Origin of the sequence: Paracoccus onchidii (assembly GCF_028294535.1) — a bacterium.
Classification (GTDB): Bacteria; Pseudomonadota; Alphaproteobacteria; order Rhodobacterales; family Rhodobacteraceae; genus Paracoccus; species Paracoccus onchidii.
Genome location: NZ_JAQBIE010000005.1, coordinates 173,015 through 226,432 on the forward strand (window position 1 = coordinate 173,015; position 53,418 = coordinate 226,432).

The following is a 53,418-nucleotide window of genomic DNA, read 5'->3' on the forward strand; positions in this document are numbered from 1 at the left end:
TCAAGGGGCGGTTCGGTTTGATCCGCAGCAGGTTCGGTGACGTCGGGCACGGTGTCTTGGGTGGCGATATCAGCGGTTGGCTTGCCACCAAATACCCACATCACCAACAACAGGGCCACCAGAAGGCCGCCCATCATCGATGTCAGCTTTCCGGGTGAATAGCCGCGCAATCGTGACAACAGCGCGGATTGCGCCTGTTGATCCGGTTGCGCCTGCCCGGCGCGTTTGGCCCGCGCTTCGGCGGCCCGATTGTGAACGGCTTCGGCACGCGGGGACATTGGCCTGGGGGCGGCAATCCTGGGGTCCCCGTGCTTTGAATCCCCGTGCTTGGGGTCCCCGTGGCGAATGACGGCCGATTCCCTGACGGGCGCGGCGGCCGGCTCTGTCGGTTCCGACCTGGCAGGGGTGACCTCGGGCTGTTCAACCGGTGGCCGGACATTCGCGGCACGGGCGGCTGCGGGATGGTGATGGGGAATGATGCGCGATATCGGGCAGGCGTTGACCGGCGAGGTCCCGGCGATTGACGGGGCGGCCTGTTCTGCGGTCGCGTCTTCGGGAACCGTGTCGAGTTCTGGCAGCTCGGCCGGGGTTGGGGCGACCTTCGGGGGATCAATTTCGGGTGCGGTAACGCGCGCCCTTGTCAGGTCAGGCTCGCTGAACGGTCGGCGGGTGGTTTCCTGGGCAAGATCGCTGATCAGGCCGAAATCGGGCTGGCCGTCGAATCGTTCATCTTCCGGGCGGGCCACGAATCCCGACGGGACAAAGCCCTGAGAGCGTGCGAAATCCTCGGCTTCTTCAAGGGTGCGCCTTGCGACGGCGGCCACGCGCAATATCTCGATATCGCCGGTTTCCGATGGACACCAGTCAAAGGCAAGCTCGTTGGCCTTGTACGGGGTCGCGGCCTCAAGCGCCTGGCTGACGGCGGCAAGCGTATCCGCGCCGACCGGCACGGTCAGGGTGGTGTACAGGATTTGGTCATCGGGTATCACGAGGACCGTGTCCGGATGGCCCGAAATGTCGCCCGATTCATCGCGCAAGGCATTGAGCGTGTCAGTCATTTCACGGCCCGCGAAACGGACCTGACCCAGCAAGCGCCAGTCGAGGCCCTCGCGCCGTTCAAGCAAGACAGCTTCATGCGTGAAGCTCATGGCAAATTCAGGGGCGGCGGCGTGTTGGTTCATTTTATGGTTCGCTGCTCGGATCTGATCGTGGTGCCCTTATGGAAGGCGTTGCCGCGATATGGTGGATTACACAATATTTACCGCAATTGCTGGTATGAGAAAAGCACATCTGGCGTATCTGTGAACGCATTTTTATGGACCTTCCCGGGTTAAGCGGCGAAGGTCGCAAAAGTGCTTTCATTTGCCAAAAGGACCTTGTCGATGAACCTGTATCCAGCGCAGTTGGGCCGAACGGCCCTGATCGCTTCCACCGCCTTTGCGCTTTGGGCAACCGGGCCTGCGGATGCAGGTCATGGCGATGACGGGCCGATTCGCCATGCGGTCGAAACCTGTCGCGCCGATCAGGGCAGGCTGACGGTGACGGGGCAAGGGGAATCCCGGATGGCGCCCGACATGGCCCAGATTCAGGTTGGTGTGACGGTGCAGGCCGATACCGCATCCGAAGCCATGTCACAAAATTCACAGCAACAGGCCTCGGTGATCGAAGCGCTGAAGAATGCGGGCGTCGAGGCCAAGGACATTCAGACATCCGGTCTGGATCTGAGCCCGATGCGCAACTACGGGGACAACCGTTCATCCGAAGTCACCGGCTACCAGGCGCGGAACATGGTGTCGGTGCGCGTCAATGAAATTGCAAGTCTGGGAACGGTTCTGGATGCGCTGGTTGATGCCGGGGCCAATGAGATCAATGGCATTTCCTTCGGGCGCGAGGACAGCGCGCAGGCCACGGATGATGCAAGGCGTTCGGCCGTCGCGGATGCCCGCCACAAGGCCGAGTTGCTGGCCGAAGCAGCCGGCCTGACCCTGGGATCGGTGTTGCGGATCGATGATTCCGCGCAATCGGGGGGTGGCCCGCGTCCGATGATGATGCGCGCCGAAGCCGACATGTCCCATAGCGTCCCGGTCGAAGCCGGTGAGGTCGGATTTGGGGCGCAGGTGCAGATGGTGTTCCAGTTGGTCGATGAAAATGCCTGCCCGCATATGCCTCATCGCAAGAAAGGGCATGACCATGATGATCATCCGGCCCCCGATGGCGATGAAGCCCCGGAATAAGGACAGCGGCGCGCGGTGCGCCCGAGTTGGATACCCAATTGCGAAACGGGCGGCATTTTTGCCGCCCGTTCAAATTCCGAAAACCGGTTCGCGATGTCGTCAGGCGGTTGCCTTGGACAGCGCCTGATCCAGATCGGCGATCAGGTCATCGGGGTTCTCGATCCCGATCGACAGGCGCAGAACTTCGGGGGCCGCACCGGCGGCACGCTGTTGGTCTTCGGTCAGTTGGCGATGGGTGGTCGATGCCGAGTGGATCACCAACGAGCGGGCATCACCCAAATTCGCGACATGGCTGAACAACTCCAGTGAATCCACCAGTTTGACAGCCGCGTCATAACCGCCCTTGATGGAAAAGGTGAACAGAGATCCCGCGCCCTTGGGATACAGGCGCGCGGCCGTCTGGTGCCAGGGCGATGAGGCCAGCCCTGCATAGGTGACCGATGTGACCCGGGCGTCCTTTTCCAACCATTCCGCAACCTTCTGGGCATTTTCGACATGGCGCGGCATCCGCAGGCCGAGCGTCTCGATTCCCATCAAGGTATAATGTGCCCCTTGTGGATTCATGGTCATGCCCAGATCCCGCAAGCCAATCGCGATGCCGTGGAACGTGAAGGCCAGCGCGCCGAATGTCTCGTGGAACTTCAGCCCGTGATAGGCGGGTTCTGGGGCCGACAGGCTGGGGAATTTGTCGCTGGCGGACCAGTCGAACTTTCCGCTGTCGACGACCACGCCGCCGGTGACGGTGCCGTTTCCGGTCATGAACTTGGTCAGGCTGTGAACGACCAGTGTTGCGCCCATTCCGATGGGGCGGCACAGGAACGGGGTCGCCAGCGTGTTGTCCACGATCAGCGGGATACCAGCATCGTCCGCAACCTTGGCGACGGCGGGAATGTCGGTGACATAGCCACCGGGATTCGAAATCGATTCGCAGAAGATCGCACGCGTGTCGTCGTCAATGGCGTCGCGCAGCGCATCCATGTCATCAAGATCGACAAATTTGGCCGACCAGCCAAATCGCTTGATGGTGTGGCTGAACTGGGTGACGGTGCCCCCGTAAAGGCGGGTCGAGGCGATGATGTTCTTGCCCGGCCCCATCAGCGGGAACAACGCCAGCAACTGCGCCGCGTGACCTGACGAACAGCATACCGCACCTGCTCCGCCTTCCAGCGCCGCGACCCGGTTTTGCAACGCTGATACCGTTGGGTTGGTCAGGCGCGAATAGATATAGCCGACCTCTTGCAGGTTGAACAATCGCGCGGCGTGATCGGCGTCGCGAAATTGATAGGACGTGGATTGGTAAATGGGCACCTGGCGGGCGCCCGTCGCGGGATCGGCTTCGGTGCCGGCATGAATTGCCAGTGTGTCAATGTCGTAATTTTCGGCCATGTCCATCTCCGTTCGTGTCGCGCGCAGACTAGTCTTGCAAGCGCCTGCACGGCAATGTTGTTTTTCATGCCCCTGATCCGGGCCTTAACGCTGCCGCCGTGCCATGAAGGCCAGCTTTTCAAACAACGCGACATCCTGTTCGTTCTTCAGCAACGCACCATGCAGGCGCGGCAGGATCTCGCCCGCATCACGGCGCAGGTCACCGGGCGTCAGATCTTCCGCCAGGATCAGCTTCAGCCAGTCCAGCAATTCGCTGGTCGAAGGTTTCTTTTTCAGACCGGGCGCTTCGCGCAATTCGAAAAACTGCGTCAGGGCCTCGTCCAGAAGGCGGGGTTTGATCGACGGGTAATGAACATTCACGATCGAACGCAGGGTTTCAGCGTCGGGAAACCGGATGTAATGAAAAAAACAACGGCGCAAAAACGCATCGGGAAGTTCTTTTTCATTGTTCGAGGTAATGATAACCACCGGGCGATGAAAAGCGCGAACGGTTTCGCCGGTTTCATAGACATGAAACTCCATGCGATCCAGTTCCTGCAAAAGATCGTTGGGAAACTCGATATCCGCCTTGTCGATTTCGTCGATCAACAGAACGACCTTTTCGCCGGCTTCGAAAGCCTGCCACAATTTGCCCTTGCGGATATAATTCGCAACGTCATGGACCCGCGCATCGCCCAGCTGGCTGTCGCGCAACCGGCTTACCGCGTCATATTCATATAATCCCTGCTGGGCCTTGGTGGTTGATTTGACATGCCATTCGATGATCGGCAGGCCCAGTCCGCCGGCGACCTGGCGCGCAAGCTCGGTCTTGCCGGTGCCCGGCTCACCCTTGACCAGAAGGGGGCGCTCAAGCGTCACGGCAGCGTTCACGGCAATCGAAAGCTCGGGCGGGGCGATATATTTTTCAGTTCCTGAAAATTGCATCAAAACTCTCCTTTTCCGTGAAAAGCTTGCGGAAATGCGCCTTCCATGCTGCATGCGCGAAGCAAATTGCACGAAACGCACAAATAGCGGCTACTGGGCTAGTGACAAGGCTTTGATCATACTTTATGGGGGCCGTAAGGTGCCGGAAACAAGACCCGCCCGGCGCCGCCGGAGGACCTATGAAAGCCCAAACCTTCCTTCCACAAGATTACCGCCCCGCTGAGGACGAGCCGTTCATGAATGAACGCCAGCTCGAATATTTCCGTCGGAAGCTGGAGGCTTGGAAGCAAGAACTTCTCGATCAATCTGCCGAAACCTTGGAAGGGTTGCAGGACAGCGCCCGTTCCGTTCCCGACTTGGCCGATCGCGCCAGCGAGGAAACCGACCGCTCGCTTGAGCTGCGCACCCGTGATCGCCAGCGCAAGCTGGTAAGCAAGATCGATGCCGCGATGCGCCGGATCGAAACCGGGGAATATGGCTACTGCGAGCGCACCGGCGAACCGATCAGCCTGAAGCGGCTGGACGCGCGACCGATCGCGACCATGACGCTGGAAGCGCAGGAAAAGCACGAGCGTCGCGAACGTGTGCATCGCGACGACTGACCTCGGGTGATGACGACCCGTCTGACCGGGCGCGACATCGCGATCGTCGGTGGCGGTATCGCGGGACTGACGGCCGCGCTGGCATTTGCGCAGCGCGGCGCACGGGTCACGGTTCATGAACGTGCGCCTGCGATCACAGAAGTCGGCGCGGGGTTGCAGATCTCGCCCAATGCCATGCGGGTTCTGCGCGCCCTTGGTCTGGAGGCGAGGTTTCAGGATGTCTCGCTGCGCAGCCATGGCGTTCAACTGAATGATCAACGCGGCAGACCGGTCGCCCGGTTGAATATGTCGCGCCATCGCCCTCATGATGAATTCCGGTTGGTGCATCGGGCGAGGTTGATTGAACTGCTCCATGATGCCGCCTTGCAGGCGGACGTTCAGATTCGGCTGGGGCATGAGGTATCCAAAGCTCCTGCGGCATCCTTGGTTGTTGGTGCGGATGGTTTGCACAGCCAGATCCGCAAGGCGCTGAATGGCCGCGAAGTGCCTTTCTTCACCCATCAGACCGCCTGGCGCGCCGTGATTGCCGATGATGCGGCGCCGATCGGCGAGGCACAAATATTCATGGGTCCGCGCTGCCACATCGTCAGCTATCCTCTGGCGAACGGATTTCGAAATATCGTCGCCGTTCAGGAACGACATGAATGGCAGCAAGAGGGGTGGACTCAGCGCGGTGATCCGGCACGGCTGCGATCAGAATTCGCGGGTTTCGGCGGTCCGGTGCCGGATTGGCTGGGCAGGGTCCGGGATTGCGGCATCTGGGGGTTGTTTCGACATCAGGTCGCCCGAAACTGGCAAGATGGCCGCCATGTCATCATCGGTGACGCGGCGCATCCGACGCTGCCTTTCATGGCGCAAGGCGCGGTGATGGCGATCGAGGATGCCTGGCAATTGGTGGCGGCGCTGGACAGTGAAGGGGATCAGGCGGCTGCGCTATCTCGTTTTGAAACGACACGCAGGCCGCGCGTGCAGCGCATTGTGGACGCTGCCAATGCCAATGCGCGAAATTATCACATGACCGGCGTCAGGAAGATCGCAGGCCATACGGCGTTGCGGATGATTGATCGCATTTCGCCCGCGATCCTGTTGCGCCGGTTCGACTGGCTGTATGATTATGATCCCGTTGCGGACAGGATCTGACCCGGATCCTGCCCGCCACTGATCGATCAGGCCGCGCGTTCGACAGCAGCCACGATTTCATCGACCACCTGATGCAGGGTCGCCTCGTCCTCGGCCTCGGCCATGACGCGGATCAGGGGTTCGGTGCCCGATTTACGAATAAGAACGCGACCGGTACCTGCCAGCCTGGCTTCGGCACCCGATATGACCGATTTCACGGCATCCTCTGCCAGCGGATCGGCGCCGGCCGTATAGCGCACATTCTTCAGCAATTGCGGCACCGGCTGGAACTGGTTCGCCAGTTCGCTGGCAGCCAGACCAGTATCGGACAGGGCGGACAGGAATTGCAATGCTGCAATCAGTCCGTCGCCGGTCGTGGCGTAATCGGTCATGACGATATGGCCGGATTGCTCGCCGCCCAGGTTGAAGCCCGACTCGCGCATGCGTTCGACAACGTAGCGGTCGCCGACACGGGTCCGTTCCAGGCGTAATCCCTGACCTTGCAGGAAATGTTCCAGTCCCAGATTGGACATGACAGTTGCCACCAATGCATCGCCGCGCAGACGCCCCTGTTTCGCCCATCGTGACGCCAGCAGCGCCATGATCTGGTCCCCATCGGCGATACGGCCCTGTTCATCGATGATGATGACCCTGTCGGCATCGCCGTCCAGCGTGATTCCCAGATGGGCTCCATGAGCCTGAACAGCGCCGGCACAGGTCTGGGGATGTGTGGATCCGACCCCATCATTGATATTGAACCCGTTAGGCTCGACCCCCAAAGGGATGACTTCGGCGCCCAGTTCCCACAACACTTCGGGTGCGGCGCGATATGCCGCGCCATGCGCGCAATCGATCACGACCTTCAATCCATCCAGGCGCTGGCCGGAAGGGAATGTGGTTTTGGCATATTCGACATAGCGACCGCGCCCGTCATCGATACGTTTCGCGCGTCCGATATTCCGGGGCTGGGCAGGATCGATGTCACCGCCAACGATGGCCTCGATTTCGCTTTCGGCATGATCGGACAGTTTGAAACCGTCGGGTCCGAAAAACTTGATGCCATTGTCTTCGGCGGGGTTATGGCTGGCTGAAATCATGATGCCCAGATCCGCGCGCATCGATCGGGTCAGATAGCCGACAGCGGGTGTCGGAACCGGCCCCAGCAGCAGAACATTCATTCCGGTCGAAGTCAGACCGGCGGTAAGCGCGTTTTCAAGCATATAGCCTGACAGGCGGGTGTCCTTGCCAATGACCACGCGGTGACGATTGCGCCCGTCGCGCCGGAAGAAACGCCCGGCAGCCGCGCCCAATCGCAGTGCCATTTCGGCTGTCATGGGGTGGGTGTTGGCGCGTCCGCGCACACCATCGGTGCCAAATAGCTTTCTGCTCATTCCTGTGCTGCCTCTGTGTTCTTGTTGACGGCCTGCCACAGCCGTATTCCCTGCCTGATATCCGCGACATCATGGACACGATGAATCTGCACGCCCTGATCAATGGCGGCAAGGGTCAGCGCCAATGTTCCGGCCATGCGATCGTCCGCCTTGTCAGCCCCCCCGATCGTGCCGATGAACCGCTTGCGCGATACGCCCAGCAGGATCGGACATCCCAGCCCATGATACAGTGAAATTCGCCGCATGATGGCAAGATTATGCGCCTGGGTCTTGCCGAATCCGATCCCCGGATCGATCACGATCCGGTGGAGGGGGATTCCTGCCGATCGGGCATGTTCGATACGTTGTTCAAGTGCGTCATACACATCCAGCAGCACGTCGTCATAGCTGGGATTGTCCTGCATCGTCCGGGGCACGCCTTGGGCATGCATCAGACAGACCGGCACCGCATTCTGCGCGACGACATCAGGTATCGCCGGATCGTAATCGAATCCCGAAACGTCATTGACCAGACCGGCCCCCGCTTTCAAGGCCGCGGCGGCGACATCCGCCTTGCGGGTGTCGATGGAGATCGGCACATGCCCACGCATTGCCCGGATCACAGGATCGATACGGGAGATTTCCTCGGCGCAATCGACATCAACGGCACCCGGTCGCGTGGATTCTCCGCCGATGTCAAGGATCTCCGCTCCGGAAGCCAGAAGGTTTTCGGCCTGTTCAACCGGGTCATAGCTTCCACCATCCGAAAAGCTGTCCGGCGTGGCGTTGACGATCCCCATCAAGCGCGGTTCATCCAGGGTCAGACCCAGCAATTGGGAACGCGGACGTGTCAATGCCTGCAATACCTCGTCGGGCGCGGTATCCACAATGACCGGAGGCCGGCCCCGCTGCAGCTTCTCAAAGGTTGAAAACCCGCACCATCCCCCGGCCAGACACCAGGTCCCGCCATGTGACACAGGTATGGGACGGTAGTAGATTCTGGAATGCATGGTGATGCCCGTAAAAACCGGTTGCCCTAGATCAGCTTCGCGCGGCGCAGTGAAATGGCGAATTGTGGCGGAGCCTTTGGCAAAGGATGATTGTCGGGCAGTGCAAAATCAACCGAAAGCGCCTGCAACCTTTCGGCAAGCCAGAAGGCCAGAGACGCCTGCGCGTCACCCGCATCGACATGATCGCCGGCCAGGCGGGCAGGCGCCCAGACAACAGTGCTGTCGGTGTCGATGGCGTGGTCCAGCTCGGTCCGACTTCTTGCAACCGACAGCCCAAGCCTGTCCGCCAGCGCCCAGGCAGCCTGATCGATGGCAAGAAGATCGATCTGTCTTTGGCTGCTCGAACCAACCGGGCGGGGATGTGGCGGATATGGTGGCAGGATGATGGTCGCGATTTCCGTGTCGGTTCGGGCAGGTTGGTCCCAGACCAGCACACGCCAGGTGCGCGCGGTCTGGGCAAGGGCGATCCGACCCGATTTGCGCCGGATCGAAACCCCCAATGCGCCCGGCCCGCGATCCAGTTTTTCGACGCAAACGTCGATCATGGCCGCGGCCGGGTGGCCCAGCACCTCGGCGGCGATGCGTTCCGCCAGCGTTTCGACCAGATCATATCGTTGATCGGACAAAGCGTTTTCGACAGCCTGCGTCAGCACATCATAGGACAGGATGCTGTCTACCTCATCCCCTTTGCCCGACACGGTTTCGCGCAGTTCAACGCAGAGATTGAAGCGCAATCGCTGCGTCTGTCCGCGTTCGGATTGAAAGGCGCCGATTTCGGCAGAGATGACGTAGTCGCGAAGGTGAAGTCGATCAGGCTGTTCCATGGCAGCCATTCACAGCAAATCGCGCGGGCAGACAAGCCCGCCCACGCGATAAACATGTGAAATCAGTTCGAGGCGACGCGCTGGCCACGGCGATAGAAGATGTGTCGACCGATCTGGACCGTGCGCTGAAACCGGCGCGACCATGCCGGGCGGACCGCGGGGGTATGGAAATAGGTGGCACCTTTGGTCAATGCCCGCGGGGCACCGGCAAGTGCGGTCTCGGCAATGGCGCGGGCGCGCAGATAGGCGCCTTTTTCGCGGATCGGCTTGCGGCCGCCGATGGTATAGCTGAACTGGCTGGGCTGATTGACGACGCCACAGACCGTCCCGGGGAAAGCCCGGCTGTCGACGCGGTTCAGGATGACCTCGGCGACAGCGGCCTGACCCTTGGCACCTTCGCCACGGGCTTCGTGATACAGCGCCTCGGCCAGACAGTTCAGATCCTCACCCGAATATCTGGGTTGAGAACGGGCGAGAAATATCTGTTCCGGCCCGTTTTCGATCTTCACAGGTTCGACACCCGCATATAAAAGCGGTTCAGGACGCAGCAAGTCCTGCGCCTTGTTTGCCGCGCCAAACAGCGCAGCTTCGGCCGAAAACAACGATCCATTCCCCCCGGCGGAAACGTTGTTCGACAAAAATACATAGGTTGCGGAGGCGCATAGGCAGACATGCACCAGCCGCTTGGGCAGCGTTTTCATTTTTCGGTCCTATAAACGGATCTCGTTGACAGGTCGTAAAGGCACATGAACCGCGAGCAGGTGGCCTGTGCCAAAGAACAGCCGAATAAATAAAGTTTTCGGCAATGCCGTTTCCACGCCGGAAACCGGGATTTGCCAGTTCACCAGGCGTTAACTAAGATTCCGGCGAAAATTCGCTTACATCTTTCATGGATTAAGCGTGAATCGGCGAATTTTGGGTTTTATAGGACCGGATCGGCCATAAAGCCCACAACTGTAAGTTGAAAAATCGGCATGCGCTTGCGAATCGCCCGACATGTTACCTTGTTGTCGTGCCGATGGACGCCAGATTGTCACCGCGGATTGCGGACTGGGCGGCCGCAAGCCGCGCCACCGGGACCCTGAAGGGCGAACAGGACACATAATCGAAGCCAGCTTGATGGCAGAACTTGATCGATTCGGGGTTGCCACCATGTTCGCCGCATACCGAAATCGTGATATCCGGACGTTGGGCCCGTGCGCGCTTTGCCCCCATCAAAAGCAGCTCGCCAACCCCATCCTGATCCAGAATGTGGAATGGGTCTTCGACATAGACACCCTGACCGACATAAGTCCCCATGAAGCGGCCCGCGTCATCGCGTGACAGACCATAGGTCATCTGGGTCAGGTCATTGGTGCCAAATGACAGAAACGCGGAATGGGCGGCAATATCACCGGCGCGCAACGCAGCGCGGGGCGTTTCCACCATGACGCCCAGACGATAATCGAAATCCGCATGCCGTTCATTGCGCACTGCGGCCGCGACGGCATCGACGCGGTTTTTGACCAGTTCGACTTCGCGTTTCGCGCTGACCAGGGGGATCATGATTTCCGGCACGACGGGTTTGCCGCGTTGACTGGCCTCGACCGCGGCTTCGAAGATCGCGCGGGCCTGCATGTCATAGATCTCGGGCACGGTGATGCCCAATCGGACACCGCGCATCCCAAGCATCGGATTGAATTCTGACAAGGCGCTGACGCGCCGGGTTACATCGGACAGCGGCAGGTCCAGCGACTCGGCCAGTTCATGCAGCCCGTCGCGATCATGGGGCAAGAACTCATGCAAAGGTGGATCGAACAGCCGGATAGTGACGGGCAGCCCGGCCATGATCTCGAACAGGGCGGTAAAATCCTGACGCTGCATCGGAAGGATACGCTCCAGCGACAGACGACGGTCCTCGGGTTTGTCGGCAAAGATCATTTCCCGCATTGCCGGCAGACGGTCGGTATCGAAGAACATGTGTTCGGTGCGGCATAGCCCGATACCCTGAGCGTTGAACTTGCGTGCGGTGCGTGCGTCTTCGGGCGTGTCGGCATTGGCCCGCACGCCGATTCCACCGGCCTCGTCCGCCCAATGCAGCAAGCGTGTGAAACTGTCGTCTAGCGCCGGGTCCAGCAGCGCGGCTGCCCCAACCAGGGCTTCGCCGGATGTTCCGTCGACAGTGACTTCATCGCCTTCCTGGAACGTCCGCCCCTTGCATCTGATCTGTCGGTTCCGGGTATCTATGACCAGTTCCGACGCGCCGACGATGCAGGGCAGGCCAAGACCGCGCGCGATGACAGCGGCATGGCTGGTGGTGCCTCCGCGCTCGGTCAGGACCGCGACCGAGGCATGCATGCCGCGAATGTCTTCGGGTACGGTTTCCCGGCGCACCAGAACGCAGGCTTCGCCCCGTGCGGCGGCGGCCTGCGCCTTGGTCGACGTAAAGACGATCCGGCCTGTTGCTGCACCCGGGCTGGCATTGATGCCGCGTACCAATACGTCGCGTGGCGCATTGGGGTCGACCTGATGATGCAGCAGGTCGCCAAGCGCACGGGGCTCGACCCGCATCACGGCCTCGGAATGGGGGATGATGCCATCCTCGGCAAGCGCCACGGCAATGCGCACCGATGCACGCGAGCTGCGCTGAACCCGAACCGCGTCGATGATCGAAATACGCCCTTCGGTCACGACGAATTCTATCTGCATTTCTTCGCGCAGGCGTTCGCGCGCAGCCACGCCAAAGCGCACCAGATCGGCAAAGATCTCGGGGGCGGCATCTTCGAGTGAGGGGCCGCGCGAATCGCGGGTCAGGTATAAGGTCTCGGCGCCGGCTCCGATGGCGGCACCATGGTGCTGCCCGCGAAACCGGCCGGTAACACGCGGGACGCCAGTGACGGAATCCACGAACTGAATGCTGCCCGAACCGCTGATCCCGGAACCCATGGCCAGCGCCATGTCCTGGACCACCAACCCCAAGGGCGCGTCCTGTGGTGCGCCCTTGGCCTGGCGCAGAAGGCGGGCTGTCGGACCTTCCCATGCGCGGGCCATCGAGCGCAGAACCTCGGCCAGCTGCCTGTCGGGGTCCTGAGGGAATTCCTCTTCCATTTCATCGTGATAGCAACGCAACGCATCGCGCAATGCGCCGGCGCCATGCTGTGCAAACATGTCGGGGTCAAGCCTCGCGATATGAATGGCATAGCTTTGTACAAAGCTGAGATAGATCGCATCGGCATTTTCGCGACCAATCCGCGCGGCCAGTCGCGTGTGAATCGCGTCATTGATGCCGACATTCAGCACCGTGCCAGGCCCACCCCAGTCCGGCGACAGGGCGGACGGGCGAACGCTGACCAATACGTCATCTCGCCCGAACACCGCACTCAGCGCACCGGCAGGAACACCGTTGCCTGCCGCGATGGATTGAACGGCATCCGACCCGATCGCCCAGCTTTGGGGCACCGGCAGATCCATGCGGATCAGCCGCTGAAGGCATTTGGCGCGCCAGCCGTAAGATGTGGCATCGATCGCCGCAGAGGGCGTGATTTCTTTGATATCGCTGGCGAATTGGTTGGTCATTGCAGGCCAGCATATGCAGGGCGGGCGCGACGCCGCAAGAGCCAAAAGAAATGGGGGCGAAACTCGCCCCCAATAGGTGCCAAAAGGCTTCGGTCGATTACTCGACGACGGTAACTTTGGCCATGTAATCGGGGCTTTCAACCGCACCGTTCTGCTGGGCGTCCCCCTTTTCGATGTCGTTCAGCACATCCCAGCCATCGATCAGCTGGCCAAAAACCGTGTATTCACCGTTCAGGAAAGGCGCCGGGGCAAGGTTGATGAAAAACTGGCTGTTGGCCGAATCAACGGAGCGCGCCCGTGCCATCCCGACAGTGCCGGCCTGAAAGGGAATGTCGCTGAACTCGGCCTTCAGGTCGCCCTGATCAGAGCCTCCCGAACCCGCAAGGCTATTGTCTGCGCCTTGCTTGCCATACTGGACATCACCGGTCTGCGCCATGAAGCCGTCGATGACGCGGTGAAAGACCACACCGTCATAGGCGCCTGCCTTGGCCAGCGCAACAATGCGTTCAACATGTCCGGGCGCGGTATCCGCCAACAGATCCAGCGTGATCGTGCCCTTTGCGGCGCCATCTGCACCGGCAACCTCGATTACCAGATTGGGTCCGGGCCCGTCTTCGAACTGGGGCGCGGCAACCTGCGCAGAAGCGGCGCCGGCCATGATCGCAAAGGCCGAAGTCAACAAATGCTTACGCATCAGCCACCACCTTGACCGAAATCATGCGATCCGGGCTTGCAGGGGGCTCGCCCCGCTGGATCTTGTCGACATGTTCCATGCCTTCGATGACGCGGCCATAAACGGTATATTGTCCGTTCAGGAAGTGGTTGTCGTTGAAGTTGATGAAGAACTGGCTGTTGGCGCTGTTGGGGTTGGCCGAACGTGCAGCCCCCAACGTTCCGCGGTCATGGGGCAGTTTCGAGAATTCGGCCGGAAGATCCGGCAGATCCGAACCACCAGTGCCGGCGCGACCCGGGTTCCAGCCCGATTCCATGTTGGCATGCGCGACATCGCCGGTTTGTGCCATGAAGCCGTCGATGACACGGTGGAAGGCGACATTGTCGTATTTGCCCGCGCGTGCCAGCTCTTTCATGCGTGCGGCGTGTTCTGGTGCGACATCCGACAGCAACTCGATGACGACGGGACCATCCTTCAGTTCGATGATGATGGTGTTTTCGGGATCTTTGATCTCGGCCATCCGGGCCTCCTTTAGCATGTTCATGCATGGTCTAGGGGTTCAGGCCCGCAAGGGCAACGTGCTTCCCCCTCGTTCGGCAATCACGCCCGCGTCAGCAGTTGACGCCGCCGGCACCATGCGGGACAAGCCTTGCAAAGCCCCATAACCCAAAGGGAAGCGAAATGGCCAAATTCAACACCATCGACGATATGAATCTGGACGGAAAGGTCGTGCTTACCCGTGTTGATCTGAATGTTCCGGTTGATAACGATCAGGTTACGGACGCCACGCGAATCGAAAAGATCGTGCCCACAGTCAAGGATATTCAGGCACAGGGCGGCATTCCGGTCCTGCTGGCGCATTTCGACCGCCCAAAGGGTCAGCGCGTCGAAAGCATGAGCCTGAAGCAGATCGTGCCCGCGTTGGAGGCCGCGCTGGGACAAGAGGTGAAATTCGGCGAAGACTGCATCGGCGGGCCGGCCAAGCGACTGGTGGCCAGCCTGAATGCCGGCGATGTGGCCTTGCTGGAAAACACGCGCTTTCACGAGGGTGAGGAAAGCAACGATTCGACCTTCACGGCCTCGATGGCGGCCCTGGGCAGTGCCTATGTCAACGATGCCTTTTCGGCCGCGCACCGGGCGCATGCCTCGACCGAGGGTCTGGCACGTTTGCTGCCCGCAGGTGCCGGGCGTCTGATGGAGGCCGAGCTGAAGGCGCTCGACGCGGCGCTTGGAAATCCGCAACGTCCGGTCATGGCCGTCGTCGGGGGCGCCAAGGTGTCGACCAAGCTGGATCTTCTGATGAACCTTCTGGACCGTGTCGAACATCTGGTGATCGGTGGCGGCATGGCCAATACCTTTCTTGTCGCCAAAGGCATCGAGGTTGGAAAGTCGTTGGCCGAACGTGACATGGCCGACACCGCGCGCGCGATTCTGGCCAAGGCCGAAAAGGGCGGCTGCGTCATACATTTGCCCCGCGATATCGTCGTCGCCCGGGAATTCAAGGCCGGCGCGGACAGCCAGGTGCTGCCTGTCGATCAATGTCCCGAAGATGCGATGATTCTGGATGCGGGCCCCGAAACGGTCGAAGCCCTGCGCGAGGCGATGACCCGATGCCGCACGCTGATCTGGAATGGTCCGATGGGTGCGTTCGAGATCGAGCCGTTCGACCGCGCGACAAATGCCGCCGCCCAAGCCGCCGCAGAGCTGACCCGCGAGGACAAGCTGGTATCGGTCGCTGGCGGGGGTGATACCGTGGCCGCGCTGAACAAGGCTGGCGTTGCGGGTGATTTCTCCTTTATTTCCACGGCGGGCGGCGCATTTCTGGAGTGGATGGAAGGCAAGGATCTTCCCGGCGTTGCGGCACTGGAAGCTGCTGTGCTTTGAATATTTTTACGGGAAGAACGCTTCCGGAATGAAAGAACCGGCACCTGCGCTGATGCAGGTGCCGGTTTTTCGTTTCGTGCATGATGAGTTTCTCAGAACCTCAGCAACCCGCCCAGCAATCCGCCAAGGCCGCTGTTGCGATGGTTCTGGTCCGGGGACGGTTCGGCCTGTGCGTTGTTCTGGTTGTTCGGGGGGCTATCGGCCGCCGCCGTCTGCGCAGGTTCGTCCGAGCCTGGCTCGACCGGTGCCGCCGCTTCCTTGGGTTCCGTCGCCGAGGCCCGCCGTTGCGTCGCGGCCTGTTCATAACGCGCCAGATCGGCGATCTGGGTCGCCGTATCTTCCTGTGCTTCGATCACCGTATTCGGTGCGCTGACGCCCGCGGCCGTAATCGGCTGCAAAAAGACGCTGCGCGGGTTGGCACCGATTTCAGTCGAGATTGCGTTTGCGGTCACACCATATAGTGTCAGGTGATGCTGGTTCAGTGATGTATTCAGAAACATTTCCTTCCTCGGTTCTGTTATTTTCCGTCAAACCTGCTTGGCGAGCCAGAGCCGATGAGGCCACTGATTTCTGGTTAAGATTTTATTAACATCCCATGGGTGCATGGCTTTCGATGCGCCGGGGCACGCATCTGGCGACCGTTAGCGTCAACAGCGTTGCCACCGCCAGACGCCATGCTATTCAGCCGCCATAATCATAGGAGACATTTCATGCAGATGACCGACACAGTTCGCCGGATCCTTGCCAATTACGAGGGTGAGACCCCCGGTGTAAAAGCCCAGTTGGCGCGGATGCTGATGACCGGCAAGCTGGCTGGGACCGGCAAGATGATTATCCTGCCGGTTGATCAGGGCTTTGAACATGGCCCGGCGCGGTCATTCGCACCCAATCCGGCGGGTTATGACCCGCATTACCATTACCAGTTGGCCATTGATGCCGGTCTGAACGCCTATGCGGCGCCGCTGGGAATGATCGAAGCAGGCGCGGACACCTTTGCCGGCCAGATTCCTACGATCCTGAAAGTCAACAGCGCCAACAGCCTGATGTCGGATACCGCTGGCAAGAACCAGGCAATTACGGCATCTGTCGACGATGCGCTGCGTCTGGGCTGTGCGGCGATCGGCTTTACGATCTATCCGGGGTCGGACATGGCGCTGGACATGTTCGAAGAGATCGTCGAGATGCGCAAGGAAGCCGCAGCAAAAGGCGTCGCGACCGTGATCTGGTCCTATCCGCGTGGCGAGGCGATTTCCAAGAATGGCGAAACGGCGATCGATATCGCGGCCTATGCGGCACAGATCGCTGCGCTGATCGGGGCGCATATCATCAAGATCAAGCTGTCGACCGACCATCTTGAACTGCCCGAGGCCAAGAAGGTCTATGAGGACAAGCAGATCGACATCTCCAGCCAGGCAAAGCGCGTAGAACATTGCATGGAGGCCGCGTTCGGCGGGCGCCGCATCGTGGTGTTCTCGGGCGGTGCGGCCAAGGGTGCCGATGCGGTTTATGATGACGCACGCGCCATCCGTGACGGTGGTGGAAACGGCTCGATCATCGGTCGCAACAGCTTCCAGCGGTCGCGCGAAGATGCGCTGAACATGCTTGGCAAACTGGTGGACATCTATAACGGCGCCTGAGTTTCAGCGAGGTCGGGCGATCCGGGGTTTGAGCTTTCGGGTCGCTCACGACGCAATGAAAATGCCGCCGGGTTTCCGGCGGCATTCATTCTATTCTGGCCTTGGGTTTCACCGCAAACGGCCCGTTGTCGATCCGCAGCTGAATGGCTTTGTGCAGGCGACACCGGTCGCATATGCGGAAAGCTTTTCAAACACGACGATGACCGATTGTGTCAACTTCGCCAATCGTCTAAAGGTCGGGGCGCGCTGCAGGCCCCTTAGCTCAACTGGATAGAGCAGTCGACTTCTAATCGACAGGTTGAGGGTTCGATTCCTTCAGGGGCCGCGCCGCAAATCATACAGTGCCAATGCACCATAATCTTGCATGTTTCGGCGGCTTCCATGCACACCGCCTGTCAAGAGGCTTGGGGTGCCGTGTCGAAGGTTTCTTCTGGAACACTGGGATAGAACGATATTTCAGCATAACCCGTGGCTAGCTGTCACTTTCAGCTGACGGACGATCTGCGCGACCAGGGTGAACAGATTTCCGAGAACCGGGTTGCGCGGCTGGCATCGCCGGCCGGGATCGCCGCGCAGGTGGACTGCAGGCGCCGTCCCGGCCGATATGGCGGCAAACCTGCGGTGGTGGCCGAGAACAGGCTTGAGCAGCGGTTCGAGGCCTCCGCGCCAGATCAGGTCTGGGTGACCGACATCAAGACCCACGAAGGCTGGCTGTCCCTCTGCGTCGTCATCGACCTGTTCCCTCGCCGCGTGGTCGGCTGGTCGGCCCAATCGCGGATGAGCACGGAACTGGCTGATGGCCGTGTGGCGGCGCAAACCCGCGGACCGGGTCACGGTGCATTCCGATCAGCGCCCGCAGTTCACCAGCCGCGCGTGGCAGTCCTTCCTCCGCCAGCATAACCTGGAACCCGGCATGAGCCGCCGCGGCAACTGTCACGACAATGCCGTGGCCGAGAGCTTCTTCCAGTTGCTGAAGCGCGAGCGCATTCGGCGTCAAACGTACACGACCCGCGACGCCGCCAGGCAGGATGTGTTCGAGTATGTCGAACTGTTCTACAACCCGATGCCCAAGCACACGAACAACGGCATGCTGTCGCCCGTTGATCTCGAGATCAGACAGCAGAAACTGAACGAGGCAGCTGTCCAGAAAACAAGGGCAACTCAAAGTTCAGTAAGGCGCGGCACAAAAATAGGACAAGTCAAGATTCCAGTTGCCGCGGTAACGTGATCGACGGTCCGTTGGCTCAATTGCTTCGGAAATGAAAAAACACCCGGCCGCGTTATGAAAAAAACGGCCGGATGTCGGAGCGCATCGTATTCGGACAGATGTCAGAACTGGAACGTATCGCTTTCCATTGCACCATGCATGTCATGTGACGATGCAGTTACGTGGATCACGGCTTCTGCGCGCGAGAAATTGCCTTCCTCGTCGGCGGCCCAATAGAAGAAACGATCGGTCCCGGTGAAACCCTGGTTGGGGCGATAAAGAACCATCCCATCATCCTGCAGGTAAACGCTGCCATTCAGAGGGTCCGTCATTCCATCGACATAGACATCGCCGCCATCCGGATCGCTGTCATTTGCCACCAGATCGATAAGCAGGTTCGTGCTTTCGGTGGTCATGCCGATATCGTCGCGCGCCTCTGCGGCGGGGCCACCAAGATTGATCTCGCCATTATAGGGATAGCGCGACTGCAGGACGCCGTCCGAATAATCCAATTCGAAGACGAGCATCTGCTTGGCCAGTTCACCTGTGGCGCGGTCGGCGATGTAATCTTCGATCAGAAGAACCGGCGTGCCGTCGGGAAGGCGCCAATATCCGTTGCTGTTCAGATACCCTTCCTTGTGCCACCCCCACAGACCTTGCTGTTCGATCTCGAAGCTGCGTTCGACCGAACCGATCGAGTCGGTCTTGATTCCATCGAAGAAAAGATGGTCGGAATCGGAAATGTAGCGGTCAGCCGTGAGGTCGAATTCCAGCCGACCTTCGGTGAGGTCGGACCCTCTGAGAAAGGCCAGCTGGCCGTCGGCGATCTGCGCGATATCACCTTGACGGATATTTACGAAATCGCCGTCAATCACGGTGTTGTGGAAATTGCCGGGCCTGCCCGTGTTCACATTGGTGTTGTCGGTCAGGTTGAAGGCATGATCGAAACCATCGATGCTGATATTGTTGAACACCATGTCGAAGGCATTGGTGCCCAGCTTGACCCCTTGATAGGCGTAATCCCAGACCTCGCTATCTTCCGGGCGCTGTCCGATGAGATCGAAATCGAGGAAGGTGTAGTGGCCGGTATAGCTGACGGCAACGCCTTCACGGGTTTCCCAGTTCAGGAAGCCGTCGAACACACTGCGCACATCATGCCCTTGATCGGGGTTTTCCTTGACGACGATCAGGCCTGTATTGGTGCCGAACGCCTCGTTGTCTCGGAATGTCTGAATCGGTGCCTTGTCATTGCCCAGGCTGTCGCGACCGTAACCCAGTTCGGATTGGTGCAATGTGTCGGGGTCAACGGAATCCCGTTCCCCCCTGTGCAACCACACAAAGCCGTGGGTCGTATTGGCGGCGACGTTGCCGACGACCTCGACCAGACGACCGGCAAACCAGAAACCGTCACCTGTGCGCGCGTCATTCCCGTCGACTTCGCTGTTCTTGACCGCGACGTCGCTGGCCGCCCAGCCTTGGGATTTGATGGCAATATTGTTGTACCATGTCCCGGTCTCGTTGCCGTCCTCGGCGACGAAGGCCGCCCCCCAGACATCGAATGCCACATTGCTTGTCAGGTCGGCGTTCGACGAGTGGTGGACATAGCCCCAGCCGGGCGAACCATCCACCACATTGCCCAATGCGATGGCGGGGTTTTCAAGGTCCGTTACGCCCGCCTCGTGGAAGTGGAATGGATAGCGCGCTTCGACATTGGCATCTGGAGACAGGTTGCCGACACCACCGAAGTCATCGGCCGAACCGGCGAATTCGGATTTATCGGTGCGTCCCATATCCGCAAAGGTCGCATAGCGCACATCAACATCGTCATTATGCATGAACATGACGTGCCCACGCTGATGCACGGGGGTGTCTTCACCAGCTTCGCTGCTGAAGGTGACGTTGCGCGTCATGTTTGCGACATATGCTTTCAGATCATCGCGGGGCGTGTCGTGATCATAGGTCAGCGGGCGATCCAGGGTAATGGTCGTGCCGTTGATGGCGGTGATATAGACCTCTTCGTCCTGGCTTTCGGCGAAGTCCATCCCCTGAATGTCGTTGTTCCAATAGAAACCTTGCTGATAGGTGCCTGTCAGAACCAGTTTGTCGCCGACCTGCCATCCGGTGGGAATTTCTTCGAGGGACAGGGTGGTGTCCCCGGCCATCGCGTCGGTTTCAACCTTCAGATGCGATGTCTTTTCCTGACCGTGGATATTCACTTCGCCCATGGCAACCATGCCACGGGAAAGCAGGGCAGGGTCCCAGTTCACATCGATATTGCCATTGTCGGCGAACACGATATCGACATTCGTGCCTGCTTCGACGGGGTCATGCTCAGAGCCGATGTTGAACTGACCCGTCGGCGAAACGACGATCGTGTCAACCACCAGACGACTGTCCTGATCGGTGGCGAAGTGCAGCACACCATCGACACGCAGGGTAAAGATCGAGCTGTCGTTTTCTTCACTGTACCCGACCGAGATCCCCTCGGGGATCAGCACGCGGGCACCCTCACCGGGGATCTCGCCGTTGTGCCAGGTCGAGGCGTCGTTCCAGTCACCATGATTGATGGCGATATGTGTCGCTTCCTGCCGGGGCACAAGGTCCAGAGTGGCCATATGGTTCGCCATGCCTGCTTCATGGCCGTCCATCTCGTGCTCGGGCATGTTGCGAACCATTTCCACGAACTCGGCGATTTCCTGCGGTGTTTGCGGAGGATCGATCAGGTCGCCCGATCCGCCACCGTGATGGCCGCCATCGGCACCATCGCCCGACCCGTTGTCCGATGCGCCGATATTGATTGAAACATTGGCCTGATCCTGACCGCCATTGCCGTCTGACAGCGTATAGCTGAATCCACCCGCACCCTCACCATCGGCGGTAAAGTGAATCTGGTCGCCAACGATCATCGCGCTTCCATTGGAGACATTCGAGAGGTTGGAAATGGATAGCGCATCTCCGTCGATATCGCTGTCATTTGCCAGCAGATCCGCGATGTCGATCATCAGCATATTGCCGTTCGTGACCGTGAAGCCGCTGTCATTCACGGCTTCGGGCGCATCGTTCTGGGCGGCGACGTTCACCGTGACGCGCGCCGTGTCGGTTGCGCCATGCTCATCCGTGACTTCATAAAGAAAGCTGTCGGTGCCGTTGAAATTGGCGTTCGGAACATAGCTGATGGTGCCGTCATCATTCAGCGTGACTGTGCCATTGGCAGCTTGTTCGACCGAGGAAATGGTCAGGGCATCACCATCGGCGACAACGTCGTTTTCCAGCGCCGCAACGCGCAGGCTGCCATCCTCTGTCATGCTGCGAGTGTCGTCACGCGCATCCGGTCGGGTGTTTTCAACAGGCCCGGTCCCGCCATCCGCCTGAACCGAAATCGAAACCAGGGCCTGATCCTCTTCGCCCTGACCATCGGACAGCCGATACTGAAAGCTTGCATCACCGGTTTCATCGCTGACGAACCGGATACGATCGCCCACGATCTCGGCCGTGCCGTTGGTTACGTCGAACAATTCGGTGATCGACAGGGCGTCCCCGTCGACATCGAGATCATTCGCCAGCAAATCGGCGATACTGATATACAGCACCTCGCCCTGTGTGGCGACAATGCCATCGTCATTGCGGGCGTCCGGGGCATCGTTCACCGGGCGGACAGTCACGTTCACACCTGCGGTCGAATATCCACCGCGCCCGTCGCTGATTTCATATTCGAAACGATCCTCGCCGAAGAAGTCCGGGTCGGCGACATAGGTGACCGATCCGTCGTCATTCAACGTTACGGTGCCATGCGCCCCATTTTCGACGCGGGTAATGAACAGCTCGTCGCCATCCGCGTCCCTGTCATTGCTCAGGGGGCGCAGCGTGGTGTGCCCGTCTTCCCAAATCGAGCGACCATTGTCGCGCGCCTCCGGTGCGGTATTTTCGGCGGGCGGATCAACCGGATCCACGGGCGTCTCGCCGGCGTCATCATCAATCGAATGGCGCAGCAGAGATGAGTCCAGCGTCGCCCAGCTGTCGCCATTGGCGCTGTGGCGAATATTCAGTTCGGATACGCCCCAGGCCTCGTAATAATCGATCTGAATGGAATACCAGCCGGATTCCGATACGTTCAGTTCACCTCGCGTGGTGCCCGAGCTTCTTGGGTCGGCATATTCCGCGACGACCTGATCCGCGACCGTCAGACGGAAACCGTCATCGGTCGTATTGCGGAACCGATGGCTGCCGGCCTCGAGGTAGATCTGCCCCGAAAAGCTGAGCGCGTATTGGTCATAGAGATGGTGGCCGCGGGGATCATCCAAAGAATCCGCATCGTCACCCAGAAATGTCACAAGCGATCCGCCGGTGCTGCGATAATCCAGCTCGGTCGATACGAAACTGGCAGCGGGATCACCATCAATAAGAGCAAGGGCGTGATCAAGTCCGCCAATTCCGCCCCCGACGTAAACATTCCCCAACAAACCGGACTCGTAGGTGCTGTTGCTCGACAATTCGCTTGCCGAAACCGGTAGTTTTGCCATTCGTCACGACCTTCTCGAAATCGGATTTGTGATTTTGACGCTGCCGCCAAGACCAATTTTTTTACAGCTTTCACACGGCTTGACCGTTAATTCCCGATACAATCACAAGATGAACAAATTACTAACGGCACCACTGCGTAGTTGATTGAACCTTAGTTTACTGCCAGATTAATATGCAAGACGCGCCTTAAATATGGGTGACAGTATCGGCGAGATTTCACCGGTTGAATTAAAATCTAAGCATGGTGCTGCCCAAAATTATATTATGATCAATTCGTCTGCAATAATTGACATCGTAAAGTTCAACTATAAAGTGTATATCCTTTCGGAAAGGTTCGTCATTCCTGAATTGTCGCGCCGTTGATACCTGGAACGTCCGAATCACCTTGATGACGCCAGATTTTCAGTGATTGTGCCAGGTCCGGAAGCGATTCTTGCGCTTGGCAAAGCCAGGAACAGAAAGGAAAAATGTATGCGTTCATTGTTTCATCTGGCCATCCATGTCACCGATCTTGACGCCGCGCGCGGTTTCTATGGCGGTGTGCTTGGTTGTGCGGAAGGGCGTTCCACCGAGACATGGGTGGATTTCGATTTCTTCGGGCATCAGCTGTCACTGCACCTTGGCACGCCTTTCCAGACATCACGCACGGGCATGGTGGGTGATCATATGGTGATGATGCCGCATATCGGGGTGGTGCTGGGGCTTGATGACTGGTTTGCGCTGTCCGGGCGGCTGGAAGATGCGGGGATCGCATTTGATATTCCGCCCGTCGTCCGGTTCGAAGGGCAGGCGGGCGAACAACGAACCATGTTTTTCTTCGACCCCTCTGGAAACCCGATCGAGATCAAGGGGTTCAAGGACTTCGATTCATTGTTCGAGACCTCGAACAATGCATAGGCACGATCAGGCCCCGCTGCCGGAAAGCAGCGGGGCCTGATCTGTTGATCCTGCGGGTTGGCCGGGTCAGGCGGCCTGCGACATGCGCTCGGGCGTTTCTTCGACCAGTTCGCCATGAAGGGCCTTGATCGCAGGTTTCATCACGTCGCGCTCAACGATGAACTGCACATCGACCTGGCGCGGTCCCTGCGTCGCGCCAATGGCCTCCAGCCCGTTCTGGCTCAGAGCGTTCAGGCCACGGCTCAGAACTGCAAGCCCGTCGAGGTCCCGACCAACAGCCGCAACCATCGATATTGCGCGCGAGGTGACCTCAGCAGTCGGATATTTCTGCAACAGATCCTTTTCGACGCGTCGCAGCACCTTGAGGGATGTATCAACGTAATGCGTGATCGTGTTGGCGTTGGATACCTTGGACACGATGCGAACCTGATGCCTTGTCAGGATATCGATGATCGAAGCATCATACCCTTTGACGCCAACCATATCCTGTTCGAACAGCTCCAGCGCGAACAGATCCAGGCCGGTCACGATTTCGACGGCTGAGCTTTCGGCCGGCTTTTCGTTGATCAGCGTTCCTGGATCGTCGGGTTCGAATGCGTTGGTCACACGCAAGGGCACCCCTGATTGCCGCAAGGTCTTGGCGGCTTTCGGGTGAATCGCCTCCATCCCCAGGTTCGACAGCTGATCGGCCACATCGTAATTGGTGATCCCCAGCTTTCGCACCGCCTCTGTGCCAACCAGATTGGGGTCGGCCGAGGACAGGTGAAACTCTTTGTGGATGATGGCTTCCTTTGCGCCCGTCAGCGCCGCCAGATGCGAGAAGGTGACCTCGGAATAGCCCCGATCAAATTCACGCATCAGGCCTTCGGCGCACTGGGCATAGCCTGTCACGATCGGCATTTCGGAGAAGGGATCAACATCCTTCATCGCGCCTTCGATGCGCTGCTGCAGGCTGACATCACCTTCGTCGCGCCAGCCCGAAAGATCGACGAACCTGGCGTTCACCCCGGCTCGTTGTAGCATCAGAACCGTAACAAGGGCGGAATGGGCCTCACCCAGACCGGAAAGCAGCTCGCGTGTCTGCAGCATATGTTCGGACAGGCGGAAATGCCCGTATGAACACAGGCGCTGAAGATCGATCAGGCAGTTTCTGGCGCCCAGAATGCGATCCTTCACGAAGGCCTCGGCCTGTTCGATATCGGCGGGATGGTCCAGAACCTGCGTATGGGCCTTCGACATGGCATCGGCGACCCGATCCAAGGCGTCATGCCAACCGTGGTCGCTGTCGGAACTGGCAAAGGCCGCATAAACGCCAGCTTCGCCGGTTTTCTTGTGTTCAAGCAACAGGTTTGTAATGCCACCAAAGGCCGAGACAACGAAAATTCGACCATAACGATCGGCGCTGTCATGATCTGGCACGAACAGCGTATCGCGCAGCTCATTGACCCGCGACATCGACGTGCCGCCGATTTTCTCGACTGTATGTTGTCGCGTTTCTGTCATGCGATCAGTCCGCAAGTTCGTCGACAGGCGCATATGACCCGTCTTCGCGATGCACTTCCTTGCCGGTCACTGGCGGGTTGAAGCAACAGGCCATCACCAGCTCTTCTTCGGCACGCAGGGTGTGCTTGTCATTCAGGTTCAGCGCATACATCACGCCCGGTTTGATCTCATGGGTCTGGCCGGTTGCCAGATCCGTGATCGAACCGCGCCCGGCCATGCAATAGACGCTTTCGAAATGGTGCTTGTAGTGGAACGTATGCTCCGATCCGGCCTCTAGCGTGGTGATGTGGAAGGAAAAGCCCATTCCGTCATCGGCCAGAAGCATCCGCACCGAGTTCCAGCGCGCATCCGAAACAGAGCGGTCGGTTTCCTTGAGCTTGTTGAAATCACGAACGATCATGTCGGTTACTCCGCAGCAGTTTTTGTTGTTTCAATGCTTTCGCGCGCGGCTTCCAGCAGGATGTCAAAACCCTTGCCGAACAGCTCGACCGAGGTGGTCAGCGGTGCCAGTACCTTGACGACCTGACCTTCGCTTCCCGAAGTTTCGATCACCAGACCACGTGCATAGGCGCGCGCGCAGATATCACCCGCCAGCTCACCGCTGCCGACATCGACGCCGCGCATCAATCCGCGCCCTTTCAGGAACGAACCGGGGATCAGCATCGACAATTCCTTCAGGCGCGTCTCGATCAGATCGGCTTTCTCGGCCAGTTCATCTTCGAACGCGGCATTTGCCCAGAACTTCTCGATCGCGACCCGCGCGGTTACGAAGGCGTGGGTGTTGCCACGGAAGGTGCCGTTATGTTCTGCCGGTCCAAAGACGTCATGCTGTGGCCGAACCAGCAACAGCGCCAGCGGCAGGCCAAAGCCGGAAACCGATTTGGCCATCGTCACAATGTCGGGCATGACGCCCATGCCTTCAAACGAGAAGAAGGTGCCGGCGCGGCCGCAACCTGCCTGAATGTCATCAACGATGAACAATGCACCATGTTTCTTGGCGATTTTCGCGATTTTCTTGATGAAATCGGCTGATGCAGCATTCAAACCGCCTTCGCCCTGGATTGTTTCCATCATGATCGCGGCGGGTGCGTCAACGCCGCCCGAGGCATCTGACAGCATCTGATCCAGCAAGGCCGCACCATCGACACCGCCGGCATAGGCGTCATAGGGCATCCGGGTCACGCCATGGGTGTCCATTCCCGCGCCACCGCGGTGGTATCCATTGCCGGTGGCCGCCAAGGCGCCCATCGTCACGCCGTGAAAGCCATTCGTGAAGGCGATGATATTCGTGCGACCAGTGACCTTCCGGGCGATCTTCATGGCGGCTTCGACCGCATTCGCGCCGGTGGGGCCAGTGAACATCACCCGGTGATCCATACCGCGAGGCGCAAGGATATGGCTGTCCATCGCTTCGAGAAAGGCAGCCTTGGTCGTGCTGTGCAGGTCCAGACCATGTGCCAGCCCGTCATTCGAGATGTGATCGATCAGGGCGGATTTCATGTCGGGGTCGTTATGGCCGTAGTTCAGTGATGAACAGCCGGCCAGAAAGTCGATATATTCGGATCCGCTTTCATCGATCAGCTTCGATCCCCGCGCAGCCGTGAAAACCGCAGGGATGCTGCGGCAATACGAGCGCGCTTCGCTTTCGCGTCGGGTGAAAATATCGGTCGGTGTCGTGGTCATGTCTTTAGGCATGAGAGTTCCTTTCGCACAAAGTGCGTTTGCGGAATTTCCGGGGCCGGGTGAGATCAGGCCGCGCTGGCGGGCTGAGCTGCCGCCGATTGGGAAAGCGTGATGGTCACCATATGTTCGGTGGCGTGCTTTCCGTCAAAATGAACGTCGCGCGTGTAATGCGCCGCGTCGGACAATTCGCCGCCAACTTCGCGGGCAAAGCTGCGAAACAGCGCCCAAGAGGCGTCGTTGTCCTTGGTGATCGTCGTGTTCAGGCATGTGGCGCCCGCGCAGGAATCGCGCGAAGTCAGATGTTCCAGCATGCGCCGGCCCAGTCCCAGCCCGCGGGCCTTGGGGCTGACCGCGACCTGCCAGACGAACAGGGCGTTCTTCTTCGGGATCATGTGACCCGAAATCCAGCCGACTATCTCGCCATCCATTTCGGCGACCACGCAAGTGTCCGAGAAATGCTCTGCTTGAACCAGATTGCAGTACATCGAGTTCTCGTCCAGCGGCTTGCACTGGCGCACCAGATCCCAGATCGCGGCGCCATCCGTGCTGTCGGGCTGACGCATGGTCAGGGTCCGCGGGCGAAGTGTTTCGAAGTCTGCCATGTCCTTGGGCATGCTTTCTTGATCCTCAATTGCTTCGCCTATCTAACTAGTAAAGGACCGCTCTGGTTGCAACCGTTTCGTTGGGAAGTTGAAATATCACGGTAATTTACTGATATTTATCTATAAAACAGGGAAGGTGGTGACTTGCAGTGAGGTAAAGTGCTTAGTCAAGCGAATTATTTTGACGTCGATATTTAGAGGATTGAAGGATCTTGCCCTGTCATGGCATTATCGGTCCATGGACAGGAATGACCCCGATCGCATTGATGATGCACTGATCGCGCTGCGGCGCATTTTGCGCGCGACAGAGCTGTATGAGCGCGATCTGGCGCAATCCGTCGGGCTGACGCCGGCCAAATTGCGCGTGCTTCAATTATTGACGGGCAAGGGCACCGGCAGTGCAACGCCGACCGAACTTGCGAACCATATGGGGGTGCGTCAGGCCACCGTGACTGCATTGGTCGATCAATTGGAAAAACGCGGCTACGCCAGCAGGCATCGCTCAAGCAGCGATCGCCGTCAGATGCTGATCTCGGTCACTGAAGCCGGGGCCGAGGCTTTGCGCGATGCACCCAATGCCCTGCAGCAGCAATTCGTTCATGGGTTTGCACGGCTGGCCGATTGGGAACAGGCCATGCTGATCGCGGGCCTTGAACGTGTGGCCTCCATGTTGAACGCAGGCGAAATCGACGCTTCGCCGGTTCTGGCGACGGGCGACATCCGAACCGGTCGCCCGCGCTGAATTTACAATTTTACTGTGACGACCCCCAAGGGCCGTGCTCGTCTGCGATTCCGTCGATACGTTCGAAACCATGCGCGCCGAAGAAATCGCGTTGAGCCTGGATCATGTTGGCGGTGCCGCGTGCGGTTCGCATCATGTCAAACCACATCAACCCGGATGCAAGCGCCGGCAGGGGATGCCCGGCGGCGATGCCATTTGCCACCACCTGACGCAGCGCAGGCAGCGCTTTTTCGATCAGATCTGCAAAATAGGGGGCCATGGCCAGATTGCGACCGGGATCTTCGGCAAGCGCGTCAGCCATATCATTCAGCATCGCCGAGCGGATGATGCAACCGGCGCGCCAGACACGGGCGATCCCGGGAAGGTCCAGCGACCAGCCAAAGCTTTTTGCGGCACCTTCGATCATCAAGAAGCCTTGCGCGTAACACAGGATCTTGCCCGCGATCAAAGCCTGTTCAAGCACCTGAGGGGGCAGGTCGATGCCGGTTGCGGGGGCGCCAAAGCGTTCCTCGCCTGCCTTGCGTTCGTCCAGGCGGGCCGAAACATTACGCGCCATGACTGCGGCTTCGATCACCGGGATCGGCGCAGCCAGATGCTGGGCCTCGATCGCGGTCCAGCGACCGGTGCCTTTCTGGCCGGCCCGATCAAGGATCATGTCGACCATGGGCCTGTCGCCATGGGGATCGGATGCGGCGGTGACCTTGGCGGAAATTTCGATCAGATAGGATTGCAGCGGCCCATTGTTCCAGTTGTCGAAAATGGCCGAGATCTGCCCGGCGCTTTTGTCCATGCCGTCGCGCAACAGACCATAGACCTCGGCGATCATCTGCATATCAGCATATTCGATGCCATTATGGACCATCTTGACGAAATGCCCCGCCCCGGCATCGCCCATTCGTGCCGCGCAGGGGCTGCCATCCTCGGCCTTGGCCGAGATCGCGGTGAGCACCTTGCCGATGCGATCCCAATCCGCCGCCGTTCCGCCGGCCATGATCGAAGGGCCATGACGCGCACCTTCTTCTCCGCCTGATACTCCCATCCCCAGAAAGCGGAAGGGAAGCCCGGCTTCGCTGCGCCGGTTGGTATCGTGGAAATCGGCGTTGCCGGCATCAATGACAAGATCGTCCTGGCCCAGCAATGGGGTCAGGGCAGCAAGCTGGTCATCAACGGCGGGGCCGGCCGGAACCATCAGGATGATCGTGCGTGGTTCCGCGATCTTCGCGACAAGCTCTTCCAGGGTTTCGGTCGGCACAACCTGTTCGGCCAATTCGCCCGCGCCTGCGTGGAACCGGTGCGTTACCTCGGTCGTGCGATTCCAGACGGCAATGGGGAAGCCTTTTTCGGCAATGTTCAGCGCAAGTGCTGCGCCCATTGTTCCCAATCCGATCAATCCGATTTCGGCCTGTGCCATTGCCGGTCTCCTAAGCAGGTCTGTTTTGCGGGTTGTTTACGCTAACGCCATGGCGGTGTCACGTCACCGCGTGCATCCGGTTGACGCAAGATGCGCAAGGGCGGCGTATCTTGCAGTGGAACGCAACGCCGGCATCACAATGCCAGCAACTCACGCCGGAATTTCGGATCGCTCAGAACCACTTCGCCCGCACCGATATGTGCGGCATGGACCAAAGCACCAGATGTCAGTTCCTGCGCGAATATGACTGCGCCCGACAGGTCGCGGCCACATGCCAATGCGGCGATAACGAGCGCCGCGAACAGATCACCCGTTCCCGGAAGCGCCACGGGCTGTAGCCTGGTGGCGTGACGAAGCGGGGTTTCTCCGCCGCAGATGATCGTTTCCAGCATTCCGTCCGCTGTGTCCTCAAGAACGCATCCGGTCACAATCGCCGTGCCATTGGCCGCCAGTCGCAGGGATTGTGCGGCATCCTGCAGCTCGTCCAGGCGGTTGACAGGTTGCCCGGTCAGATAGGCCAGCTCGAACGCGTTCGGTGTTGCCAGATCGGCCATGGGCAACAACCGGTCACGCATGATTTCGGCGATTTCCGCCGGGACATACAAGCCGGGGGCGTGATCCCCCATGACCGGGTCGCAAAGATAGCGCAGCCGGGGATTGGCCGCTTTTGCAACCGCGACATAATCGGCCACCAGCTCGGCCACCTCGATCGAGCCGATATATCCGCTCATGATCCATGTCGCGCGCTGGGGCAGATCTCTTTCGGTGGCGCCCAGCAACAGATCCGCAAAGATCTCTTTGGGAACGGGGGCGCCGCGAAGGGTTGCGTAATCGGGGGTGTTCGAAAACAGCACGGTTGGAATCTGGGCGACCTCCAATCCGGCGGCCTGCATCGGAAAGGCCGCAGCCGAATTGCCGACATGGCCAAAGACCACCTGACTTTGTATCGAAATGATCAGAGGGGGGCGTTGTGTCCTGGGGGTCATGCTGATCCTTCCAGCCGCGGTTTCCAATTCTCGACCTTGCCGCTGTCCAGTCTGCGCCGCGCGTATTTGCGCCAGCCATCTGCCAGGACAGGCAGGTTGGCGATGGCAGACAGTTCTTCGCGGTTCAGGCGGTCGACATACATGGCATGCCACAATCGCCTGATGGTCCATTCGGGAATGACCCGGTCTTGAAGGTCCATGGAGTCGCCGGGGCAGACATCACCGGGTTCCAATACGCGATAATACCATCCGGTCTTGCCAGTGTCCTGCACTTGCCGCGCCAATCCGGTTTGACCGAAGCGCAGGTTCAGCTTCCAGCAGGGTTGCCGCCCTTGCGAGACCTGGATCAAGGCCGTTCCAAGGCGAAAGACATCGCCGACGGCAATGTCGGATTCGGTGATGCCGCAGGTCGAGATATTTTCGCCAAAGGCACCGGCGGCGTCGAGAATGGCGGTCGGGTCCAGCTGGCGGCGCCAGAAATCGTAATGGTCCCGCGGGTAATGATGCAGCGCCTTTTCGGTTCCGCCGTGGACGCGTTGGTCAGCCTGTGCATCATTGCTCAGACCTGTCGGGCCGATCGATGTTCTGGCGCGGATCGGGAATTTTGCGATTCCTGACAGGATATCGCTGCCGACAATCGGGGCAACCTGACCGATCAACACCTGGGGGGACTGGGGAAGCATCATCTGGTTGGCAAACCGGTTTGCATCATACCGGCACGGGCCGGCCGGCCCATGCCGTCGTCTGTTTCGGGCTTAGCCGCGCAGGCGCAGGCCAGCTTGCACCAGCATGGTTGCCACCGCGACCTTGAACAGATCACCAAGGATGAAGGGGGCGAATCCGGTGGCGATCAGCTTGTCCGCGGGCACATAGACCGACAGCCATGCCAGCCCCGGCAGATAGATCGCCGCAACACCGGCCAGCATCGCAATCGTGCGGCCGGCAAAGCCGCGTTGCTGCGCCAGAACACCCGTCACCAGCATCGCCAAAGCCATGCCGGCCAGAAAGCCACCCGTCGGGCCAGCCAGATAGGCAAGACCGATACCACGTTCTGGCGAACCCGCGAAAACAGGCAGTCCGGCCATGCCCGCACCCAGATAGGCAACCATTGCCGCCATGCCCAGACGCGGACCGAGCACCGTCGCGATCAGCAGGACCGCCATGGTCTGCAGGGTCATCGGCACGGGCCAGAAAGGAACCTGCGTCTTGGCGCTCAGGGTCAGCAGGGCGGCACCGGCCAGGGCCAGTCCGACAGCTTTTGCAGGATTGCGCGCGAAGGACGCGCCTTGGATCATTTGCATTACAGTTCCTTTCTCCGTTGGATCGCGGATCATCAGTCGATACGACCGCCGCACCGTGGCGTCAACAACCAGAAGGTTGCCGTTATCCGGGGCGGCAAGGGGTCAGGATGGGTTGTAAAGCCCGCTGGTCTTCAATGCCTTGGCCAAACCGGCCAGTATCATGCTGTCATGGGAATGCGCCTTCACCGGCAAGCCTTGCGATGCCAATGCCGAACGATAGAAACGGACCATCGACCCGTCGCCGATCAGGGCAACCTGCTGACCCAGCCAATAGGGGCGTGCGGCGGCCATCTCGGCACCGATAAGCAAGCCGGCCAGCCTGACAAAGGCTTGATTTCGTGCAAGGCCGGACAGCCGGATTTCGGCCCCCAATGACGCGATGTCAGCCGCGATTGCGGCAGGGCGCGACATGGTCTGTTCGACAGCCTCGGAAAAGATACCTTCGTCAAAGGGCGTGTCAGACGCGTCAGCGCCGGTCAAAGACATCATGCCGGCAAGAAGGCCCATCATTTCGGGGGTCAGGAAGTTGCGGAAACTGACCACCTCATTGGCGCTGACATGGACCCAGCTGCTTTGGGTTTCCGCAAGGCACAGGACCACGCCATCGAACTTTTCATTGCCGGCCAGAAAGCCCGCAATCGCCGTTTCCTCGCCGCCAAGCAGGGCGGGTGGGCGTTGTTGGGCCAAACCGGGCAGGTAGTTGATCGTGGAAAGCTGCGGGCTGTCGGCCACCAGGCTGCGCAGAACCTCGGTTTCCCCGATGACATGGGGCGCGTTGGCGATTCCACCCAGTTGATGGCCGCTGCACATGACGGGCAATCTTGCATCTGCGTCCAGTGAGGGGCCGATACGGGCCAGGATCGCCCGTTCCATTGCACCGTGATCCGCATTGCCGACGCCATCGCCCTTGTGCCGCGAGATCACGGCACCATCCCGACCCAGTATCCAGATATGCAGATGACGTGATGTGCTGTGAACGGCAATCATCGCGGGTGTGTTCATCTTGATTTCCTTGTCGATGTTCCGGGTATGGCTGGCCCGGATCACGGCAGAATTGCAAGCCACATCCAGACCGTAAAGATGGACGAGGCGGTCGCGACCAGAACCGAGGTCGCCGCGACCCGTTTTGCATTGCCATAGATATTGGCGAAGAGATAGGCGTTGACGCCCGGCGCCATGGCGGCCGTCAGCACTGCTGAACGCAGTCCCGCGACATCCAACCCTGAAAAACGACCCAAGCCATAGGTGATGGCTGGGTGAAGGATCAGAGAGCAGGCACAACACATCGCGATTGTCGCCAGATCTCCTTCGGGGCGGTATCTGAACAGGATACCGCCAAGACCGAACAATGCGGCGGGCAGGGCGGCTTTGACCATCATGTCGGTGGCGGCCCAGAAACCTTCGGGCAGGACCAGACCGGCCTGCATCGACAGATTGGTCACGAAGCCAAGGCTGATGCCGATGACAAGCGGCGTGCGCAACACACCTGACAGGGCGCGCAGCGCGACATGCCCGATGGCAAGATTCTTGCCGCGTGCGCGCGTGAACTCCATCACCGTAATGCCAAAGGTGTAAAGCATCGGCGAATGCAGCACGATGATCGCCCAGTTCCCGCTCAGTGCGTCAGGACCATAGGCACGTTCGGTTATCGGTATGCCCAGAAGGACAGTGTTGGAAAACAGGCATACGAACCCGATGGCCACGCAATCCGGCAGGGGGCGCGAAAACAGGTAACGGGCGCCCAGCCAGCCGGCCGCAAAGCTTGCGAATGCACCGATGTAGAATGGCAGCAGAAGCGATAGTCGGAATTCGGATTGCAGATCCAGGCGCGCCATGGATGCAAATAGCAGGCATGGCACGGCGAAATTCTGTGCAAACCGCATCAGCCCGTCGGAATCGCGTTCGCTGAACCACCCCCGCCACGAGACGAAATAGCCGAACCCGACAAGCAGAAAGACCGGAAGAATTGTCGTGAACAGGGCGCTCACGTCGCGCCAAGCGATTGCGGAGTCCGCAATTCGATTTCAAGCATCATCCCATCATATGCAGGAACAATATGATCTGGTGTGCGGGCCATGACATCATCATAATCCATGTCGATATGCATATTGGTCAACACCCCCTTGGTGGCGCGCGAACGCATCAGCCAGTCAAGCGTCTTGTCCAGGTGGGCATGGCTGGGATGGGGATCATGCCGCAGGGCATCACAGATGAAAATTTTGGCGTCCGATATGACTGGCCAGGCGGATTCCGGAATTTCCGAGACATCGGGCAGGTAAACCAGTTCCCCGATCCGGAACCCCAGCGCGGAAATCTCGCCATGCTGCACCGAAAAGGGATGAAGGACGATTTCTCCTCCGGGACCTGTGATGGTGACGGGGCCGTCAATCCGGTGAAGATCGGCGATCGGGGGGTAAAAACTGCCTTCCGGTGTCTGGAAAATATATCCGAAACGCTCGGTCAGTGCCGCTGATGTCGGGCCATCCGCCCAAACCGGCATGCGCTTCTTTGCATTGAAAACCAGTTGGCGCAGATCATCAATCCCATGGACATGATCCGCATGTGCGTGGGTGTAAATGACCGCATCCAGTGTCGCGACCCCCGCATCAAGAAGTTGCGGGACCATATCGGGGCCGGTGTCGATCAGAACCTGTGTGATTCCACCTGATCCCTGACGTTCCAGCAAAAGCGAACAGCGCCGCCGCCGATTTCTGGGATTCGCAGGGTCGCAGGCACCCCAGCGATTGCCCAGACGCGGCACGCCCCCCGACGATCCGCAGCCCAGGATCGTGGCACGGATCACGCCTTGCCTCCGGCGGCCTTGCGGAACAGTCGGTCGAAATTGTCCGAGGTTTGCTGCGCAAATGATTGATAGTCCATGCCAAAAACATCTGCTCCGACAGCAGCGGTCTTGGCGACATAGGCGGGTTCGTTGCGTTTTCCGCGATATGGCGGCGGCGCCAGATAGGGGCTGTCGGTTTCAATCAGGATGCGATCGACGGGCGCGGCGGCGAATATTTCACGCAGTTCGCCCGAGCGTGGAAATGCGGCGATTCCCGACATGGACAGGTAGAAGCCCAACTCTAGCGCGGTATGCGCAAGCGCCGCGCCCGAGCTGAAGCAATGCATCACGCAATCAAACGCCCCGGCGGCATGTTCCGTCGACAGGATTTCCGCCATATCCTCATCCGCGTTGCGCGAATGGATGATCAGGGGCAATCCGGTCCGCCGCGCGGCCTCGATGTGCAGGCGCAGGCTTTCACGCTGAATCCCGGCGCTTTCGGCGGTGTAATGATAGTCCAATCCGGTTTCGCCTATTCCGACAAATTTCGGATGGCGCGCCATGTCTTCCAGCTGTTGCAGGGTCGCCATGGGTTCCTCGGCCACGCTCATCGGATGGGTGCCGGCGGCATAATAGACGCCTTCATAGGCTTCGGCCAGGGCGCGGACCTGCGGTTCATTGCGCAATCTGGTGCAAATCGTGACCATACGGGTCACCCCGGCCTCGTTGGCGCGGGTGATCAGGGCGTCCAGTTCGCCCTCGAAATCGGGAAAGTCGAGATGGCAATGGCTATCGACAATCGGCGGGATGGCCGCTTGGGTCATGGGTCAACCTTTGGCTGGCAATGCGGATTGTGCTGACGGCAGATGCGCCAGTTCCGTCAGCATATCCATCACCAGAGCCGCGGGGTCAAGGTTGACGGCCCGGCCCGCACGCGCGCGCGCCGACAAACGCGCCTGAGCATCGGCCCAGTCGCGGGCTGCATGATCATGTGGGGACAGACGGCTGAGCAAGTTACCTTCTCCCTTGGCGGCCTGCGGCAACGGGGCACCCATCAGGCCGGCACGGGCTGTTCGTGTCAGAAAACGATCAAGAAGCGTGATGACCAGATCAAACGGGTCGCCGTCGGCCGTCGCGCGTCCTGCAGCCCGATCAGACAGCTTGGCGGCGGCCTGTCGATCCAGACGCGGCAGGGTTGCGAACAGATCGATGATTTCCTGATAGCGACTCAGCCCGTCCTGACCTGCAAGACGCAAGGCCTCGCCAACCGATCCTTCCGACAATGCTGCCAGGGATTCGCCGTCCTCTTCAATGCCGAAATCCGCAAGCGCGCGGGTCATCAGATCCGGAGGCAAGGGCGACAGGCGCAGGGTCCGGCAGCGCGATCTGATCGTTGGCAGAAGGCGTGCAGGCTGATGGGCAATCAACAGGATCAAGCCGTTCTTCGGCGGCTCTTCAAGCACCTTCAGCAGTGCGTTCGCGGCGTTGGGGTTCATTTCATCGGCGCAATCGACGATTGCGACGCGCCAGCCACCGTCAGAGGCGGACATGTGAAAAAAGGACAAAAGCCGCCGAACCTCATCGACGGTGATCTCTGCGCGCAGACGCCCGGTCTTTTCATCCCATGGCCTGCGCAGCAATTGCAGCCGTGGCTCGGACAGGGCTTGCACCCTATGGGCGACGGGATCGTCTGCAGGCACCGACATATCCGGGCTGACCGCGCCCGACAGCAGCCACCGGGCGATATTCCAGGCCAACGTTGCCTTGCCGATGCCACGCGGGCCGGTCAACAGCCAGGCATGATGCAATCGCCCGCTGCGTTCGGCATCGATGAATTCCTGTGCGGGTCCGGCATGGCCGTGCAAATGCCGCGCCATGCGTGGGTGGGGAACACCCGGCACGCGGTCGGGTTCGGGTATATCTGCCGGCTCGGTTTTCAAAGCGCGGCCCGCACCCGCGCGGCGACCTGATCAACGGTGCCACTGGCATCGATCAGGCGCACCCTGTCGGGAAATTCGGTCGCCAGATGGCGGAATCCGTCGGCCAGACATTGCTGAAATCCCAATCCCAGGCTTTCAAAACGGTCCTCGGTTCCACCACGCGCATTGCCGCGGGCAAGGGCGATTTCGGGATCGATGTCCAGAATGAAGGTGCGATCGGGGTCGGTTCCGATCATCAGGTCGTGCAACTGATCGACAATCATGCGCAGGTCGGCCCGTGCCGCACCCTGATAGATGCGTGTTGAATCAGCAAATCGGTCGGTGATGACGGTCTTGCCCTGCGCCAATGCGGGGCGGATCGTGCGTTCGAGATGGTCACGCCGGGCGGCGGTAAACAACAGGCACTCGGTTTCCGGTGACCAGCGTTCGCCATCACCTTCGACCAACAGGCGACGAATTTCTTCTGCGCCGGTGCTGCCGCCCGGTTCGCGGGTGTGAATGACCTGTCGACCCTCATTGCCCAATATCTGCGCCAGCCGGCGCGATTGCACCGACTTGCCGCAGCCGTCAATTCCCTCGAAGCTGATGAACATTCAGAGGCCCACAGCCTCGATAGCCTTGTTTCCCAGCCGCATGACCGCGCCTTTCATGCGACCGGCGAACCCGGCTTCGGGGACGTCCTGCATTGCAATCAGGGGGGTGATCGCGTCCTTTGCGCCGGGAACCGTTACCACCAGGTTCCCCAGGCGTTCGCCCTTGGAAATCGGTGCAGGGATTGGCGAGTCATAAACCGCCTCGACCTTGACTTCATCCTGCGCGCCGGCAGGAACTAGGACCTTCACACCGTTCTTGGTGGTAAGCCCGACCCGATTTTCGGTGCCCAGCCAGACAGGCGCTTCGACAACATTCTCACCGGCCGGCACCAATGTCTGCATGGTGAACTGGCGAAACGCCCAGTTGACGATCCGTTCGGCCTCTTCGGCGCGCGCGGTCTCGCTTTGCAGGCCGGTGATGACAAAGATCACGCGACGGTCATCCTGAACCGCCGACCCGACCAGCCCGAAACCGGCTTCCTGAGTGTGGCCCGTCTTCAGCCCATCGGCACCAATTCCCAGCTTGAGCAACGGGTTGCGGTTATACCGGTTGGCCGGGGCGCGATTGTCGAAGGGAAATTCGGTCAGCGCAAAATTCTTGTAAAGCTCGGGGAAATCCTCGACCAGATGCTTGGCCAGCAGGCCAAGGTCATGGGCGCTCATGCGGTGGCGCGGATCCGGCCAGCCCGAGGCATTGGCAAAGGTCGAACTGGTCAGGCCCAGTTCCTTGCCCTTTTCCGTCATCTGGCGGGCGAAGGCATCTTCGGTGCCCGAAAGCCCCTCGGCGACCACCACGCAGGCATCGTTGCCCGACAGCACGATGATGCCCTTGATCAATTCCTCGACCGTCGGACGATCCTGTTCGTTCAAGAACATGGTCGAGCCCTTCATCTGGCGTGCCTTGGTCGAAACCGGCAGGCGGGTGTCCATCTGGACGCGGCCTTCCTCCAGCGCTTCGAACAGCATGTAGACGGTCATCAGTTTCGACATCGAGGCCGGCGGGATCGAGTCATCTGCGTTCTTTTCCATCAGAGTCGTGCCCGTCGAGACGTCATAGACCCAGGCCGTTTGCGCATTGGTGTCAAATGCGTGGGCCGGTGCCACCAGAAGCAGCACGGCGATGAACCTCAACAGAAATGCGCGCATGGGATGTCCTTTGCCTGTTCGGAAACGATGGTTACAGGATCACATCATCTGCCGCAACGAGGCCCGTCCGAGTCACGCGGGAATTTGAACCAGAATTTCGAGCACGGCGCGGACGCGGCTTAGCCCATGCCCAGAGGATCGCTTTTGGTTCGGGCGCGGGCGGCATCCTGTTGTTCGCTGACCAGCGCAATGACCCCCCAGGTCACGCAATAAAGCGCGCCGGTGCCCAGAACCAGCCAGCCGGGCAGGGGGCCGATTGCGGCGCGGTCGAACAACTGGCCCGCAGATTCCAGCGGGGTCGGGTGAACCACCAGCTTGCCTGCATAGGCAACGGTCTGGATGAGCAGGATCCAGAAATAGTTGCGGCGTATTCTGCGACCAATGGCAGTCCACATGCTGACATGATAGGCGGGGCGCAAATAGTCATCGGCCAACCGGTCCTGCCAGTGTTCTTCCAGATGCAGGTCACCTTCCTTCAGGATCGGGGCCATGAAATGCAGCTCAAGCCATCGGCAGCGTGCGCGCCAGACATTGAAATACCGGTAGCGGCGCGCCTCGAGCATCAGGAAAAAGATGATCAGTATTCCTACCAGAACCAAGGGTAATGGTGATGCCTGGGGCGAGGAATAGGTGATCGACAACGCAACCCCCAAGGTCACAACTGACCAATTGGTCGTCGTGTCCAACCGCGTGCGCCAGATGGTCGAGCGATAGACCTCACCCCGGTACAGATGGGCAATCACCCCCATCTCTGCGGCGTCCAGCTTTTTGCGGGTTTTCGTGCTGCCGTCCATTTACGCACTCCCTGCCTTTCACAGTGGCAGTAATTGCCTGTATGGACAAGCCCTTGGGACGATCAGCTCATCCCGAGACAGCCTCGCGCCAGTGACGGCGACAAAGCGATACATAGGTTTCATTGCCGCCGACCTGAACCTGTGCGCCATCGGTATGGGCTTTGCCATGCTGGTCAAGGCGGATCACCATCGTGGCTTTCTTCCCGCAATGGCAGATCGTGCGCACCTCGCGCATTTCATCGGCGATGGCCAGCAGCGCGGCTGACCCCGGAAACAGTTCGCCCCGGAAATCGACGCGCAACCCATAGCACATCACCGGAAGGCCCAGATCGTCCACCGCCCGCGCCAGTTGCCAGACCTGGGCCGTGGTCAGGAACTGTGCTTCGTCCACGAAAACGCAGGCGCAACCGTCGCGATGTGTCCTGAGGCAGTCAAAGAGATCACTGTCCTTGTCAAAGGTCAGCGCGTCTTCGGCGATCCCGATCCGGCTGGCGATGCGTCCGGCCCCGGCACGCTTGTCGATGGCCGCCGTCAGCAGCAGCGTCCCCATCCCGCGTTCCCGATAGTTATAGGCGGCTTGCAGCAACAGGGTGCTTTTGCCGGCATTCATCGTCGAATAGTGGAAATAGAGCTTGGCCATGGCGCATGCAATTAGCGTCACCTGACCAGCGCGGCAAGGCCATCGGACCCTGTTGCCCATCGCGCCGAAAAATGGCATTGTCACGAAAGGCGGCGGTTCGTGATCTTGACGCGTTTTCATGCGTCGCCATTTTCATATTCAAAATTCAGGTGTGTTTCCGATGCGTGACCCGCTGTTTCGCATGGCCCTTGTTCTGGGGTTGCTTTCCGCCGTCGGTCCATTTGCGATCGACATGTATCTTCCTGCGATGCCGCAGGTCGCGCAGGATCTGGGCACGACCGAGGCCGGTGCCGCGCTGACATTGACCTCGTATTTCATCGCCTTCGGTCTTGCCCAGATGTTCTATGGGCCAATGGCGGATGCGGTGGGGCGCAAGCCTCCCTTGGTTCTTGGGGTCGCGATCTTCGTGATTGCGACCTTTGCTGCCGCATTGTCACCCTCGATCGGCTGGCTTATCGCCGCGCGGGCGATACAGGGGCTGGGCGCGGCCACGTTGATGGTGGTACCCCGCGCGGTCATTCGCGACATGGCGACAGGGCCGGCAGCCGCGCGGATGATGGCGCTGATCATGATCGTGATTTCGGTTTCACCGATGCTGGCACCCTTGACGGGTTCGTTGATCATGGCCTGGGGGGATTGGCGTGACATCTTTACGGTGTTGGCGGTCGCGGCGGTGATCAGCCTGGGCCTGATCCTGTTCGTTCTGCCCGAGACCATTGCCCGGGAAGATCGGCGCGGCATCGAGGCCGGGATCATGGCCGCTGGTGCGCGTCGACTGCTGTCCGACCGCCGCTTCATGGGGCTGACCATGATCGGTGGCTTTGGCATGGCCAGCTTTTTCGTATTTCTGTCCTCGGCCAGCTTTGTCTATACCCAACAATACGGCCTGAGCCCGACAGGTTTTTCGGTCGCGTTTGCCATCAACGCCATCGGTTTCTTCACCGCATCGCAATTTGCCGGTCGTCTTGCCGAGAAATTCGGAATGGAACGTGTCATATCGATTGCGATCACGGGGTTTGCGGTCATGGCGTTGATGTTGACTTCGATCGTCTGGTTGGGTGTCGATCAGCTGCCTGTCGTAATCGCGGGGCTGTTCATGGCCAATGCCTGTCTTGGCTTGGTCATTCCGACGGCGATGGTCATGTCGCTCGATCCCCACCCCGACATTGCCGGGCTGGCCTCGTCTCTGGGGGGGACGATTCAGATGCTGACCGGGGGCGCGATGATTGCGGTCACGGGGCCATTCATGGACAATACCGCGGCAAGCATGGTGCCTGCCATTGCGGCCTGCGCCATGCTTGCATGGCTTTCGGCGGCGTTGTCGCTGCCGCGTTTGCGGCTGAGATCCGCCTGAAAAAAAACGGCCGCAGGGCAATGTCCTGCGGCCGTCGTAAGATCAAGGTCAGGAGACCGGATTCGAGCCTGCCTGCTGGCTTCTGGGCCTGCGCGACGGGCGGCGTGCAGGGCGTTTGTTGCCGCCGGCATCCATGGGCTTTCCACGGCCACGCCCCTTGCGCGCTGCGCTGGGTGCGGCTGCCGGCACCTCGCCGCCGATGACGGGGATTGGGGCCTTCATCGCACGTTCGATGGCGCGCAGCTCCGCGACCTCGGCCGGCGCGCAAAAAGCGACGGCACGACCTTCGCGTCCGGCGCGTGCGGTGCGACCGATGCGATGGACATAGTTTTCCGGCACATTCGGCAGGTCGTAATTATAGACATGGGCAACATCGGGAATGTCCAGTCCGCGGGCGGCGACATCGGTGGCCACCAGAACCTTGGTCTCGCCTGCACGGAACGCCTGCAGCGCGCGTTCACGTTGACCCTGACTCTTGTTGCCGTGGATCGCCGCGACTGCAAAACCCCATTTGTCCAACAGCTTGGTCAGCTTTTCGCAGCCATGTTTGGTGCGGCCAAAGACCATGGCCAATTCGCCGGTATGCTTGGACATGTATTCCGCCAACAGGCTGGCCTTGTCGCCCTGGGTGACGAAATGTACGCCCTGTTCGATTTTCTTCGCTGCCTGCCCCGGTGGGTTGACGGCGACCTTGACCGGGTCGGTCAGATAGGTCTCGGACAATTCGGACATCAGCTTTGGCATCGTGGCCGAAAACATCAGCGTCTGACGTTCGCGCGGCAGCATTTTCGCGATTTTGCGCAGGGTGTGGATAAAACCGATATCCAGCATCTGGTCGGCTTCGTCCAGAACCAGATAGTTTGTCGCTTCGAGGCTGATGGCGCGGCGTTCGATCAGGTCCATCAGGCGGCCTGGCGTCGCGATCAGAACGTCGACGCCGCGCGACAGGCGATCGGTCTGGACGTTGATCGACGCGCCACCCACCACACGAAAGCTGCGGATCGGGGTGCCTTCGGCATAGGCGTCGATATTGGTCGCAATCTGGGTCGCCAGTTCACGCGTGGGGGCCAATATCAAAGCCCGGCATGTCTTGGGATCGGGCTTCTTGCCGAACTTGATCAGCCGCGTCAGCATTGGCAGGCCGAAGGCGGCCGTCTTGCCGGTTCCGGTCTGCGCAAGGCCAAGAACATCGCGTCCGTCGACGATCGACGGGATACCCCGTTCCTGAATCGGCGTAGGTGCGTTCAGCCCCATGGCCGCGATATTGGCGTTGATCCGCGGATCAATCCCCATTTCGGCAAACGGCCCCGTGGGCAATGGATCGCGCGACACGGCCTTGCGGCCTTCGTTCGCGCGGAAATTACCGGGTTGATTGCGTTTGGTGGCGTTTTGTCCACGAGAAGGACGGCGGCGGAAATTCTTTTGTTCCATGAAGACTTTCATCCCGAATCCCTCGTACGGATGCGGGCACAGACCGCGCAGCACAGCGCGGCGAACACAGGGATGCGGACCCGATACGAGGATGTCCGCAAGCCTCCCCGCGTGAATGGGAAACTGGATGGGTGGTCGTGCCTGCGAAAAGGCAAATCGCGGCTGCTCACGCGGCAACGGGCACAGAAGATGCGAAATGGGGAATCTTTGCACATATGTCAAGCCCTTCCTGTTGTCTGATCGCAAAACAGGCAGGACACGCATATGTGTTGCAAAGAAGCGGCTTGCCGTAATTCGTTTATCCGCGGCGGCAGATGAATCTCTGCAACCATCGGTTAATTACGCTAATGTGAACGCACCTGACCCGGTTGGAGCTTGATCATGAAACGGACATTGGCGGCGGCACTTTTGATGATGTCGACTTCGCAGGTCGCAGCGCAGGAAGCAGCGCAGGCCAATAACCCGCTGGCGAATACGAAATCGCTGAACTTCCAGAACCAGTATCTGGGCGATCTTTCGGGAACGGATCGTGATGCCAATCAGTTCTATCTTCGCTATGCGCAGCCGTTCAGCGCGATGGGCGGCGACTGGCTTGCCCGCTTTACCGCACCGATCACCACCGTCCCCGAGGCCGGCGGAGGCGACCATACCGGTTTCGGTGATTTGAACTTTTTCGCGGCTTATCTGATCGATGTCGGCAATCCTGCAATCAGCTTTGGCGTCGGTCCGCAGATCACGATGCCTACGGCCGAGGATGACAGACTGGGTTCAGGGAAATGGTCTCTTGGCTTTGCCAATGTGCTGTTCAATGCGACCAGCCCGAAATTTCAATGGGGTTACCTGCTGACATGGCAGGCCAGCGTTGCCGGGGACGATGACCGCGAAGATGTCAATGTCGGTGCCTTTCAGCCGTTCGGGTTCTATCAGCTTGGCGATGGCTGGTATCTGCGTTCCGCCAGCGTCTGGACCTACAACTTCGAGAATGACGAATATGGCGTCCCGCTCAGCCTGGGTGTCGGCAAGGTCATCAAGACGGACAAGGCCGTGGTCAACGTCTTTGTCGAACCTCAGAAATATGTCTGGACCAGCGATGAAGGCCAGCCCGACTGGGGCGTGTTCGCAGGCGTGAACTTCCAGTTCTGAACGCAGACGAAGCTGAATCCCGGCGGGCGCTACATCGCGCCCAGAATTGTATCGCCCGTCCGAGATCTATTTTCCCAGCACGATCCCGAGCACGACCATCATCAATCCGATTGTCGAGGCACCCAGTGCGGCCATGTTCACGGCCAGCACCTTGCGCATGCGAACGCGCAACTGTTCATCTTCCACTCCGGCGCGGCGCGCCCTGGCGACGGTGACGATGCACCATATCAGTGCGGCTAGCCCGGCGATGGTCAGCGCGGCGCCGCCCCAGATCACCCAGTCGAAAACGCTCATGTCGGCCCGTGTCTTTCTGTCATGTTCCTTGCCGTTCCGGCCTAGCCGCGATTGCGTAAATGAACAAGAGCGCCTAACAGTCTGGCCACAAAAGGCAGGCCCGAAAATCCAGGAAAGGACAAGAAGAACATGCCCGACGATCACAGCTATAACGTCGCCGCAGACGAGCTGCGCCAGTTCATCGAACAGTTCGAACAGCTCGAAGCCGAAAAGAAAGACATCGCCGAGCGTCAAAAGGAAGTGATGGCCGAGGCAAAGGCGCGTGGCTATGACACCAAAGTCATGAAGAAAATCGTTGCCCTGCGCAAACGGGACCGGGATGATATCGCCGAAGAAGAGGCGCTGCTGGATATGTACAAGGAAGCACTTGGCATGGCGTAAGCCGCAGCAGATGCCGGCGCGCAAGCCCTTGCTCCTATGAACTGGCAAGGGAAGGGGCGATCACCTCGTCCCTTCCTTCGGCCTTGGCGAACGCCTCGTTTCATGAATGTCGAATGGATGCCCGGCAAGGCGGCTGTGGCTGGCACCGCCTGACGGGTCTTCGCAGAGGCTTCTTGCGGCTACAGGGCCGGAAAATTCCCGCCCCGGCCTGTTGGTCCTGTTTCGCCCGTCCGCCTAGGCTTTGCGGGGTCTCATGCTTTGCAGGACGCGGCGCGTCGCTTCGACAACAGGATCATGCGTTTCCGACAGGATTGCGACCCGATCAAATCGGGAAGGGTCGCGTTCCACAGCCTCGCGCAAAGCCGTCCCGAATGCCATGCGCAGTTCGGTGCCGATATTGAACTTGCAAATCTTCGAGCCTTTGGAAAGGCGCTGCCGTTGCTGGGTCGGAACGCCTGAACCACCGTGAATCACCAAGGGAATATTCGTCACGGCCTCGATTGCGCGAATGCGATCTTCGTCAAGCCCGGCACCTGCCTCTTGTTGCAGATGTGTATTTCCCACCGAAATCGCCATCGCATCGATTCCGGTTTCCCGGGCGAACTTTTCGGCCTCGGCAGGGTCTGTCCCCGCTGAATCTTCGCCTCCGGAATAGCCTACAAACCCGATTTCGCCCTCGCAGGACATACCAGCCGCATGGGCCATTTCAGCGATGGCGGCGGTTTCATCGATGTTTTGCCGCAGTGGTTTGCGAGATCCGTCAAACATTACCGAAGAAAACCCGCAATCCAGCGCGATGCGGCAGTCCTCGGCCGTATAGCCATGGTCGAGATGGGCGACGACCGGCACGCTGGCGTTGTCGGCCAGATAGGTGAACATCCGGCCCAGAACCGGCAGGGGCGTATGCGCCCGGCAGCCCGGCCCGGCCTGAAGAATGACGGGGCAGTTTTCGGCCTCGGCGGCGGCGACAAAGGCGCGCATGTCCTCCCAGCCAAGGGTCACCAGACCCGCAACCGCGTAGCCGCCCTTCAGTGCCGGCTGCAAGACTTCGGAAAGCGTGGCAAGGGTCATTTGAACTTTGCCACCATGTCTTTGATGCCGGGGATCGTTTCGACCTGATAGGCATGGGTCGGCTGAAAGTATTGAACCAGCGAACGTTGGGACAGGCCACCGAGAATGGTGAAGTAATACATTTCATAACCGGGCAGGGCGCAGCAGGGATGATAACCCTTGTCCAGAACGATCGTCGATCCATCGACGATGTGATAGGCGTCGCCGGGCAGGTTGTCTTCGCGCTGCAGCATTTGCAGCCCCGATCCGTGATTTGGACGGAAACGGAAATTATAGGTTTCGTCATGCCGCGTTTCTACCGGCAAGCGGTCTGTGTCATGCTTGTGCGACGGAAAACCCGACCAACCGCCTTGTCCGACGGTGAACAGTTCCGAAACCAGCAGGCGGCCAACCTTGTCATGCTGCTTCTGGCCCAGAATATGCTTGATCTTGCGATGGGTCTTGGTGTCATCGCTGCCATACTGAACCAGATCGATTTCGTTGCTGCGTACTGCGAACGGGTCCAGAACCTTGTCATATTTCGCACCGGCGACGAACACCTCGGCTTCGTTCGAAACGCATACCATTTGCGCCTTGGCCCCGACGGGAACATAGACGCCTTCGGGTTCGCCGTCCCAGACATCTGTGCCGCGATTGCCCAGGGCGTCATAGGCGACCCCTTCGATATCGACATTTATCGTGCCGGTTGCCGGAACGATGCAGGTTTCATAGCCGGGCACGCTGTATTCGAAAGCTTCGCCCTTTTTCAGCTTGATGATGTTGAAATAGTTCAACGGCACCCGTGAATCTTCGACGTCGACGATGGGTTTGTTCTGGTTGTCATAGGGGGGGATATGCATGTGATGCCCTTTCGTCAGGCCGCAGTGGGGCCGGGGTGGGTGGCAAGGAATGTTTCCAGTTCGGCGGTCGTGGGCATGGCGGGCGCACAGCCCGGCTGCGAAACCACGATCGAGGCGCAGGCCGATCCACGCAGCACCGCCTCGCGCAGTTCGCGTCCTTCGGCCAGGGCCGCCAGAAGGCCGGCCATGAAACTGTCGCCGGCTCCGTTGGGCTTTACGGCCGTCACCGGATAGATTCCGGTGCGGATCTCTTGGCCGTCGGCAAGGGTTACCGCGCCTTCATGACCCATCTTGTAGATCACGATCCGCCCCGGACGACGCGCAAGTTCGCGTGCCTTGTCCAGACCCTTGTCGATGCCGCCGGCCATGAAGCCGAATTCTTCATCATTGCCCACGATCAGATCGCTTTCGTCGCCAGCCTGCGACAGAACCTCGGCGGCATCTTCCGGCGAAACCCAGGAATAGGGGCGATAGTCGATATCGAAGATTACCGGCATTCCCGCATTCCGCGCATTCTGAAAGGCGCGGAATGTCGAGCTGCGCGATGGCTCGGCAGCAAAGACCGTGCCCGCCGTGATCAATGCGCCAAACGCAGTATAGTCGGGTTGGTCGACATCTTGGTCGGTGACCTGAAAATCCACGGCATTGTTGCGGTAGATCACGTTCTGGAAATCCTCGATGCAGCTTTCATAGACCGCCAACGAGGTTCGGTATTCACCGCCGATCGCGCGAACATGGCGCGTGTCGACGCCATAATGTTGCAGGCGATTCACACAGAAACGGCCGACGGCATCATCCGAAACCGAGGTCACAAGCGCCGATCTCGCACCCAGCTTGCAAAGCCCGGCGCAGATATTCGCCGACGAACCTCCAAGGTCTGCGCGAAAAGCCTCGGCGTGTTCGCTTTTGGTGCCGGTCGGAGTGGCGAACATGTCCATGCCCGCCCGGCCGAAGACAAGAAAGCTGTTCTTGCGGATCGCGTTGATCAGATCTGTCATCAGACGCCCTTTCGTTGCCGGACGCGACCGGATTCCCATTCCTCATGGGCGGCGCGCACGCGTTCACTGTTGGTGATCTGCGGTGTTCCGCATTCCCACCAGCCGTGGCCCTTGTCCGTCCAACGACCATAGGCTTCGACCTTCATGCAGATCACATAGGTCCGATCGGCGGCCTTTGCGCGTTTGAATGCCTGGGCCAGTTCAGAGGCGTCAGAGACGGTTTCTGCAATCGCTCCCATTGCGCGGGCATGCGATTCATAATCGACATCGAACGGTTCCGGGATGGTCGGTGAATCTTCATACAGGCAATTGAAACTTTCGTTGCCCGTGTTGTTTTGCAGCTTGTTGATCACCGCCCAGCCGCCATTGTCCAACAGCAGCACGATCATCTTCTTGCGGGTCAAAACCGACGAATAGATGTCCGAGTTCATCAGCATGTAGGCGCCATCGCCGACCATCACGATGGTGTCCTGATCCGGTTCGCGTTCCGCCTGAGCGATCCGCGCTCCCCAGCCGCCGGCGACCTCGTAACCCATGCAGGAAAACCCGAATTCGACATCGACCGTGCCGATGTCCAGCGTGCGCCAGTTGGCGGTAACTTCGGCGGGCAGGCCGCCCGAAGCCGTTACGATCCGATCGCGTGGGTCGCATAGCGCGTTCACCACGCCGATCGCTTGTGCATAAGAGTTCGGACGGCCGTCCGTTGCCGTGTTTTCGGCAACATATGCGTCCCAGTCTTTGCGCTGTTCCTGCGCATATGCCACCCATTCGGCGGGCGCGGTATATCCGGCGGCGGCGGATTGCAGGGCGGTCAGGCCGAGTTTGGCATCGCCGACAACGGGCAGGGACATGTGCTTGGCAGCGTCATGGCGCCCGACGTTCAATGCGATCAACCGCGCATCCTTGGCAAAGCCCGTCCAGGATGAGGTCGTAAAGTCCTGCAGTCGGGTGCCGACGCACAGCACCACGTCCGCATGTTCCGTTACGGCATTGGCCGAATCCGAACCGGTGACACCGACCGGACCAATGTTCAGCGGATGCTCGGCCAGCAGGTTCGCACGTCCTGCGATTGTTTCCACGACCGGAATCCCAAGGGTTTCCGCGAATGCAGTCAGCTCTTGGACCGCGCGCGAATACTGAACGCCACCACCTGCAATGATGACGGGGCGCTTGGCCGATGTCAGCACGGCAATTGCCTCGGCGATCTCGACATCATCCGGGGCCTGCCGGCGGATGCGGTGCACCTTCTTGGCAAAGAATTTTTCCGGATAATCATAGGCCCAGCCCTGAACATCCTGAGGCAGTCCGATAAAGGCCGGCCCGCAATCGGCTGGATCCATCAGGGTGGCAAGCGCGTTGGGCAAAGAGTTCAGGATCTGCGCGGGATGGGTGATTCGATCCCAATACCGGCTTACCGAACGGAAGGCGTCATTGACCCCCAAGGTGGGGTCGTAGAAATTTTCCATCTGTTGCAGGACAGGATCGGGCAGGCGGGTGACATAGGCATCCCCGCACAGCATCAGCATTGGCAGACGATTCGCATGTGCCAATGCCGAAGAGGTCACCAGATTTGACGTGCCAGGCCCGGCAGATGCGGTGCAGAGCATGAAACGCTGGCGCAGCCATTGCTTGGCATATGCCGCCGCGGCAAACCCCATGCTTTGTTCGTTCTGACCGCGATACAGCGGCAGTTCCTCGCGATGTTCATACAGTGCTTCGCCAAGGCAGGTTACGTTGCCGTGGCCGAAAATTCCGAACCCGCCACCACACAGGCGGTATTCCTGACCATCGATCTCGATGAATTGATTGGCCAGCCAGCGCACGATGGCCTGCGCCGTCGTCAGGCGAATGGTCCCGTCGGTCATATTGTCTCCATCCCATTTTTGCTTTGCAGGCGGCTCAGAAACGATTGCCGCTTGCGCAATCCCGGTCAGGAGGATACAACTTTTGCAACCGGTTGCAAACTGAATCTGAGGAGGAGCGGATTCGTCATGACAGAGATTGGAATTGGCATGATCGGCGGCGGATACATGGGCAAGGCCCATTCCGTCGCGATGGCCGCCGTTGGCGTGGTGTTCGACACGAGGTTGCGTCCCCGGCTTGAGATGATTGCGGCAACAAGTGCCGAATCTGCCGAAAGATACCGAAAATCATTCGGCTACCGGCGGGCGACCGCCAATTGGCGCGAAGTGATCGATGATCCCGAAGTCGGTGCCATCATCATTGCAACGCCACAGAAGCTGCATCGCGAGATCGCCGAAGCCGCATTCGCCGCAGGCAAACCCGTTATGTGCGAAAAGCCCATGGGGGCGTCATTGCAAGACGCTGAGGCCATGGTGGCGGCGGGCGAGGCCAGCGGTCAGGTCAATATGGTCGCCTATAACTATATTCGCACGCCGGCCAGCCAATACGCGCGGCAGTTGCTGCGCGAGGGTGCGATCGGGGATATCACATGGTTCCGCGGCGAGAATGCCGAAGATTTCCTTTCGGATCCCGAAGCCCCGGCGACCTGGCGCACCGAAGGTATGGCGAATGGCACGATCGGGGATCTTGCACCGCATATGCTGAACGCGGCGCTTGCGCTGATGGGACCGATCAAGTCACTGATCGCCGAACTTGAAACTGTGCATCGTGATCGCCCCGGCGGAACCGTCACGAATGACGATCAGGTGCAGATGATGTGCCGCTTTGCCAATGGCGCGATGGGGCAGATGCATTCAAGTCGCGTCGCGACCGGCCGCAAAATGGGCTATGCCTATGAAATTCACGGCACGAAAGGCGCGATCCGATTTGATCAGGAAGATCAGAATGCGATCTGGCTGTATCGTGCCACCGGCCCCGAAGCCGAACGGGGCTATACCAAGATTCTGACCGGTCCGGCCCATCCTGATTATCGCCCATTCTGCTTGGGGCCTGGGCATGGGACCGGCTATCAGGACCAGATCATCATCGAGGCCAAGGATTTCCTCGAGGCGATCGCAGACGGAACGCCGCGCTGGCCGACCTTTCGCGATGGATTGGATGTGGTGCGTATCATTCACGCGGCCATCGAATCCTCGCGCAGCCGGACCTGGCAGGACCTTCAATCTTAAACCGAGCTTCTGAGAGGCACGACAATGACTATCCGTATCGGAAACGCTCCCTGTTCCTGGGGCGTCGAATTCGCTGGTGACGATCGCAACCCTGCATGGGAAACCGTGCTGCGTGAATGCGCCGAGGCCGGCTATAAAGGCATCGAACTTGGTCCCGTTGGCTATATGCCTGAGGATCCCGCGATATTGGGCGAGGCGCTGGACAAACATGGCCTCGAACTGATTGGCGGCGTGGTGTTTCGCCCCTTTCATGATCCCGCAGCCTGGGATGAAGTTCTGGACGCAACCCACCGTACCGCCAAGGCACTGAAAGCCCATGGCGCCACGAATATGGTGCTGATCGATTCCATCTCTCCCCGCCGTGCCCCGACCGCAGGGCGGGCCGACGAGGCAGAACAGATGGACAAGGCGGAATGGGCAGCATTCCGTGACCGTATCGCCGAAGCCGCCCGGATCGGTTCCGAGGAATATGGGCTGACCGTGGGCATTCATGCCCATGCGGCCGGCTTTATCGATTTCGAACCCGAGCTTGAGCGTCTGCTGAGCGAGGTCGATGACAAGATCCTCAAGATCTGCTTCGATACGGGCCATCATTCTTATGCAGGATTTGATCCGGTCGCCTTCATGAAGCGTCACATCGATCGCATCTCCTATATGCATTTCAAGGATATCGACCCGGCGGTGAAAGCCAGCGTCATTGCAGAACGCACCGGATTTTATGACGCATGCGGCCAAGGCATTTTCTGCAAGCTGGGGCAAGGTGACGTCGATTTCCCGGCCGTGCGGCAGGTTCTGGTCGATGCCGGGTTCCAGGGGTGGTGCACGGTCGAACAGGATTGCGATCCAACCATGGATGTCACGCCGATGGATGACTCGATCTTCAACCGTCAATATCTTGAATCGATCGGGTTCAAGTGATTTTGGGCTAAAGGAGGCTTTCTCATGGCCAAATTGAAATGGGGCATGATCGGTGGCGGCGAAGGCAGCCAGATCGGACCCGCGCACCGTCTTGGCGCGCTGGCGGATGGCCGGTTCGAACTGGCCGCAGGGGCGCTGGACCATCGGCCCGAGGCAGGTCGCGAATATGCGCAACGCCTTGGTGTCAGCGCCGATCGCGCCTATGGCGATTGGAAAGAAATGCTGGCAGGTGAGCGCGATCGCGAGGATCGTGTCGATCTGGTGACTGTTGCGACGCCGAACTCGACGCATTTCGAAATCTCCAAGGCGTTTCTGGAGGCCGGTTTTAACGTCTTGTGCGAAAAGCCCATGACGGTCACCGTCGAGGAAGGCGAGGAACTGGTCCGGATCGCCGAGAAAACAGGCAGGATCTGCGCTGTCAATTACTGCTATTCGGCCTATCCAATGGTGCGCCAGGCGCGCGCGATGGTGGCCAATGGCGATATCGGCAAGGTGCGGCTGGTTGTGACCGCGTTCAGCCACGGACATCATGGTGATGCGACGGATGCCGACAATCCACGCGTGCGCTGGCGCTATGACCCGGCGATGGCGGGTGTCTCGGGCCAGTTCGCCGATTGCGGCATTCACGCACTGCATATGGCCAGCTTCATCTGCAATGATGAAGTGGAAACCTTGTCAGCCGATTTCGCGTCCTGCATTGCCAGCCGCGAGTTGGAAGATGATGCCATGGTCAATTTCCGCATGTCTGGCGGCACCGTTGGCCGTCTGTGGACATCTTCGGTTGCGATCGGTCGTCAGCATGGATTCGAGGTTCAGGTCTTTGGTGAAACCGGTGGTTTGCGCTGGTTCTCGGAACAGCCGAACCAGCTGATCTATACGCCTGTAGGCGGGCGCACCCAGATCATCGAGAAAGGCGAGGGCGGCCTGTATGACGAAGCCTCCCGCCTGTCCCGCGTGGCGATCGCCCATCCAGAAGGCTTCCCGCTGGCCGTAGCAAATATCTATTGCGACCTTGCCGACGCGATTTCGGGTGAACAACGTGACAGCCTGCCTTTGGCAGCGGATGGCGTGCGCTCGATGGCTGCGGTGCATTATTCCGTGGCGTCCGCCAAGCAGGGTGGCGTCTGGGTCGATGCACGACCACCGATGTATCGTTGATCGGCGATAGAAAGACAGAAAAAGGGGCGCCAGATGGCGCCCCTTTCGAAAGGAACTGACAGCATCGCTGATTTCGGTTTTCTCGGCTTGGTTCGCAGCAATATAATCAGTCGGTGAATATCCCTGACCCCACCTGTTAAATGGTGCAGATGGCGTGCTGTGGGCTGTTCTGCCAGCTGGAAACTGTATTGCTTGTCGCCGGTGTTTCTTTTCCGGCAGGAAGCGGTGCGAAAACGCATGCAGGCATCGAAGTTCACGGACTGACCTGCCCCCCCGTAAAATCCCTCACCATGAAGTAGCGTCTGCCCAACCTATGTAGGAGCAGGGGAATGCGTAAGAGCCGTTTCACCGAGGCACAAATCATCGGGATGCTCAAAGAGCAGGAAGCCCGGATGCCGACAGCGGAGATGTGCCGCCGGCACGGCCTGAGCCCGGCGACCTTTTACAAGCTGAAGTCCAAGCATGGCGGCACGGAGGTAGGCATCGGAGGACGCGCGGCTGAAGGGCGCTGGAAGATGAGAACGCCAAGTTGAAGCAGCTGCTGGCAGACACGATGCTCGACAATGTGGTTTTGAAAGACTTGCCGGGAAGAAGCTGAGGACACCGAAAGAGCGGCGAGAGGCCGCACTCTTGGCTGGGAAACAGAACACCAACTGAATAGCCCCGCGTTTCCTAGACGCCTTCGGGTCTCGGTTTCCGCTGCCGTTCGAACTCTACGGGCGACAGCATCCCGTTTCTCGCATGCTTGCGCTTCGGATTGTAGAACATCTCGA

At 59.6% G+C, this 53,418-nt stretch carries 48 protein-coding genes, 1 tRNA gene and 2 pseudogenes (1 of these 51 running past the window's edge); 16 read left to right on the plus strand and 35 right to left on the minus strand.

What is annotated here, in order from left to right:
- On the minus strand, positions 1-1,181 hold the 5' end (the start) of the coding sequence (locus tag PAF17_RS05855) for a hypothetical protein (protein WP_271888154.1). Its footprint begins 1,921 nt before the window's first position; 1,181 of the gene's 3,102 nt are visible here — the first part of the coding sequence; its start codon is at positions 1,179-1,181; its stop codon lies off the left edge, out of view.
- Positions 1,182-1,382: 201 nt separating this feature from the next.
- On the opposite strand from PAF17_RS05855, the gene PAF17_RS05860 reads away from it, so the two are divergent.
- Entirely contained in the window at positions 1,383-2,234 is an 852-nt protein-coding gene (locus PAF17_RS05860) for an SIMPL domain-containing protein (RefSeq protein WP_271888155.1), read from the plus strand.
- Between the two features lie 99 nt (positions 2,235-2,333).
- On the opposite strand, the gene PAF17_RS05865 is transcribed toward PAF17_RS05860, so the two are convergent.
- Together PAF17_RS05865 and PAF17_RS05870 are read right to left on the minus strand one after the other, a co-directional pair.
- Positions 2,334-3,620, minus strand: a complete 1,287-nt coding sequence (locus tag PAF17_RS05865; RefSeq protein WP_271888156.1) for an O-acetylhomoserine aminocarboxypropyltransferase/cysteine synthase family protein — start codon at positions 3,618-3,620, stop codon at positions 2,334-2,336.
- An 84-nt stretch (positions 3,621-3,704) separates the two neighbouring features.
- Entirely contained in the window at positions 3,705-4,544 is an 840-nt protein-coding gene (locus tag PAF17_RS05870; protein WP_271888157.1) for an AAA family ATPase, read from the minus strand.
- Positions 4,545-4,723: 179 nt separating this feature from the next.
- On the opposite strand from PAF17_RS05870, the gene dksA reads away from it, so the two are divergent.
- Both dksA and PAF17_RS05880 read left to right on the plus strand, forming a co-directional pair.
- On the plus strand, positions 4,724-5,146 hold the full coding sequence (gene dksA / locus PAF17_RS05875) for an RNA polymerase-binding protein DksA (RefSeq protein WP_271888158.1): 423 nt from the start codon (positions 4,724-4,726) through the stop codon (positions 5,144-5,146).
- A gap of 9 nt (positions 5,147-5,155) precedes the next feature.
- Positions 5,156-6,286 (plus strand): FAD-dependent oxidoreductase, encoded by a 1,131-nt coding sequence (locus PAF17_RS05880; RefSeq protein ID WP_271888159.1) that lies wholly within the window; start codon positions 5,156-5,158, stop codon positions 6,284-6,286.
- 26 nt (positions 6,287-6,312) lie between these two features.
- Here PAF17_RS05880 and glmM read toward each other — a convergent pair whose 3' ends face one another.
- From glmM to PAF17_RS05915, 7 genes are all read right to left on the minus strand, one after another.
- The gene (gene glmM / locus PAF17_RS05885; protein WP_271888160.1) at positions 6,313-7,656 is read right to left on the minus strand and encodes a phosphoglucosamine mutase; all 1,344 of its coding nucleotides are present in this window, start codon (positions 7,654-7,656) and stop codon (positions 6,313-6,315) included.
- A complete protein-coding gene (folP, locus tag PAF17_RS05890; protein ID WP_271888161.1) occupies positions 7,653-8,645 on the minus strand; it encodes a dihydropteroate synthase in 993 nt (330 codons plus the stop codon). Before folP ends, glmM begins: the two co-directional genes overlap by 4 nt.
- 26 nt (positions 8,646-8,671) lie before the next feature.
- On the minus strand, positions 8,672-9,469 hold the full coding sequence (locus PAF17_RS05895; protein ID WP_271888162.1) for a dihydroneopterin aldolase: 798 nt from the start codon (positions 9,467-9,469) through the stop codon (positions 8,672-8,674).
- A 62-nt stretch (positions 9,470-9,531) separates the two neighbouring features.
- Positions 9,532-10,170 carry a cell wall hydrolase gene (locus tag PAF17_RS05900; protein WP_271888163.1) on the minus strand — a complete coding sequence of 213 codons (639 nt, stop codon included), beginning with the start codon at positions 10,168-10,170 and terminating at the stop codon, positions 9,532-9,534.
- A gap of 298 nt (positions 10,171-10,468) precedes the next feature.
- Positions 10,469-13,024, minus strand: a complete 2,556-nt coding sequence (locus PAF17_RS05905) for a putative PEP-binding protein (RefSeq protein ID WP_271888164.1) — start codon at positions 13,022-13,024, stop codon at positions 10,469-10,471.
- 97 nt (positions 13,025-13,121) lie between these two features.
- Positions 13,122-13,718: a peptidylprolyl isomerase gene (locus PAF17_RS05910; protein ID WP_408636376.1), complete on the minus strand. Its 597-nt coding sequence runs from the start codon at positions 13,716-13,718 to the stop codon at positions 13,122-13,124.
- Positions 13,711-14,217, minus strand: coding sequence for a peptidylprolyl isomerase (locus tag PAF17_RS05915; protein ID WP_271888165.1), 507 nt, complete (start codon positions 14,215-14,217; stop codon positions 13,711-13,713). Before PAF17_RS05915 ends, PAF17_RS05910 begins: the two co-directional genes overlap by 8 nt.
- Positions 14,218-14,378: 161 nt before the next feature.
- On the opposite strand from PAF17_RS05915, the gene PAF17_RS05920 reads away from it, so the two are divergent.
- Entirely contained in the window at positions 14,379-15,581 is a 1,203-nt protein-coding gene (locus tag PAF17_RS05920; RefSeq protein WP_271888166.1) for a phosphoglycerate kinase, read from the plus strand.
- Between the two features lie 92 nt (positions 15,582-15,673).
- On the opposite strand, the gene PAF17_RS05925 is transcribed toward PAF17_RS05920, so the two are convergent.
- Positions 15,674-16,081: a hypothetical protein gene (locus PAF17_RS05925; protein ID WP_271888167.1), complete on the minus strand. Its 408-nt coding sequence runs from the start codon at positions 16,079-16,081 to the stop codon at positions 15,674-15,676.
- Positions 16,082-16,291: 210 nt separating this feature from the next.
- Here PAF17_RS05925 and PAF17_RS05930 point away from each other — a divergent pair, with 210 nt between their 5' ends.
- The 3 genes and pseudogenes from PAF17_RS05930 to PAF17_RS05940 all read left to right on the plus strand — a co-directional run.
- Entirely contained in the window at positions 16,292-17,218 is a 927-nt protein-coding gene (locus PAF17_RS05930) for a class I fructose-bisphosphate aldolase (RefSeq protein WP_271888168.1), read from the plus strand.
- Between the two features lie 251 nt (positions 17,219-17,469).
- Positions 17,470-17,543, plus strand: a tRNA-Arg gene (locus PAF17_RS05935).
- A gap of 161 nt (positions 17,544-17,704) precedes the next feature.
- Positions 17,705-18,356, plus strand: a pseudogene (locus PAF17_RS05940) (IS3 family transposase); the annotation flags it as partial.
- A gap of 191 nt (positions 18,357-18,547) precedes the next feature.
- Here PAF17_RS05940 and PAF17_RS05945 read toward each other — a convergent pair.
- Entirely contained in the window at positions 18,548-22,945 is a 4,398-nt protein-coding gene (locus tag PAF17_RS05945) for an Ig-like domain-containing protein (RefSeq protein WP_271888169.1), read from the minus strand.
- A 472-nt stretch (positions 22,946-23,417) separates the two neighbouring features.
- On the opposite strand from PAF17_RS05945, the gene PAF17_RS05950 reads away from it, so the two are divergent.
- A complete protein-coding gene (locus PAF17_RS05950) occupies positions 23,418-23,843 on the plus strand; it encodes a VOC family protein (RefSeq protein ID WP_271888170.1) in 426 nt (141 codons plus the stop codon).
- Between the two features lie 66 nt (positions 23,844-23,909).
- On the opposite strand, the gene PAF17_RS05955 is transcribed toward PAF17_RS05950, so the two are convergent.
- Genes PAF17_RS05955 through ectA form a run of 4 tightly spaced genes read right to left on the minus strand, consistent with a single transcriptional unit; the run spans position 23,910 to position 27,643 of the window.
- Positions 23,910-25,346, minus strand: coding sequence for an aspartate kinase (locus PAF17_RS05955; protein ID WP_271888171.1), 1,437 nt, complete (start codon positions 25,344-25,346; stop codon positions 23,910-23,912).
- A 4-nt stretch (positions 25,347-25,350) separates the two neighbouring features.
- Positions 25,351-25,746, minus strand: coding sequence for an ectoine synthase (locus PAF17_RS05960; protein WP_271888172.1), 396 nt, complete (start codon positions 25,744-25,746; stop codon positions 25,351-25,353).
- A gap of 5 nt (positions 25,747-25,751) precedes the next feature.
- The gene (ectB, locus tag PAF17_RS05965; RefSeq protein ID WP_271888173.1) at positions 25,752-27,041 is read right to left on the minus strand and encodes a diaminobutyrate--2-oxoglutarate transaminase; all 1,290 of its coding nucleotides are present in this window, start codon (positions 27,039-27,041) and stop codon (positions 25,752-25,754) included.
- Positions 27,042-27,094: 53 nt separating this feature from the next.
- On the minus strand, positions 27,095-27,643 hold the full coding sequence (ectA, locus tag PAF17_RS05970) for a diaminobutyrate acetyltransferase (RefSeq protein ID WP_271888174.1): 549 nt from the start codon (positions 27,641-27,643) through the stop codon (positions 27,095-27,097).
- Between the two features lie 226 nt (positions 27,644-27,869).
- On the opposite strand from ectA, the gene PAF17_RS05975 reads away from it, so the two are divergent.
- Positions 27,870-28,373 carry a MarR family winged helix-turn-helix transcriptional regulator gene (locus PAF17_RS05975; RefSeq protein WP_271888175.1) on the plus strand — a complete coding sequence of 168 codons (504 nt, stop codon included), beginning with the start codon at positions 27,870-27,872 and terminating at the stop codon, positions 28,371-28,373.
- A gap of 10 nt (positions 28,374-28,383) precedes the next feature.
- Here PAF17_RS05975 and gndA read toward each other — a convergent pair whose 3' ends face one another.
- The 13 genes from gndA to PAF17_RS06040 form a co-directional block, all read right to left on the minus strand.
- Complete coding sequence (gene gndA / locus PAF17_RS05980; RefSeq protein ID WP_271888176.1) at positions 28,384-29,784, minus strand: NADP-dependent phosphogluconate dehydrogenase; 1,401 nt, start codon at positions 29,782-29,784, stop codon at positions 28,384-28,386.
- A 134-nt stretch (positions 29,785-29,918) separates the two neighbouring features.
- A complete protein-coding gene (pdxY, locus tag PAF17_RS05985; RefSeq protein WP_271888177.1) occupies positions 29,919-30,770 on the minus strand; it encodes a pyridoxal kinase in 852 nt (283 codons plus the stop codon).
- Positions 30,767-31,453 carry an MOSC domain-containing protein gene (locus tag PAF17_RS05990; protein ID WP_271888205.1) on the minus strand — a complete coding sequence of 229 codons (687 nt, stop codon included), beginning with the start codon at positions 31,451-31,453 and terminating at the stop codon, positions 30,767-30,769. Before PAF17_RS05990 ends, pdxY begins: the two co-directional genes overlap by 4 nt.
- Before the next feature lie 72 nt (positions 31,454-31,525).
- Entirely contained in the window at positions 31,526-32,071 is a 546-nt protein-coding gene (locus tag PAF17_RS05995; RefSeq protein WP_408636378.1) for a biotin transporter BioY, read from the minus strand.
- A 102-nt stretch (positions 32,072-32,173) separates the two neighbouring features.
- Positions 32,174-33,073, minus strand: coding sequence for a 2-dehydro-3-deoxygalactonokinase (locus PAF17_RS06000; RefSeq protein ID WP_271888178.1), 900 nt, complete (start codon positions 33,071-33,073; stop codon positions 32,174-32,176).
- Positions 33,074-33,114: 41 nt separating this feature from the next.
- On the minus strand, positions 33,115-34,059 hold the full coding sequence (locus PAF17_RS06005) for an AEC family transporter (RefSeq protein WP_271888179.1): 945 nt from the start codon (positions 34,057-34,059) through the stop codon (positions 33,115-33,117).
- The gene (locus tag PAF17_RS06010) at positions 34,056-34,874 is read right to left on the minus strand and encodes an MBL fold metallo-hydrolase (protein ID WP_271888180.1); all 819 of its coding nucleotides are present in this window, start codon (positions 34,872-34,874) and stop codon (positions 34,056-34,058) included. Before PAF17_RS06010 ends, PAF17_RS06005 begins: the two co-directional genes overlap by 4 nt.
- Positions 34,871-35,677: a TatD family hydrolase gene (locus PAF17_RS06015; RefSeq protein WP_271888181.1), complete on the minus strand. Its 807-nt coding sequence runs from the start codon at positions 35,675-35,677 to the stop codon at positions 34,871-34,873. Before PAF17_RS06015 ends, PAF17_RS06010 begins: the two co-directional genes overlap by 4 nt.
- Before the next feature lie 3 nt (positions 35,678-35,680).
- Positions 35,681-36,793, minus strand: coding sequence for a DNA polymerase III subunit delta' (locus tag PAF17_RS06020; RefSeq protein WP_271888182.1), 1,113 nt, complete (start codon positions 36,791-36,793; stop codon positions 35,681-35,683).
- The gene (tmk, locus tag PAF17_RS06025) at positions 36,790-37,386 is read right to left on the minus strand and encodes a dTMP kinase (RefSeq protein WP_271888183.1); all 597 of its coding nucleotides are present in this window, start codon (positions 37,384-37,386) and stop codon (positions 36,790-36,792) included. Before tmk ends, PAF17_RS06020 begins: the two co-directional genes overlap by 4 nt.
- Positions 37,387-38,532: a D-alanyl-D-alanine carboxypeptidase family protein gene (locus tag PAF17_RS06030; RefSeq protein WP_271888184.1), complete on the minus strand. Its 1,146-nt coding sequence runs from the start codon at positions 38,530-38,532 to the stop codon at positions 37,387-37,389.
- 119 nt (positions 38,533-38,651) lie between these two features.
- Positions 38,652-39,326, minus strand: a complete 675-nt coding sequence (locus tag PAF17_RS06035) for a DUF2270 domain-containing protein (RefSeq protein WP_271888185.1) — start codon at positions 39,324-39,326, stop codon at positions 38,652-38,654.
- A 67-nt stretch (positions 39,327-39,393) separates the two neighbouring features.
- On the minus strand, positions 39,394-39,966 hold the full coding sequence (locus PAF17_RS06040; RefSeq protein WP_271888186.1) for a thymidine kinase: 573 nt from the start codon (positions 39,964-39,966) through the stop codon (positions 39,394-39,396).
- Between the two features lie 160 nt (positions 39,967-40,126).
- Between PAF17_RS06040 and PAF17_RS06045 the strand changes: the two genes are divergently transcribed.
- Positions 40,127-41,320 carry a multidrug effflux MFS transporter gene (locus tag PAF17_RS06045; protein ID WP_271888187.1) on the plus strand — a complete coding sequence of 398 codons (1,194 nt, stop codon included), beginning with the start codon at positions 40,127-40,129 and terminating at the stop codon, positions 41,318-41,320.
- Positions 41,321-41,368: 48 nt separating this feature from the next.
- On the opposite strand, the gene PAF17_RS06050 is transcribed toward PAF17_RS06045, so the two are convergent.
- Entirely contained in the window at positions 41,369-42,613 is a 1,245-nt protein-coding gene (locus PAF17_RS06050) for a DEAD/DEAH box helicase (protein ID WP_271888207.1), read from the minus strand.
- 519 nt (positions 42,614-43,132) lie between these two features.
- Here PAF17_RS06050 and PAF17_RS06055 point away from each other — a divergent pair.
- Positions 43,133-43,894, plus strand: a complete 762-nt coding sequence (locus tag PAF17_RS06055; protein WP_271888188.1) for a hypothetical protein — start codon at positions 43,133-43,135, stop codon at positions 43,892-43,894.
- Positions 43,895-43,960: 66 nt separating this feature from the next.
- Here PAF17_RS06055 and PAF17_RS06060 read toward each other — a convergent pair whose 3' ends face one another.
- On the minus strand, positions 43,961-44,188 hold the full coding sequence (locus PAF17_RS06060; RefSeq protein ID WP_271888189.1) for a hypothetical protein: 228 nt from the start codon (positions 44,186-44,188) through the stop codon (positions 43,961-43,963).
- Positions 44,189-44,317: 129 nt separating this feature from the next.
- Here PAF17_RS06060 and PAF17_RS06065 point away from each other — a divergent pair, with 129 nt between their 5' ends.
- Positions 44,318-44,569 (plus strand): DUF2312 domain-containing protein, encoded by a 252-nt coding sequence (locus PAF17_RS06065; protein WP_271888190.1) that lies wholly within the window; start codon positions 44,318-44,320, stop codon positions 44,567-44,569.
- 234 nt (positions 44,570-44,803) lie between these two features.
- On the opposite strand, the gene PAF17_RS06070 is transcribed toward PAF17_RS06065, so the two are convergent.
- From PAF17_RS06070 to iolD, 4 genes are read right to left on the minus strand one after another with little or no spacing between them, the layout of a single operon-like run.
- Positions 44,804-45,640, minus strand: coding sequence for a class II fructose-bisphosphate aldolase (locus tag PAF17_RS06070; RefSeq protein ID WP_271888191.1), 837 nt, complete (start codon positions 45,638-45,640; stop codon positions 44,804-44,806).
- Positions 45,637-46,479 carry a 5-deoxy-glucuronate isomerase gene (locus PAF17_RS06075; RefSeq protein WP_271888192.1) on the minus strand — a complete coding sequence of 281 codons (843 nt, stop codon included), beginning with the start codon at positions 46,477-46,479 and terminating at the stop codon, positions 45,637-45,639. The genes PAF17_RS06070 and PAF17_RS06075 overlap by 4 nt, the downstream gene beginning before the upstream one ends.
- Positions 46,480-46,493: 14 nt before the next feature.
- Positions 46,494-47,477, minus strand: coding sequence for a 5-dehydro-2-deoxygluconokinase (gene iolC, locus PAF17_RS06080; RefSeq protein WP_271888193.1), 984 nt, complete (start codon positions 47,475-47,477; stop codon positions 46,494-46,496).
- Entirely contained in the window at positions 47,477-49,342 is a 1,866-nt protein-coding gene (gene iolD, locus PAF17_RS06085) for a 3D-(3,5/4)-trihydroxycyclohexane-1,2-dione acylhydrolase (decyclizing) (RefSeq protein ID WP_271888194.1), read from the minus strand. The genes iolC and iolD overlap by 1 nt, the downstream gene beginning before the upstream one ends.
- 126 nt (positions 49,343-49,468) lie before the next feature.
- Here iolD and PAF17_RS06090 point away from each other — a divergent pair, with 126 nt between their 5' ends.
- The 4 genes and pseudogenes from PAF17_RS06090 to PAF17_RS06105 form a co-directional block, all read left to right on the plus strand.
- Positions 49,469-50,569, plus strand: coding sequence for a Gfo/Idh/MocA family protein (locus PAF17_RS06090; RefSeq protein WP_271888195.1), 1,101 nt, complete (start codon positions 49,469-49,471; stop codon positions 50,567-50,569).
- A gap of 24 nt (positions 50,570-50,593) precedes the next feature.
- Complete coding sequence (locus tag PAF17_RS06095) at positions 50,594-51,487, plus strand: TIM barrel protein (protein WP_271888196.1); 894 nt, start codon at positions 50,594-50,596, stop codon at positions 51,485-51,487.
- Between the two features lie 24 nt (positions 51,488-51,511).
- Entirely contained in the window at positions 51,512-52,645 is a 1,134-nt protein-coding gene (locus tag PAF17_RS06100) for a Gfo/Idh/MocA family protein (protein ID WP_271888197.1), read from the plus strand.
- A gap of 329 nt (positions 52,646-52,974) precedes the next feature.
- Positions 52,975-53,275, plus strand: a pseudogene (locus tag PAF17_RS06105) (transposase); the annotation flags it as partial.
- Positions 53,276-53,418: the final 143 nt, after the last annotated feature.

Excerpts from the sequence above, each read along its gene's own strand:
- PAF17_RS06045 (WP_271888187.1), top strand. The coding sequence starts at position 40,127 with ATGCGTGACCCGCTGTTTCGCATGGCCCTTGTTCTGGGGTTGCTTTCC.
- tmk (WP_271888183.1), bottom strand. The coding sequence starts at position 37,386 with ATGTTCATCAGCTTCGAGGGAATTGACGGCTGCGGCAAGTCGGTGCAA.
- PAF17_RS05860 (WP_271888155.1), top strand. The coding sequence starts at position 1,383 with ATGAACCTGTATCCAGCGCAGTTGGGCCGAACGGCCCTGATCGCTTCC.
- PAF17_RS05995 (WP_408636378.1), bottom strand. The coding sequence starts at position 32,071 with ATGCAAATGATCCAAGGCGCGTCCTTCGCGCGCAATCCTGCAAAAGCT.
- PAF17_RS05880 (WP_271888159.1), top strand. The coding sequence starts at position 5,156 with ATGACGACCCGTCTGACCGGGCGCGACATCGCGATCGTCGGTGGCGGT.
- PAF17_RS06090 (WP_271888195.1), top strand. The coding sequence starts at position 49,469 with ATGACAGAGATTGGAATTGGCATGATCGGCGGCGGATACATGGGCAAG.
- PAF17_RS05950 (WP_271888170.1), top strand. The coding sequence starts at position 23,418 with ATGCGTTCATTGTTTCATCTGGCCATCCATGTCACCGATCTTGACGCC.
- PAF17_RS06095 (WP_271888196.1), top strand. The coding sequence starts at position 50,594 with ATGACTATCCGTATCGGAAACGCTCCCTGTTCCTGGGGCGTCGAATTC.
- PAF17_RS05895 (WP_271888162.1), bottom strand. The coding sequence starts at position 9,469 with ATGGAACAGCCTGATCGACTTCACCTTCGCGACTACGTCATCTCTGCC.
- glmM (WP_271888160.1), bottom strand. The coding sequence starts at position 7,656 with ATGAGCAGAAAGCTATTTGGCACCGATGGTGTGCGCGGACGCGCCAAC.
- PAF17_RS05900 (WP_271888163.1), bottom strand. The coding sequence starts at position 10,170 with ATGAAAACGCTGCCCAAGCGGCTGGTGCATGTCTGCCTATGCGCCTCC.
- PAF17_RS05960 (WP_271888172.1), bottom strand. The coding sequence starts at position 25,746 with ATGATCGTTCGTGATTTCAACAAGCTCAAGGAAACCGACCGCTCTGTT.
- PAF17_RS05905 (WP_271888164.1), bottom strand. The coding sequence starts at position 13,024 with ATGACCAACCAATTCGCCAGCGATATCAAAGAAATCACGCCCTCTGCG.
- PAF17_RS05920 (WP_271888166.1), top strand. The coding sequence starts at position 14,379 with ATGGCCAAATTCAACACCATCGACGATATGAATCTGGACGGAAAGGTC.
- PAF17_RS05865 (WP_271888156.1), bottom strand. The coding sequence starts at position 3,620 with ATGGCCGAAAATTACGACATTGACACACTGGCAATTCATGCCGGCACC.
- PAF17_RS06000 (WP_271888178.1), bottom strand. The coding sequence starts at position 33,073 with ATGAACACACCCGCGATGATTGCCGTTCACAGCACATCACGTCATCTG.
- PAF17_RS06070 (WP_271888191.1), bottom strand. The coding sequence starts at position 45,640 with ATGACCCTTGCCACGCTTTCCGAAGTCTTGCAGCCGGCACTGAAGGGC.
- PAF17_RS05870 (WP_271888157.1), bottom strand. The coding sequence starts at position 4,544 with ATGCAATTTTCAGGAACTGAAAAATATATCGCCCCGCCCGAGCTTTCG.
- PAF17_RS06060 (WP_271888189.1), bottom strand. The coding sequence starts at position 44,188 with ATGAGCGTTTTCGACTGGGTGATCTGGGGCGGCGCCGCGCTGACCATC.
- iolD (WP_271888194.1), bottom strand. The coding sequence starts at position 49,342 with ATGACCGACGGGACCATTCGCCTGACGACGGCGCAGGCCATCGTGCGC.
- ectA (WP_271888174.1), bottom strand. The coding sequence starts at position 27,643 with ATGCCCAAGGACATGGCAGACTTCGAAACACTTCGCCCGCGGACCCTG.
- PAF17_RS06015 (WP_271888181.1), bottom strand. The coding sequence starts at position 35,677 with ATGACCCAAGCGGCCATCCCGCCGATTGTCGATAGCCATTGCCATCTC.
- dksA (WP_271888158.1), top strand. The coding sequence starts at position 4,724 with ATGAAAGCCCAAACCTTCCTTCCACAAGATTACCGCCCCGCTGAGGAC.
- PAF17_RS06030 (WP_271888184.1), bottom strand. The coding sequence starts at position 38,532 with ATGCGCGCATTTCTGTTGAGGTTCATCGCCGTGCTGCTTCTGGTGGCA.
- PAF17_RS05915 (WP_271888165.1), bottom strand. The coding sequence starts at position 14,217 with ATGGCCGAGATCAAAGATCCCGAAAACACCATCATCATCGAACTGAAG.
- PAF17_RS06065 (WP_271888190.1), top strand. The coding sequence starts at position 44,318 with ATGCCCGACGATCACAGCTATAACGTCGCCGCAGACGAGCTGCGCCAG.
- PAF17_RS05955 (WP_271888171.1), bottom strand. The coding sequence starts at position 25,346 with ATGACAGAAACGCGACAACATACAGTCGAGAAAATCGGCGGCACGTCG.
- PAF17_RS05925 (WP_271888167.1), bottom strand. The coding sequence starts at position 16,081 with ATGTTTCTGAATACATCACTGAACCAGCATCACCTGACACTATATGGT.
- PAF17_RS05930 (WP_271888168.1), top strand. The coding sequence starts at position 16,292 with ATGCAGATGACCGACACAGTTCGCCGGATCCTTGCCAATTACGAGGGT.
- PAF17_RS06100 (WP_271888197.1), top strand. The coding sequence starts at position 51,512 with ATGGCCAAATTGAAATGGGGCATGATCGGTGGCGGCGAAGGCAGCCAG.
- pdxY (WP_271888177.1), bottom strand. The coding sequence starts at position 30,770 with ATGACCCCCAGGACACAACGCCCCCCTCTGATCATTTCGATACAAAGT.
- PAF17_RS06035 (WP_271888185.1), bottom strand. The coding sequence starts at position 39,326 with ATGGACGGCAGCACGAAAACCCGCAAAAAGCTGGACGCCGCAGAGATG.
- PAF17_RS05990 (WP_271888205.1), bottom strand. The coding sequence starts at position 31,453 with ATGCTTCCCCAGTCCCCCCAGGTGTTGATCGGTCAGGTTGCCCCGATT.
- PAF17_RS06050 (WP_271888207.1), bottom strand. The coding sequence starts at position 42,613 with ATGGGGATTGATCCGCGGATCAACGCCAATATCGCGGCCATGGGGCTG.
- PAF17_RS06040 (WP_271888186.1), bottom strand. The coding sequence starts at position 39,966 with ATGGCCAAGCTCTATTTCCACTATTCGACGATGAATGCCGGCAAAAGC.
- PAF17_RS05975 (WP_271888175.1), top strand. The coding sequence starts at position 27,870 with ATGGACAGGAATGACCCCGATCGCATTGATGATGCACTGATCGCGCTG.
- ectB (WP_271888173.1), bottom strand. The coding sequence starts at position 27,041 with ATGCCTAAAGACATGACCACGACACCGACCGATATTTTCACCCGACGC.
- PAF17_RS05945 (WP_271888169.1), bottom strand. The coding sequence starts at position 22,945 with ATGGCAAAACTACCGGTTTCGGCAAGCGAATTGTCGAGCAACAGCACC.
- folP (WP_271888161.1), bottom strand. The coding sequence starts at position 8,645 with ATGCATTCCAGAATCTACTACCGTCCCATACCTGTGTCACATGGCGGG.
- PAF17_RS06055 (WP_271888188.1), top strand. The coding sequence starts at position 43,133 with ATGAAACGGACATTGGCGGCGGCACTTTTGATGATGTCGACTTCGCAG.
- PAF17_RS05910 (WP_408636376.1), bottom strand. The coding sequence starts at position 13,718 with ATGCGTAAGCATTTGTTGACTTCGGCCTTTGCGATCATGGCCGGCGCC.
- iolC (WP_271888193.1), bottom strand. The coding sequence starts at position 47,477 with ATGACAGATCTGATCAACGCGATCCGCAAGAACAGCTTTCTTGTCTTC.
- gndA (WP_271888176.1), bottom strand. The coding sequence starts at position 29,784 with ATGGCACAGGCCGAAATCGGATTGATCGGATTGGGAACAATGGGCGCA.
- PAF17_RS06075 (WP_271888192.1), bottom strand. The coding sequence starts at position 46,479 with ATGCATATCCCCCCCTATGACAACCAGAACAAACCCATCGTCGACGTC.